Annotated in this window: 52 protein-coding genes (2 of these 52 cut by a window edge); 26 read left to right on the top strand and 26 right to left on the bottom strand. The window is 68.2% G+C overall.

What is annotated here, in order from left to right; translation table 11 throughout:
* Positions 1–514: the start of an ABC transporter substrate-binding protein gene (locus JOF43_RS07290; protein WP_209900713.1), read on the bottom strand. Its footprint begins 689 nt before the window's first position; the window shows 514 of its 1203 coding nt (coding positions 1–514); its start codon is at positions 512–514; its stop codon lies beyond the left edge, outside the window.
* A 278-nt stretch (positions 515–792) separates the two neighbouring features.
* Here JOF43_RS07290 and JOF43_RS07285 point away from each other — a divergent pair, with 278 nt between their 5' ends.
* On the top strand, positions 793–1875 hold the full coding sequence (locus JOF43_RS07285) for a LacI family DNA-binding transcriptional regulator (protein WP_209900712.1): 1083 nt from the start codon (positions 793–795) through the stop codon (positions 1873–1875).
* Between the two features lie 8 nt (positions 1876–1883).
* Here JOF43_RS07285 and JOF43_RS07280 read toward each other — a convergent pair whose 3' ends face one another.
* The 10 genes from JOF43_RS07280 to JOF43_RS07235 form a co-directional block, all read right to left on the bottom strand.
* Complete coding sequence (locus JOF43_RS07280; RefSeq protein ID WP_209900710.1) at positions 1884–3290, bottom strand: MFS transporter; 1407 nt, start codon at positions 3288–3290, stop codon at positions 1884–1886.
* A gap of 29 nt (positions 3291–3319) precedes the next feature.
* A complete protein-coding gene (locus JOF43_RS07275; RefSeq protein ID WP_209900708.1) occupies positions 3320–4735 on the bottom strand; it encodes an aldehyde dehydrogenase family protein in 1416 nt (471 codons plus the stop codon).
* Complete coding sequence (locus JOF43_RS07270) at positions 4732–5868, bottom strand: mandelate racemase/muconate lactonizing enzyme family protein (RefSeq protein ID WP_209900705.1); 1137 nt, start codon at positions 5866–5868, stop codon at positions 4732–4734. The genes JOF43_RS07275 and JOF43_RS07270 overlap by 4 nt, the downstream gene beginning before the upstream one ends.
* Positions 5865–6737, bottom strand: coding sequence for an NAD(P)-dependent oxidoreductase (locus JOF43_RS07265; RefSeq protein WP_209900703.1), 873 nt, complete (start codon positions 6735–6737; stop codon positions 5865–5867). The genes JOF43_RS07270 and JOF43_RS07265 overlap by 4 nt, the downstream gene beginning before the upstream one ends.
* Entirely contained in the window at positions 6734–7438 is a 705-nt protein-coding gene (locus tag JOF43_RS07260; protein ID WP_209900701.1) for a GntR family transcriptional regulator, read from the bottom strand. Before JOF43_RS07260 ends, JOF43_RS07265 begins: the two co-directional genes overlap by 4 nt.
* A gap of 372 nt (positions 7439–7810) precedes the next feature.
* A complete protein-coding gene (locus tag JOF43_RS07255; RefSeq protein WP_209900698.1) occupies positions 7811–8812 on the bottom strand; it encodes a glycine betaine ABC transporter substrate-binding protein in 1002 nt (333 codons plus the stop codon).
* Positions 8813–8814: 2 nt separating this feature from the next.
* Positions 8815–9612 carry an ABC transporter permease gene (locus JOF43_RS07250; RefSeq protein WP_209900697.1) on the bottom strand — a complete coding sequence of 266 codons (798 nt, stop codon included), beginning with the start codon at positions 9610–9612 and terminating at the stop codon, positions 8815–8817.
* Positions 9605–10852: a betaine/proline/choline family ABC transporter ATP-binding protein gene (locus JOF43_RS07245; protein ID WP_209900695.1), complete on the bottom strand. Its 1248-nt coding sequence runs from the start codon at positions 10850–10852 to the stop codon at positions 9605–9607. Before JOF43_RS07245 ends, JOF43_RS07250 begins: the two co-directional genes overlap by 8 nt.
* Complete coding sequence (locus JOF43_RS07240) at positions 10845–11486, bottom strand: ABC transporter permease (protein ID WP_209900693.1); 642 nt, start codon at positions 11484–11486, stop codon at positions 10845–10847. Before JOF43_RS07240 ends, JOF43_RS07245 begins: the two co-directional genes overlap by 8 nt.
* Positions 11487–11738: 252 nt before the next feature.
* The gene (locus JOF43_RS07235; protein WP_209900692.1) at positions 11739–11993 is read right to left on the bottom strand and encodes a hypothetical protein; all 255 of its coding nucleotides are present in this window, start codon (positions 11991–11993) and stop codon (positions 11739–11741) included.
* A 166-nt stretch (positions 11994–12159) separates the two neighbouring features.
* Between JOF43_RS07235 and JOF43_RS07230 the strand changes: the two genes are divergently transcribed.
* Positions 12160–12924, top strand: coding sequence for an SDR family NAD(P)-dependent oxidoreductase (locus JOF43_RS07230; RefSeq protein WP_209900691.1), 765 nt, complete (start codon positions 12160–12162; stop codon positions 12922–12924).
* 97 nt (positions 12925–13021) lie between these two features.
* On the opposite strand, the gene JOF43_RS07225 is transcribed toward JOF43_RS07230, so the two are convergent.
* Positions 13022–14056, bottom strand: a complete 1035-nt coding sequence (locus JOF43_RS07225) for a LacI family DNA-binding transcriptional regulator (protein ID WP_209900688.1) — start codon at positions 14054–14056, stop codon at positions 13022–13024.
* A gap of 196 nt (positions 14057–14252) precedes the next feature.
* Between JOF43_RS07225 and JOF43_RS07220 the strand changes: the two genes are divergently transcribed.
* The 9 genes from JOF43_RS07220 (at position 14253) to JOF43_RS07180 (ending at position 25394) form a co-directional block, all read left to right on the top strand.
* The gene (locus JOF43_RS07220) at positions 14253–15665 is read left to right on the top strand and encodes an FAD-dependent oxidoreductase (RefSeq protein ID WP_209900685.1); all 1413 of its coding nucleotides are present in this window, start codon (positions 14253–14255) and stop codon (positions 15663–15665) included.
* A gap of 55 nt (positions 15666–15720) precedes the next feature.
* Complete coding sequence (locus JOF43_RS07215) at positions 15721–17037, top strand: ABC transporter substrate-binding protein (RefSeq protein WP_209900683.1); 1317 nt, start codon at positions 15721–15723, stop codon at positions 17035–17037.
* Positions 17030–17995 (top strand): carbohydrate ABC transporter permease, encoded by a 966-nt coding sequence (locus tag JOF43_RS07210; protein ID WP_209900681.1) that lies wholly within the window; start codon positions 17030–17032, stop codon positions 17993–17995. The genes JOF43_RS07215 and JOF43_RS07210 overlap by 8 nt, the downstream gene beginning before the upstream one ends.
* Positions 17995–18858: a carbohydrate ABC transporter permease gene (locus JOF43_RS07205; RefSeq protein ID WP_209900679.1), complete on the top strand. Its 864-nt coding sequence runs from the start codon at positions 17995–17997 to the stop codon at positions 18856–18858. Before JOF43_RS07210 ends, JOF43_RS07205 begins: the two co-directional genes overlap by 1 nt.
* A 231-nt stretch (positions 18859–19089) precedes the next feature.
* Entirely contained in the window at positions 19090–20289 is a 1200-nt protein-coding gene (locus JOF43_RS07200) for an ROK family transcriptional regulator (RefSeq protein ID WP_209900677.1), read from the top strand.
* A gap of 103 nt (positions 20290–20392) precedes the next feature.
* Positions 20393–21769, top strand: a complete 1377-nt coding sequence (locus JOF43_RS07195) for an ABC transporter substrate-binding protein (protein ID WP_209900676.1) — start codon at positions 20393–20395, stop codon at positions 21767–21769.
* Between the two features lie 58 nt (positions 21770–21827).
* Positions 21828–22790, top strand: a complete 963-nt coding sequence (locus JOF43_RS07190; protein ID WP_209900674.1) for a carbohydrate ABC transporter permease — start codon at positions 21828–21830, stop codon at positions 22788–22790.
* A gap of 3 nt (positions 22791–22793) precedes the next feature.
* Positions 22794–23690 carry a carbohydrate ABC transporter permease gene (locus JOF43_RS07185; protein ID WP_209900671.1) on the top strand — a complete coding sequence of 299 codons (897 nt, stop codon included), beginning with the start codon at positions 22794–22796 and terminating at the stop codon, positions 23688–23690.
* A 57-nt stretch (positions 23691–23747) separates the two neighbouring features.
* Positions 23748–25394: an alpha-L-arabinofuranosidase C-terminal domain-containing protein gene (locus JOF43_RS07180; protein ID WP_209900670.1), complete on the top strand. Its 1647-nt coding sequence runs from the start codon at positions 23748–23750 to the stop codon at positions 25392–25394.
* A gap of 122 nt (positions 25395–25516) precedes the next feature.
* On the opposite strand, the gene JOF43_RS07175 is transcribed toward JOF43_RS07180, so the two are convergent.
* From JOF43_RS07175 to JOF43_RS07160, 4 genes are all read right to left on the bottom strand, one after another.
* Positions 25517–26167, bottom strand: a complete 651-nt coding sequence (locus JOF43_RS07175; RefSeq protein WP_209900668.1) for a VOC family protein — start codon at positions 26165–26167, stop codon at positions 25517–25519.
* Between the two features lie 63 nt (positions 26168–26230).
* A complete protein-coding gene (locus tag JOF43_RS07170; RefSeq protein ID WP_209900666.1) occupies positions 26231–26548 on the bottom strand; it encodes a DUF8011 family protein in 318 nt (105 codons plus the stop codon).
* A 139-nt stretch (positions 26549–26687) separates the two neighbouring features.
* Positions 26688–28397: an ABC-ATPase domain-containing protein gene (locus JOF43_RS07165; protein WP_209900665.1), complete on the bottom strand. Its 1710-nt coding sequence runs from the start codon at positions 28395–28397 to the stop codon at positions 26688–26690.
* Between the two features lie 134 nt (positions 28398–28531).
* The gene (locus JOF43_RS07160; RefSeq protein ID WP_209900663.1) at positions 28532–29443 is read right to left on the bottom strand and encodes a LysR family transcriptional regulator; all 912 of its coding nucleotides are present in this window, start codon (positions 29441–29443) and stop codon (positions 28532–28534) included.
* A gap of 160 nt (positions 29444–29603) precedes the next feature.
* Between JOF43_RS07160 and JOF43_RS07155 the strand changes: the two genes are divergently transcribed.
* The 11 genes from JOF43_RS07155 (at position 29604) to JOF43_RS07105 (ending at position 40564) form a co-directional block, all read left to right on the top strand.
* Positions 29604–30899, top strand: coding sequence for an MFS transporter (locus JOF43_RS07155; protein WP_209900660.1), 1296 nt, complete (start codon positions 29604–29606; stop codon positions 30897–30899).
* Positions 30900–30909: 10 nt separating this feature from the next.
* Entirely contained in the window at positions 30910–33159 is a 2250-nt protein-coding gene (locus JOF43_RS07150; RefSeq protein WP_209900659.1) for an arylsulfatase, read from the top strand.
* A 457-nt stretch (positions 33160–33616) separates the two neighbouring features.
* Positions 33617–34363 carry a GntR family transcriptional regulator gene (locus JOF43_RS07145; RefSeq protein WP_209900657.1) on the top strand — a complete coding sequence of 249 codons (747 nt, stop codon included), beginning with the start codon at positions 33617–33619 and terminating at the stop codon, positions 34361–34363.
* 111 nt (positions 34364–34474) lie between these two features.
* Positions 34475–34870: a PTS sugar transporter subunit IIA gene (locus JOF43_RS07140; RefSeq protein ID WP_209900655.1), complete on the top strand. Its 396-nt coding sequence runs from the start codon at positions 34475–34477 to the stop codon at positions 34868–34870.
* Between the two features lie 40 nt (positions 34871–34910).
* Positions 34911–35402 (top strand): PTS sugar transporter subunit IIB, encoded by a 492-nt coding sequence (locus tag JOF43_RS07135; protein WP_209900653.1) that lies wholly within the window; start codon positions 34911–34913, stop codon positions 35400–35402.
* A gap of 1 nt (position 35403) precedes the next feature.
* On the top strand, positions 35404–36192 hold the full coding sequence (locus JOF43_RS07130; protein ID WP_209900652.1) for a PTS mannose/fructose/sorbose/N-acetylgalactosamine transporter subunit IIC: 789 nt from the start codon (positions 35404–35406) through the stop codon (positions 36190–36192).
* Positions 36185–36994 (top strand): PTS system mannose/fructose/sorbose family transporter subunit IID, encoded by an 810-nt coding sequence (locus JOF43_RS07125; protein WP_209900650.1) that lies wholly within the window; start codon positions 36185–36187, stop codon positions 36992–36994. The genes JOF43_RS07130 and JOF43_RS07125 overlap by 8 nt, the downstream gene beginning before the upstream one ends.
* A 13-nt stretch (positions 36995–37007) precedes the next feature.
* Positions 37008–38057 carry an SIS domain-containing protein gene (locus JOF43_RS07120; RefSeq protein ID WP_209900648.1) on the top strand — a complete coding sequence of 350 codons (1050 nt, stop codon included), beginning with the start codon at positions 37008–37010 and terminating at the stop codon, positions 38055–38057.
* A gap of 142 nt (positions 38058–38199) precedes the next feature.
* Complete coding sequence (locus tag JOF43_RS07115; RefSeq protein WP_209900646.1) at positions 38200–38376, top strand: hypothetical protein; 177 nt, start codon at positions 38200–38202, stop codon at positions 38374–38376.
* A gap of 144 nt (positions 38377–38520) precedes the next feature.
* Entirely contained in the window at positions 38521–38841 is a 321-nt protein-coding gene (locus JOF43_RS07110; protein WP_209900644.1) for a nucleotide pyrophosphohydrolase, read from the top strand.
* Positions 38828–40564: a DUF2075 domain-containing protein gene (locus JOF43_RS07105; RefSeq protein WP_209900642.1), complete on the top strand. Its 1737-nt coding sequence runs from the start codon at positions 38828–38830 to the stop codon at positions 40562–40564. Before JOF43_RS07110 ends, JOF43_RS07105 begins: the two co-directional genes overlap by 14 nt.
* 540 nt (positions 40565–41104) lie before the next feature.
* Here the strand turns inward: JOF43_RS07105 and JOF43_RS07100 are convergent.
* Positions 41105–42187, bottom strand: coding sequence for a hypothetical protein (locus JOF43_RS07100; RefSeq protein ID WP_209900640.1), 1083 nt, complete (start codon positions 42185–42187; stop codon positions 41105–41107).
* A gap of 834 nt (positions 42188–43021) precedes the next feature.
* On the opposite strand from JOF43_RS07100, the gene JOF43_RS07095 reads away from it, so the two are divergent.
* Both JOF43_RS07095 and JOF43_RS07090 read left to right on the top strand, forming a co-directional pair.
* On the top strand, positions 43022–44509 hold the full coding sequence (locus tag JOF43_RS07095) for a C69 family dipeptidase (protein WP_209900638.1): 1488 nt from the start codon (positions 43022–43024) through the stop codon (positions 44507–44509).
* Between the two features lie 177 nt (positions 44510–44686).
* Positions 44687–45076 carry a hypothetical protein gene (locus JOF43_RS07090; RefSeq protein ID WP_209900636.1) on the top strand — a complete coding sequence of 130 codons (390 nt, stop codon included), beginning with the start codon at positions 44687–44689 and terminating at the stop codon, positions 45074–45076.
* A gap of 26 nt (positions 45077–45102) precedes the next feature.
* On the opposite strand, the gene JOF43_RS07085 is transcribed toward JOF43_RS07090, so the two are convergent.
* Positions 45103–46584 (bottom strand): flotillin family protein, encoded by a 1482-nt coding sequence (locus tag JOF43_RS07085; protein ID WP_209900633.1) that lies wholly within the window; start codon positions 46582–46584, stop codon positions 45103–45105.
* 217 nt (positions 46585–46801) lie between these two features.
* On the opposite strand from JOF43_RS07085, the gene JOF43_RS07080 reads away from it, so the two are divergent.
* Complete coding sequence (locus JOF43_RS07080; RefSeq protein WP_209900631.1) at positions 46802–47353, top strand: SRPBCC family protein; 552 nt, start codon at positions 46802–46804, stop codon at positions 47351–47353.
* Between the two features lie 149 nt (positions 47354–47502).
* Positions 47503–49122, top strand: a complete 1620-nt coding sequence (locus JOF43_RS07075; RefSeq protein ID WP_342592103.1) for a DEAD/DEAH box helicase — start codon at positions 47503–47505, stop codon at positions 49120–49122.
* A gap of 102 nt (positions 49123–49224) precedes the next feature.
* Here the strand turns inward: JOF43_RS07075 and JOF43_RS07070 are convergent, their stop codons facing one another.
* The 8 genes from JOF43_RS07070 to JOF43_RS07035 form a co-directional block, all read right to left on the bottom strand.
* Positions 49225–50223: a LacI family DNA-binding transcriptional regulator gene (locus JOF43_RS07070; protein ID WP_209900628.1), complete on the bottom strand. Its 999-nt coding sequence runs from the start codon at positions 50221–50223 to the stop codon at positions 49225–49227.
* A complete protein-coding gene (locus JOF43_RS07065; RefSeq protein WP_209900626.1) occupies positions 50205–51560 on the bottom strand; it encodes a hypothetical protein in 1356 nt (451 codons plus the stop codon). Before JOF43_RS07065 ends, JOF43_RS07070 begins: the two co-directional genes overlap by 19 nt.
* Positions 51557–52687 carry an N-acetylglucosamine-6-phosphate deacetylase gene (locus tag JOF43_RS07060; protein WP_209900624.1) on the bottom strand — a complete coding sequence of 377 codons (1131 nt, stop codon included), beginning with the start codon at positions 52685–52687 and terminating at the stop codon, positions 51557–51559. Before JOF43_RS07060 ends, JOF43_RS07065 begins: the two co-directional genes overlap by 4 nt.
* Positions 52684–53451 carry a sugar isomerase domain-containing protein gene (locus JOF43_RS07055; RefSeq protein ID WP_209900622.1) on the bottom strand — a complete coding sequence of 256 codons (768 nt, stop codon included), beginning with the start codon at positions 53449–53451 and terminating at the stop codon, positions 52684–52686. The genes JOF43_RS07060 and JOF43_RS07055 overlap by 4 nt, the downstream gene beginning before the upstream one ends.
* Positions 53448–54194, bottom strand: coding sequence for a 6-phosphogluconolactonase (locus JOF43_RS07050; protein WP_209900620.1), 747 nt, complete (start codon positions 54192–54194; stop codon positions 53448–53450). Before JOF43_RS07050 ends, JOF43_RS07055 begins: the two co-directional genes overlap by 4 nt.
* On the bottom strand, positions 54191–55483 hold the full coding sequence (locus tag JOF43_RS07045) for an AGE family epimerase/isomerase (RefSeq protein ID WP_209900618.1): 1293 nt from the start codon (positions 55481–55483) through the stop codon (positions 54191–54193). The genes JOF43_RS07050 and JOF43_RS07045 overlap by 4 nt, the downstream gene beginning before the upstream one ends.
* Positions 55480–57018, bottom strand: a complete 1539-nt coding sequence (locus JOF43_RS07040; RefSeq protein WP_209900616.1) for a sodium:solute symporter family protein — start codon at positions 57016–57018, stop codon at positions 55480–55482. Before JOF43_RS07040 ends, JOF43_RS07045 begins: the two co-directional genes overlap by 4 nt.
* Positions 57019–57289: 271 nt before the next feature.
* Positions 57290–57671, bottom strand: partial view of a carbohydrate kinase gene (locus tag JOF43_RS07035; protein WP_209900614.1) — the end only. 611 nt of this gene lie beyond the right edge of the window; only the last 382 of its 993 coding nucleotides appear in the window; its start codon lies off the right edge, out of view; the stop codon is at positions 57290–57292.

Raw genomic sequence — 57671 nt, 5'->3', positions numbered from 1 at the left:
CGTCCTGCAGACCCCAGATCTCGTCTCCGAGGGCGTCGTGGGCCGAGACGGCGATCTGCGCGAGTTCCTCCCAGTCGTAGTCGTCACCGGGCAGCGACAGCCCGGCCTGACCGACCAGGTCGTCGCGGGCGACCAGACCCATGGCGTTCGACGCGGCGACGACGCCGTAGAGCTGATCGCCGACCAGTCCGAACTGCTCGAGCCCTTCGTCGATCGCCTCGACATCGAGGGTCTCCTGGGTGTTCAGGTCCAGGAGGGTGCCGCGCTCGGCGTAGTCGGGTATCTGGCTGCCCGCCTGCATGATGAGATCGGGAGCGTTGCCGCCCGCAGTCTGGGTTGCCAGGCGGTCCCAGTACCCGTCCCACGCTTGCGTCTCGCGGGCCACCTTCGTGCCGGTCTCCTGCGCCAGCGCGTCCAGCGCTGCATTGAGGGCACTGTTCTCGGAGTCCCCTCCCCACCAGGTGGCACGGACCTCGCCTGCTCCGGCACCGGAACCACCTCCTCGAGAGCCCACCCCGCAGCCTCCGAGGGCGAGGGTTGCACCGGTGAGTGCTGCCCCTGCGATCAGTGGGCGACGCGGAAGACGCCGTGTAGCGATGGACATGACAGACCTCCGGGTGAGCCGACATCTCTGGCGGGCACGCGCGCACGAGACATGCGTTCTAACGATAAAATTTATCGTGACAATGCACAGTAGGATGGCGGGACCTCCGCGTCAACACCTCCTCCGCACGAGTCGTGGGGACGTTCGGGGTGGAGGCACCTGTTCGCGGACGGACGGCAGAGGACGATATGAGCGAGAAGAGTCGCAGGCGCTCCGGCGGGGAGCGGGGGCGCCAGCCGAGCGTCAAGGACGTCGCCGAGCGGGCCGGGGTGTCCTCGATGACGGTCTCCAACGTGGTGAACGGACGGACCAACGTGCGCCCCGCGACCAGGGAGAAGGTCGAGCAGGCGATCAGCGAGCTCGGTTACCGGACGAGCCTCGCCGGTCGGCAGCTTCGTGCCGGCCGGACGAAGATCCTGGCCGTCGCCCTGCCCAAGCTCACCACCCCGTACTTCGCGAGCCTGGCGCACGAGATCATCACCGCCGCCGAGGAGCTCGAGTACACCGTCCTGATCGCCGAGACGACCAGCAGCCCGGAGCGTGAGCGTCATGCCGCCCGCGGCTTCACCACACAGTTCGCCGACGGCATCATCCTCAGACCGGACAGCCTGGACGGGGCCGGTGTCCTGGACTCACACGGGCCGATGCCTCTCGTCCTGCTCGGCGAGAGGGTCGAGGGCTCGCACCTGGACCACGTGATGATCGACAACGCGCAGTCCGGGCGGGACGCCACGGAGCACATCCTGTCCCTCGGGTGCACGTCCCCGCTGTTCCTGGGCGCGCACGAGGACAAGCAGTTCGGGCCCGGCTGGGTGCGCTCACTGGGTTTCCGCTCCGCCCTGAAGGACGCCGGCCTGCCCAGCGGCCCCGACCGACTCGTACGGGTCTCGCCGTACGGCCGGGCCGCCGCGGTCGATACTGTTCACGAGCTCCTCCGTGCAGGCATCGAGTTCGACTCCCTGGTCTGCGCCACCGACCTCATAGCTGTCGGTGCGATGTATGCGCTTCGACGCAGCGGCTTGTCGGTTCCCGGGGACGTCGCCGTGCTCGGCTGGGACGGAACTCTCGAGGGCGAGTACGCCAATCCCAGCCTGACGACGGTCGCCGTGGACATCCCCCGCGTGGCCCGAGAGGCGGTGGCGACACTCGTCCGTCGGGTCGAGGATCCCGACGCCCCGCCCACTGACGTCGTGGTGGAACAGACGATCATCATCCGCGAGAGCACGACGGGCGTCCTGGCGGTGCCGGCCGGTGAATCGGCGAACGGCTGAGCTCGGCACTACCGCGGGGCCAGCGCCGGTTTCTGCGCCCCGGCGGCCTGCCCGACGGATCCCGCTTCGATGTCGACGTCCTTCGGGTCCCAGCGGGCGACCAGCACGGTCACGAAGATGATCAGCGGAACAGCGGCGAGGAGGATCATCGTCTGGGACAGGCCTACTGCGGCCACCACCAGCGGGAACACGTAGAACCCGACGATGGACCCCACGCGGCTGCACGCCTCGGCCCAGCCGGTGCCGGTGCCGCGCAGGTCGGTGGGGTACGACAGCGTCGCCATCGTCTTGCCCTGCGAGCCCGGCCCGAAGGAGTGGCCGAAGATGAACGCGCCCACGAGCAGAGCGGCGAGGTACGGCGTGGACTCCACCTCGACCAGGCCGACGGCGACCAGCGCGATCACGCATATCGCGCTGCCGATCAGGGTGAGCACCCGCCCGCCGAAGCGATGCGTGAGGAACGGCTGGATGCCCCCGCCCAGCAGACCGAACACGTTCAGCAGGATCGTGCCGATCACGATGGAGACGACGTCCTGGCCGAAGATCAGTCCCACGATCACCGGCAGGTAGAACCCGACTGCGAAGTACTGGACCGCCTGGAAGCCGCTGACCACCGCGACGACGAGCGAACGGATGCGATATCCGCGCTCGAAGATGCGGGCGATCCTGGTGTCCGCTTCAGCCTCCGCCTCGCCTTCCTCGATCACGAACTCCGTGGAGGGGAAGTTCTTGCGGAGGATCTTGACCGCCTCCCCCATGCCCAGGTTGTGCGCCGCCCACATGGGGCTCTCATCGGCGAACAGGAAGCGCAGGGCGAGGATGATCAGCGCCGGGACGGCGCCGAAGCCGACGGCCCAGCGCCACATGTGCTCCTCCATCCCGAGGAACACCAGCGGGAGCACCAGGGCCGCCGAGGTGATCGTCGCGGCGTACCACATGGGCTGCCAGAGGTTGACGAACTTGCCCTTGTCCTTGTTGCGGGTGAACTCCGCGACCAGGCTCAAGGCGGCGGGCATGTCCAGGCCCACGCCCAGTCCCAGCAGGAAGCGCCAGACGATCAGCACCTCGATGGAGGGAGACAGGGCCGCACCGATCGCCGCGACGACGAAGAGCATCAGGTCGAGGATCAGCAGCTTGTAGCGACCGAGCTTGTCCACGAGGTACCCGCCGAAGATCGCGCCCAGCAGGGCTCCGACCGCCATCGCCGAGGTGGTGGTCCCCACCTGGAACGGGGTGGGGTTCAGCTCGGCCTTCATCGAGTCCAGACCGATCGCGAGGGACGTGAAGTCGTAGGCGTCGATGAAGATGGAGCCGAGGGCGATCAGGGCGATGATCTTGCCGCGGGAGCTGCCGGTGGGATGGTCGTTGACGAACGCGATCACATCGCGCTTGGTGCGCAGGACTACCTTGTCCATGACAATTCCCTTTCCTGGGGCGGGACCGCTCAGCGGGCGATCGAGAGCGACTGCAGCTCGGTGAACTCGTCGTACCCCTCCATGCCGCCCTCGCGACCGATTCCGGAGCCGCCGAAGCCGCCGAAAGGGACTTCCGGGGTGTTCGGGGCACCGTTGTTGATGCCGACGATCCCGATCCGCAGGCGCTCGGCGAGATCCTGAGCCGCGGCGAGGTCCCGGCCGCACACGTAGCCGGCCAGGCCCACGCCCCACGCATTGACCTCCTCGACGACGGCGTCCTCCTCGTCGTAGGTGACCAGGGCGAGCACCGGACCGAAGATCTCCTGGTCGTACAGCTCGGTACCACGAGCGTCCTCGACGACTGCTGCGGCCATGAAGGCGCCGCCATCGGGTCCGTCCTGGCCGCGCACCACACGCTTGCCCGCCTGCTCGGCCTTCTGGACGAGGGAGTTCAGGCGCTCGACCGCGCCGGCGTCGATGAGCGGGCCGAAGTCGACGTCGTCATCGCTCTGGGCGCCCGGGCGGGTGGCCTCGATGCGCGCCGCGAGGACCGCCCGAAACTCCTCGGCCAGCGACCTGGGCACGAAAACGGTGTTCGCCGCGATGCAGGACTCGCCGTTGTTGCGCAGCTTGGCGATCAGCAGGTGCTCGACGGCGTCGGCCACGTCGGCGTCCTCACGCACGATGAAGGGCGCTCGTCCACCGAGCTCGAGGCAGGCACGGGTCAGGCTGCGGCCCGCTCGCTCGGCGATGATCGTGCCGATCGCAGTCGAACCGGTGAAGGTGACCGCGGCGATGCGCGGATCGTCGATCAGCGCATTCGAGATCTCGATGCCGTCGCCGATGACCTGGCCGATGACGCCGACCGGGAGGTGGCGCTCGCAGATTCGCACCAGCGCATCGGAGGAGACCGGGGTGCGTTCGCTCGGCTTGAGGACGGTGGGGCAGCCGGCGGCGATCGACGCGGCGATCTTGCGGGCCGGGATCGACAGCGGGAAGTTCCAGGTGCCGATCGCGGCGACGACACCCACCGGGTGGCGGCGTACGCGGAAGCGTCGCATTGGGGTGACACGCCCGGCCTCCTCCTCGGCGATCGCGGGAGCTTCGGCGAACCAGTCGAAGTACTTCGCGGAGAACTCGACCTCGGCGGTGGCCTCCGGAAGGAGCTTGCCCGACTCGGCGGCGATCGCCGGCGCGATCTCTGCGGCCTCGGCGCGCAGGTCGGCGGCGATGGCGCGCAGGGCGGCGGCGCGCTCCCGGGCCGGCGTGGTGGACCAGGCGGCGAAGGCGCCGGCGGCCACGCTCACGGCGCGTTCGACGTCGGCGGCGCCGGCCCAGCCGACACTCGCGAAGGCGGCGCCGGTGGCGGGGTCGATCACGTCGTGCGCGGCGCCGGCGAGGATGTCGCCACCGATGCGGGCTGCGGGGATGGACAGGGTGCTCATGAAAGGCTCCGTTCGTCGGAGTGGACTTGGAATCGGCTCACGGCGTCGGCATCGAGGTCGCCGACGAGGCCGTGAGCTCCGGGAGCGAGGACATGGCCCTCGCGGAGGGGGAACCCGTCGGTGACGAGGTCGTCACGCAGGGGGTTGGCGCGCACGTCGAGCTCGATCCACCCGGCGTGGGTGACCGTGGTGGCGAGCGTGATGGAGGCGCGCAGGCCGATGGCGCCGGAATACCAGTGGGGGCTGAGCACGCACCCGGTGCCGTCGAGCTGCTCGGCCAGGCGCAGCGGAACGGTCAGGCCACCCGACTTGGCGACGTCGGGCTGGGCGTGGACGAGGCCCTCGGTCGTGACGAGACGGACCAGATTCTCCAGTCCGTACACGTTCTCGCCGCCTGCCAGCGGGATCCCGGTGACCTCGTGCAAGGTGGCGAGGTCCCGGGGGTCGTCGCCCGAGACGGGCTCCTCGAGCAGCTCGACCCCTTCCTGCTGGAGCCACGTCGTGTTCGCGATGGCTTCCTCGAGGGTCCACGCCTGGTTGGCGTCGGCGAAGATGCGGATGTCGGGAGCCGTCTCACGGACGGCCGCGATGGTGGCGCGGTCGGTTTCCTGGCCGAATCCGACCTTGGTCTTGACCGCCGTCAGGCCCAGCTCGAGCGCACGCTCGGTGAGCTCGTGGACCTTGGTGGGGCCGACGCCGCTGGCGTAGGCGGGGGCGCTGTCGCGGACGAGGCCGAGCGTCTGTGCGGTGGAGGTGCCGGCCAGACGACCGTGCAGGTCCCACAGGGCGATGTCGATGCCGCTGATCGCCTGCCAGATCGGACCGTGCGCGCCCCACTGCCGACCCACGCCGCCGAGAGCGGCGACGAGTGAATCCAGCAGGGCCCCGGGGTCGAGGGCGTCGCACCCCAGGGCGAGCGGGGCGACTCCCTCGAGCAGAGTGGCGAGGCGTTCGGTGGCAGCCCAGTCGGGGTAGTTGATCCAGCTCTCGCCGATCCCGACCTCGCCGCCCGCGTGGACCTCGACCAGGAAGGTGCGCCGGGCGCTCAGCTGGGAGAAGGACATCGGCACGTGGTCCTCGAGAGGGGCCTCGAGGACGCGCGCGACGATGCGCTCGATAGGCAGGTCGCTCATCGAGCGGCTCCGGACTGGGAGCGGTAGAGCTCCTGGACCGCGCCGGTATCGCGATCTGCCAGCCCCCGTTCCATGGCCGCGGTGTTGACGCGGTCGATGCTCTCGGCGAGGTGGGTGGGTGCACCGACGGAGCGGGCGAGGTCGATCGCCAGCTTGTTGTCCTTCGCCAGCAGCTGGAGGGCGAAGGCCGGCTCGAAGTCGCTCGCGATCATCTTCGGGGCGATCTCACGGAACAGGTTGGAGACGGTCGCGGCGCCGGAGTCGGCGATAGTGGAGACGAAGACCTCGGGGTCGACGCCGGCGGCTTCGCAGGTGGTGAGGACCTCCGCCGTGATCGCGTTGATCGCGCCGAACATGAGGTTGTTGAGGACCTTCACGGCGTGTCCGGCCCCGACGTCACCCACGCGGACCACCTGCTTGGCGACCGTGCCCTCCAGCACGGAGCGCACCAGCTCGGCCGCTTCCTCGGGTCCGCCGGTCGGGAGCGTCCAGTTGCCGATCTTGTCGGGCCTGCCCAGCACCGGGGCATCGACATAGGTGACGTGGTGCTCGGCGAGGATCCGTGAGGCCTCCTGGGCGCTGCCGGGATCGATGGTCGACATGTCCGCGACGACGGCCCCCTCGGCCGTGGACAGGGCTCCGCGTGCCGAGGCAAGGACGTGCTCGGGGCGCGGGACGGAGATGATGGCCAGTTCTGCCCCCTGCAGGGCTTCTTCGGCGGTCTCGAAGACGGTGATGCCCGAGGCGGAGGCTGCCTCACGGGCGCCCTCGAAGGGGTCGAAGCCGCGGACCTCGTGGCCGCCGGTGGCGATCGAGTGGGCGATGCGGCCGCCCATGGTTCCCAGTCCGATGACTGCGGTGGTGGTCATGTCTCGTGCCTTTCGTCGATGTGCTGGTCCGCGAGAGCCGCGTCGTGGAGGCTCTCGCGCAGACGGGTGATGTGATCGCGGGCGACGGTCTCCGCGTTGGCGGGGTCTCCGCCGCGGATGGCGTCGATGAGGGCGCGATGCTCGGCAAGAGCTGCATGCATGCCGCCCCGGCGGGCGACGGTGGTCGACATCGCCACCCGGATCTGCCCCTGCAGCTGCCGCAGGTGATCCGAGAGGCGGAGGTTGCCACCGGCTTCGCGGATCCGACGGTGGAATGCCGCGTCGAGCTCCATGTGCCGTTCCACATCGCCGCTGTCGACGGCGTCGTGGTGGCCCTGCCAGTTCTGCTCGAGGTCATCGATCAGCGTGGGATCCGCGGCTCGGGTCGCGAGTCGCGCGGCGAGGCCTTCGAGCACCTCACGCAGGTCATAGATGCCGACCAGCTCGTCGAGGCCGATCTCCACGACGACAGCGCCCCGGTGGGACACGCTCTCCGCGAGGCCCTCGTACTCGATGCGGGCTATGGCCTCCCGGACAGGACTGCGACTGATGTCGAGCTGCCGGGCGATCTCGGGGACGGACAGCCTGCTGCCTGGTGCCAGGCGCCGGCTGAGGATCGCGTCGCGGATCACCGTGTAGGCCTGGTCCACGAGGCCGTCGCCTCTGGTGATGGAGCTTGTGTCCAGTGTGAGTTGAGCCATCATCGCCCTCCTTGAGCGCAGAGATTACATGCAACATGTAATCAGGGCAACCGGACGGGCAGAGTGATCTCGCGGCAGAGGGTGATCCGCCACGGCATGAAGGGGCGCGCCCTCCGGTGGATCGGAGGGAGCGGCGGGCTCGAGGTGGTCCACGGCCGCGAGCGGACCCGCGATGAGCCGCAGGGCGTCTGCTACGGCCTATGGGACCGCATCAAGAATTCTGACGAGTTCGATGACCGCATCGGCGTCTGGGGCCGGTCCATCGATCTCCACCCCCCGCGGCGCGGTGGACGCCGCCGCGCAGGGCGCGAGATCAGCGCCGGCCACGTCGCGGTCAGGCCCACGCGTGCGGGCGCCCGCTTCCTGCAGCGCTCAGGGCTCGGTGACGAGGCCTTCGTCGAGCATGAAGTCGTAGGCGACGTCGATCGGCTCCTCGCCGTTGTCATCGACCCGCAGGTTGAGCTCGCGCATCTTCTCGTCGGTCAGCTTCGGTGTGACCTCGTTGAACACGTCGGCCAGGCTGGGGTACTCCTCGAGAGTGCTGGTCTTCAGCACCGGGGCGACGTTGTAGGAGGGGAAGAAGCGCTGGTCGTCCTCCAGCACCGTGAGGCCCAGGCTGTCGATGCGGCCGTCGGTCGTGAACACCTCACCGAAGTTGCAGGGGGTGCCGCGATCGGCGGCCGTGTAGACCGCGCCGGTGTCGAACAGCGAGATGTTCTCCTCGGGGACGCCGTCGGGCTGTCCGCGCGGGATGCCGTAAGCCTCCAGCATCGGGTCCAGCCCGTCCTGGCGGGAGTTGAACTCCGCCTCCACGCAGATCGTGCGGTCCTCGACCGGCAGCTCGGCGATGTCGCTCAAGGTCTTCACTCCGCCGAGCTCGTCCACGGCCTCGTCGCGCACCGCCATCGCGTACGTGTTGTTCAGCGGTCCCGGCTCGAGCCAGGTCAGGCCGTTGGCGGAGTCCGCCTCCTTGACGGCCTCCCACTGTTCGGTGCGATCGGGGATCCCCTTCTCGTGGCCCAGATAGGTCAGCCAGGCCGTGCCCGTGTACTCCCAGGTCATATCGGCTTTGCCCGTCTCCATCAGGCCGCGCGCCGGCTGGCTGCCCGGCACGTTGGTGAGATCCACGACGTCGAATCCGGCGGCGGTGAGGGCCAGCAGCGCGATCTTCCCCTGGATGATCTGCTCGGTGAAGTTCTTCGACGTCACGGTGATCGTGGCGTCATCGGGCAGGTCCTCGACCCGTCGGATCGCACCCGGCCCCACCTGGGGGACGAGCGAGGCGGCCGGCTGCAGACCGCAGCCGGCCACGGTGAGCAGGCCGGCGCCCAGGAGCGCCTTCATCGCGAGCCGTCGGTCCGGTCGAAAAGTCATGATCACAGCCCCCTCGGACGTGCGACGTGCTCGGCGACCCGGCCCAGCCAGTCGATCAGCAGGGCCAGCAGGGCGATCAGGAGCGCGCCCACGATGAGCACCGGGTTGAGGTCCAGGTTGACGCCGGTGGTGATCAGCACCCCGAGTCCGCCGCCGTTGATGAACGTGGCCAGGGCCGCGGTGCCGACGAGCAGCACGAGAGCGGTGCGCACACCGGCCAACATCACCGGCACGGCCAGCGGGAGCTCGATCCGGAAGAGCACCGCGGCGGAGCTCATCCCCATTCCCCGGCCGGCCTCGACCAGTCGCTGGTCCACTCCGCGCAGTCCCACCATGGTGTTGCGCAGCACGGGGAGGGTCGAGTAGACGACCAGGGCGAGGATCGCGGCCCAGAAGCCGGAGGGAATCAGGGCGGCGAGCAGGACCACCAGGCCGATGGACGGGGCGGCCTGTCCGGCGTTGGCCACGGCGATCACGGGGCCGCTGGCCCTGCGGAACGCCGGGCGGGTGAGCAGGACGCCCAGAGGGATGGCGATCACCAGCACGAGCAGTGCGGCCAGGAAGGTCAACTCCAGATGCTCGAGGGTGTACTGCCGCAGCGAACCCGCGTTCAACGTGCTGCGCTCGGTATCGCTGAGCGGCGCGATGCCGACGTAGGTCAGCACTGCGCCCACGGCGGCCAGGATGACCACCAGCTGGATCAGGAGCGCGCGCCATCCCGCGCCCAGCGCGCCGGCGGTCTTCTTCGATGCCGGGGGCTGCGCGTGACTCGTGCGGTCCTCGAGGGGGGTCTCAGTCATCGTCATCGTCGACCTTCGTCACCGCGGGCATGTCACTGGTGTTGGTGCCGATGGGCGCGTCGGGGTCCGGGACGGACTGCTCGCGGACCTCGGTGATGGCTCTCATCACGGTCTCCACGTCGATCACGCCGGCGAACTGTCCCCGATCGCTGGTGGCCAGGGCGCCGCCCACGCTGGTGACCAGCATGGTGTCCAGGGCGTCGTTCAGCGGCGCTCCCGTGCCGACCAGCGGGAGATCCGCACGGGGCCTGCTGGGCAGCTGCGGGAGCCGTTCCAGCTCTCGCAGCGACGGCCAGGCCACCGGTCGCCGGTTCCGGTCCAGGACGACCACGTGGTCGTGGCCGGCCTCCCGTGCACGAGCCAGGGCGTCCACGCTCGGGACGTCGGGGGTGACGGTGATCGCCTCGATCAGTTCGACGTCCCGGACACGGCGCAGCGAGAGCTGCTTCAGGCCGGCGCCGGAACCGATGAAGTCCTCCACGAACTCGTCCGCGGGGTCGCTCAGGATCCGCTCGGGGGTGTCGTACTGCACCACGCGGGCGCCTTCATCGAGGATGGCGATCCGGTCGCCCAGCTTGACGGCCTCGTCGAAGTCATGGGTCACGATGACGATGGTCTTGTTGAGCTCGTGCTGGATCCCGATCAGTTCGTCCTGCAGCCTCTGCCGGGTGATCGGGTCCACCGCGCCGAAGGGCTCGTCCATCAGCAGCACCGGTGGGTCCGCGGCGAGTGCGCGCGCCACCCCGATCCGCTGCTGCTGGCCGCCGGAGAGCTCCCGGGGGTAGCGGTCGCGGTAGATGTCGGGGTCGAGCGAGACCAGTTCCAGCAGCTCGTTCACGCGCTGCTCGATCCGCTCCGCATCCCAGTGCAGCATCTTGGGCACCAGGGCCACGTTGGCGGCCACGCTCATGTGCGGGAAGAGCCCGCCGGCCTGAATCACGTAGCCGATCCGCCGCCGGAGCCGGTCCCCGTCGATGTCGGTGACGTCCTCGCCGCCGAGCAGGATGCGCCCTGCGGTCGGTTCGACCAGGCGGTTGATCATCTTCAGCGTGGTGGTCTTGCCGCACCCTGAGGGGCCCACGAGCATCACCACCTGCCCGGCCGGGATCTCCAGGGTGATGCTGTCCACGGCCGGCGCCTGCTGGCCGCGGAAGCGTTTGGTGACGCCGTCGAGCGTGATCGAACGACCGGTGACGGCCGATGCGTCCGGAGCGTCTGTGGCGGAGGCGGTGTCAGGCACGGATACCTTTCGACGTGGTCAGTCGGCCGATGCCGAGCAGGATGAGATCGAGGATGAGCGCGAGGATGATCACGCCGATCAGCCCGACCAGGACCGAGTTGAGAGCGTTGGCTCCGCCCTGGCGGGAGAGTCCGGAGAAGATGTACCCACCCAGTCCGGGGCCCAGCACGTAGGCGGCCACGGTGGCGATGCCCATCACCATCTGCGCCGAGACCCGGATCCCGCTGAGCACCACGGGCCAGGCCAACGGCAGCTCCACCTGGAAGAACGTGCGCATTTTGCTCATCCCGGCGCCGCGGGCGGATTCGACGAGGGCGGGATCCACCCCGGCGAGCCCCACCACCGCGTTACGCAGGATCGGCAGTGCCGCGTAGAAGGTCACGACCACGACCGCCGGGAGGACGCCGAATCCCATGGGGGCGATGAGCAGGCCGATCAGGGCGAATCCGGGGATGGTCAGCCCGATCGCGGAGACGGCGTTTGCGGCGGCGCTCCAGCGCTTGCGGCGGTAGACCAGGGCGCCGATGCCGAGGCCGATCACGCTCGCCAGGATCAGGCACTGCACCACCAGGCTGAAGTGCTGCCAGGAGCTGAAGGCGATCTGGTCGAAGCGGCTGGAGACGTACTCCCACACGAGCGGACTCCCTCGGATCGGGTGTGTCTGAATCCTTTCGGCTCGGCTCACAGGCATCGGGTCACGGAACGTGTCCGTCCGAGCGTTGTGGGCGATCCTAACCGCACGACGAGTTTCTCGGGCCGGTTGTCTCGCGACGCATCATGCAGCGGCGCCTGCTCACGAGGAGCACATCAGCCACTGCGACACGCCGGCCGACGTCGTCAGGCCGGGCGGCTTCGTCCAGCCCGCTTCCGAGGGACGGGGCGTGGGTCATTCTCGGGTGCGCCGTCGACGGTCTGATCGGACACCGAAGACGGTCGCCACGGCGAGCAGCAGGATCGTCACGGTGATCGCGGGGACGCTGTCGAGCGCGAACACCCCCAGGATCAGTCCGAGCACCACCGCCACCAGGGCACTGAGGGTCATCCTCCACCGGTCGCCAAAGCCCGCATCGCGGCGCGGTGCGTCCGGTCCATCCTGGTGCTCGGCGTTCATGTCGGGCTCCTCGGTCGAGACGGTGACCACGATCTTAGGGTCGAACTGAGCGCTAATCGATCCCCCGATCGGTGGATCACGGGCACCGCGTGGTTACGCCGGCCACCTGCGGCGCCGGGTCGTGGGCGCGCCCGAGTTCTCCGAGCACACGAGGCACGGGCGCAACGACTCCGCAGCGGTGACTACGCTCGACGCCATGACATCGACGTCCCTGATCACCGGCGCCAGCTCCGGCCTCGGCACCGAGTACGCCCGCCAGCTCGCCCGCCGCGGTGACCACCTCGTGCTGGTCGCCCGCGACACCGCTCGGCTCACGGAACTCGTCTCCGAGCTGACGCAGGAGGGCGCCGAGGACGTCGAGGTGCTGGGCGCGGACCTCTCCACCGCCGAGGGGATCGACGCGGTCACCGGCCGCCTCACGGACGAAGCGCGGCCCATCGGAACACTGGTCAACAGCGCAGGATTCGGCCTGTCCCTCGCCTTCGAGAAGAACGACATCGAGGACGAGGTGCGCCACCTCCGGCTGCATGACGAAGTGCCCATGCGCCTCATGCACGCGGTGCTGCCGAGCATGCTGGCCCGGGGCTCGGGCGAGATCATCAACATCGCCTCGGCCGCGGCCGTCATGCCGCGCTCGACCTACGCCGCCTGCAAGGCATGGCTGGTGATGTTCTCCCGCTGGGCCAACGGCCGGTACCGGGCCCGCGGTGTCACGGTGACTGCGGTGTGCCCCGGGTACACGCACACGGACTTCCACGCCCGGCTGGGCCTGCCCAAGGGCGAGGAGGGCATCCCCGGCTGGCTGTGGCTCGAGGCGCCGCGGGTGGTCGAGGAGTCCCTGCGGGACGTCCGCCGGGGCAGGGCCGTGTCCGTGCCGAGCCGTCGCTACCGCGCGATCTACACCGCTGCGCGATTCGTACCGTCCGGGCTGATGGCCCGGGCTGCGGAACGGGGCCGGTGAGCGGCTGATGGCGAGCTCGTGATGGGCTCAGCGCAGGTGGCGGTGGGGGTGGCGACGCTCGAGCGCTCCGCGTGCGAGGTCTTCGAGCACGCGGAGTTCATGCGCGCCGCGCCGGAGGCGAGCCGGTCGATTTCCGCAGCACCAGCTCGGGTCCCGGGTCGGTGATGAACGCATCCTGTGCGGCATCCCGGCCATCGATCGTGTCGATTAGAAGGGTCGCGGCTGCCGCACCGAGGGCTTGCAGCGGCAGACGCACCGCCGTCAGAGCCACGGACAGGTGAGGGAGGAACCACGAATCGTGGATCGTGATCACCGAGATCGAGTCGGGGACCTGCACCGCCGCGTCACGGAGAGCGCTGAGCACACCTGCCGCCGTCACGGCGTTGGCGACGATCAGTCCCGTGGGGAGCGAGGGCCGCCGCAGGATCTCCTGGACCGCTTGCATCCCCGAATCGGCGGACCAGTCGGCATGCACCACATCGGTCCGATCGCCGAGGTCGGCGCGATCGAGCGCTGACCGGTAACCCTGCTCCCGTCGGTCCGAGGTCTGTGATCCGTGGGGACCGGCGATGAAGGTGATCTCGCGGTGGCCGAGCTCGAGGAGGTGCGAGACGGCCAGCGTGGTGGCGGCGGCGTCATCGACCCGGACGGTCGGAGCCTCTCGGTCGTCGTCGGCATTGACCAGGACCGCGGGGACGGAGCGGGAGATCGCATCCAGCAGGCGGTCGTCGTGCCCGTACCCGCTGTGCAGGATCACGCCGTCGAGTCGGCCCCGGGCGAGGAAGGCACGCAGGCGGCTGTCGTCCTCTGCGAGGTCCTCCGCCTCGGCCAGCAGGGTCACGTACCCGGATTGTGCGCAGCGGGCGTGCGCCCCGGCGAGCACATCGACGTTAATCGGGCTGTCCAGGCCGTGCATCACCAGTCCGATGGCGCCCGCGCGGGCACCTCGCAAGGAGCGAGCCAGGCTGTGCGGGACGTACCCCAAGGACTGCGCCGCGTCCTGGATCCGTTGCCGCGTCTCCTCTCGCACCCGGACATGGGGGTCCGCATTCAGCACGCGTGACGCGATCGCCGAGGACACACCTGCTTCGTGAGCGACGTCGCGCAACGTCGGAGGGCCACCTGAGTTCATGCCTGCACGGTAACGGGGCGGAGGGGTTGACACGCCCCCACCCTGCCACTATCTTTCTGGAAAATCGATTGTTCACAGGGTTTTTCTCAGTCGAAATGGCGTGGACATCACAGGGCGATGTGGCCGTCCCGTGCTGCCCGCGCACGCCCCTCTGGCGCCGGGCCATCCCCGAAGAACCCCGATCCGGAAGGCAGACATGAGACCCCCACTGCGCGAGAACCACATCGAGTACGACGTCGCCGTCATCGGCGGCGGCCCGGGCGGACTGCCCGCCGCGATCGCTGCCGCGCGAGCCGGCTCCCGCACCGTGCTGGTGGAGCGCACCTCGGCGCTCGGCGGTGCCGCCGCCTCCGGGCTCGGTGTCCTCGGGTACCTCGATCGCTCGGGGAACCAGGCACTGGGAGGTATCGCGCAGGAGTTCGTCGACCGCCTGATCGCGATCGACGGCTCCCCGGGCCACTTCCGGTGCCCGGTCCACAACTCGATCACCCCGGTCTCCCCCGACCTGGTCAAGATCGTCGCCGTGCAGATGTGCCGGGAGGCCGGCGTCGACATCCTCTTCGACCACGAGCTGCTCGGCGTGGACGTCGACGACACCGACACCATCCGGTCCGTGACCGTGTACGGGAAGCTGACCACCACCCGCATCGACGCGAAGGTGTTCATCGACGGCACCGGCGACGGCGACGTCGCCTACCTCGCGGGCGTCCCCCACACGCTGGGCCAGGACGGCACGCAGACGATGCAGCCGAGCACCCTGATGTTCACGGTCACCAACTTCGACCTGCAGCGCTTCTGGGACTTCCTCGACGAGAACCCCGAGGAGATGGGCATCAAGGAAGAGTACGCCGCCGGATACGACGTCGACTTCCTGCGCCGCACCCGCGGGCACTGCTACATCGGCCTGACCACCCGGGTCGCAGACGCCCGAGAGGCCGGGAAGTTCACCATCCCCCGCAACCAGTTCATCTACATCGCCACCGCCTCCGAGCGGCTGCTTGCGATCAATACCTCACGTCTGACCAGGATCGATGCCTCGGATCCGGTGCAGCTGTCCAAGGGGCTGGAGACGGGGTACACCCAGGTGTGGGAGCTCGTGCAGTTCATGCGCGAGAACATGCCCGGATTCGAGGATGTGGAGATCTCGCAGATCGCTCCGGCCCTCGGCATCCGCGAGACCCGGCACTTCGCCGGCGAGGAGCGGCTGACGATGGATTCGCTGTACACCGACGCGACCAGCGACCGCGCGATCGCCCTGTCCGCGTACAACATCGACATCCATTCCGGAACCGGCGACGGCATCGACCTGCACGTGGTCGAGAAGCCCTTCGGCATCCCCTTCGGCGCGCTCCTGCCGCAGAATGTCAACGGTCTGCTGCTGAGTGGACGGACGATCTCGGTGGATTCCACGGTGTTCGCCGCGGCCCGGGTGATGGGCACCTGCATGGCGATCGCCGAAGCGGCCGGGAGCGCCGCTGCCATGGCCGTCCGCGACGGCGGGACCCCCAAGGAGGTCGACGTCGTGGAACTCCGTCAGGGCCTGGCCGAGCACGGCGCCATCCTGCCTGGTGCGCTCACCCCTGCCACCGCAGGCGCGGTCGCCCCCTGACCCGTGGCAGTCGCTGCGGGGGCGCCGCCCCGGCAGCATCCGAGAGGAGACAACGATGTCTGCACGAACCGCCCCCACCAGACGGAGATTCCTGGCCGGCACCTCCGCAGCTCTCACCCTGGGTGCCGCGTCCGCGTGCGGAAGCAGCAACGGCAGGTCCGCGGACGAGCTGACCATGTGGACCTTCCTCGACCCGGCCGGGCCGAGTGGCCGCGAGAAGGTGCTCGGCGCGCTGATCGAGTCGTACACCGAGGAGACCGGCATCCAGGTCAACGTCGAGGTGCAGCAATGGGACACCATGACCCAACAGTTCCTCGCCGCTGACGTCTCTTCCAGTGCCCCCGACGTCATGTGGCTCTCCCTCGACCAGGTCGCCACGGCCGTCGAACAAGGGGCTCTGGCCGATCTGAACGCCTTGGCGTTCGGGGACCTGCCCGAGGCCCAGCTCGCCGACCTCCGCGACGTCTACTGGACGACGATGGAACAGGACGACGGATCCCTCTACGGGGTGGTGCATTCCCGCAACTATTTCGGGATCATGTACCGCGCGGATCTGCTGGCCGAGGTGGGTGCGGACCCTGCGGACCTCAACGCGTGGTCCGATCTCCTCTCGGTCACGAAGGAGCTCACCTCCCCCGACGACGGCCGGTGGGGGCTGGGCCAGGCGTTCGGCACCTCGTTCGCCGATCCCCAGATCCTCTCCGCGCGGATCCTGGAGCTGCAGGGATCGATGTTCGCCGCTGACGGGTCGCCCCAGTGGTCGACGGACCCCGGCGTCAGCGCGATGGAGTTCCAGGCCGGTTTCGTGACCGATTCACAGGTCACGTCCCACGATGCGGTCCGACTCACCTCAGAGGACCTCTATGAGCTCTTCTCTGCCGGTCAGGCCGCGATGATCAACGGCGCGAGCGTCCGCGTCCCGGCCATGCAGGAGCAGATCGGAGCCGAGAACGTCGGCTTCATGCACTACCCCTCGGGCGGCGGGGTGGACCCCGCACCGGGCAGTCTCGCCGGGTGGTCCGTCGGCGTATGGGCCGGCAGCGAGGTGGCCGAGCAGGCCGCCGACTTCGTCGCCTTCCTCTCCAGCCCGGAAGCGGACGCGAGGTGGATGCTCGAGGGCCAGCAGCCCCCGCTCTACGCCTCGACCGCCGCGGACAACGCGGACTTCCTCGCCGCACCGGAGAATTCCTTCCTGGCCACCGTCCTCGAAGGGACGCAGGAGCTCGGCTGGCTGCCACCGACCAGCGCGCCGACGGTGGGCTGGCGGGAGGCCCTCAACGGAGCGGTCCAGAAGGTCCTGCTGGAACAGGGCACAGCCGCCGAGGCGATGGAGGCCGCCGAGCAGGAGTTCGGGGTGGGTGGCCATGACTGACGCCGCGCTGCAGAACGATCGCCCCGGGGCGAGGGCCACCGCAAAAGACCGGGAGAGGCAGGAAGGCCCCTCCTCGAGCGGCCGCACCGTCACCACCCGGCGCACGGGCCGTGACCTGATCGGGCTCGTCTACGTCGCGCCGGTGATGCTGGTGCTGCTCGTCGTCCTGATCTTCCCAGCGATCTTCGCGATCTGTTACAGCCTGCTGGAGCTCAAGTCCGTGCGCCCGGTCGGGTTCGCAGGCCTCGCGAACTACCGGGAGGTGTTCAGCGATCCCGCCATGGCAGCCGTCATGGTGCGCACTCTGGCCTTCGCGGTCATCACCGTGGCGCTGACCCTCGCCGTCGCGCTCGCGGTGGCCGTCTTCCTGGATCGGCTCACCTCGAAGCGGGCCACACTCGTGCAGATCCTCGTGATCCTGCCGTGGGTCATCTCCACGATTGTCGGCGCACTGCTGTTCCGCTGGTTCTTCGTCACGGACATCAGTCCCGGGGTTCATCTGTTGAGCCAACTGGGCGTCGATGAGAAACCGCTGACGGACCCGACCCTCTCGATGATCTCGCTGATCCTGGTGGCGATGTGGCGCACGCTCGGCTTCGCCGTCCTGCTGCTGCTCGCGGGGATCAAGGCCGTTCCGGCCGAGTTCTACGAGGCGGCCACCGTCGACGGCGCACGTCCTTGGCAGCAGTTCCGGCTGATCACCCTGCCGATGATCAAGACGCCGCTGACGATCACCACCGTGGTGCTCACGATGAGCAACCTCAACAACGTGGAAGCTCCGCTGGTGACCACCGGCGGAGGTCCGGGCGATGCGACCCAGATCCTGCCGCTGACCATCTATCAACAGGCGTTCACGCACTTCGACTTCGCCGGCGGTGCAGCCCTCGCTGCAGTGGCGCTGGTGTTGAACATCGGACTCGTGTTCGCGTACCTGCGACTGGCCAAGTGGAGCGTGTGATGACCGTTGAGTCGACCGACATCCGGATCGGGGGCCGCCGACAGGTCGTGCGGGTCGTGCTGCTGGTGTGCATCGCTGCGATCGCGCTGGTCAACGTCTCCCCTGTGCTGTGGGGCGTGGCCACCTCCGTGCGACCCCCGGAGGAGATCTTCACGTTCCCACCGTCGCTGTTCGGCAGCGGGGTCACGACGGAGCACTACGCGCAGGTGTTCAGCGGGACGTTCGCCCGCAACCTCCTGAACAGCCTGCTCTACTCCACCGTCGCGACCCTCACCGCTGTCATCATCGGAGCAGTGGCCGCCTACGCCTTCGACCGCTTCCGCTTCCCGATGCGACGGCCACTGTTCGGCGTGATCGTCGCCTGCATCCCCCTGTCGATGGGGGCTGCGGTGCTGGTGATCCCGAACTATCTGTACTTCGCGACTCTCGGACTGCTGGACACGCCGGTGATCCTGCCGCTGCTGTACCTGGGCTACAACCTCCCGATGGCGGTGTGGATCCTCAAAGGCGCTATGGAGGGCATCCCCGTGGAGCTCGACGAGGCCGCGAAGATCGATGGAGCCTCCCGGCTGCGGACCTTCGCCTCGGTGATCCTGCCGCTGTGCAAACCGAGCATGGCCGCCGCGAGCCTGTTCGTGTTCATCGGCAGCTGGAACGAGTTCGTCGCCGGCTCCGTCATGGTGAACTCCTCGGAGTACCGGCCCGTGCAGGTCGCCGTGTACCAGTTCATCAGCGCCTTCGGTCGGCAATGGGGACCACTCACGGCGAGCGCGATGCTCGCGCTGCTGCCAGTGCTGCTCCTCGTCGTGTTCTTCGGACGGCATCTGGTGGCGGGGATGATGCGCGGGGCGGTGAAAGGCTGAAGCGTCCTCTCGAAGCCGCCTCGTCCGCATCGTGGGACCGACCCTGGAGCACGATGCGTCGCCGCGCCGGCGGCGCGATGGATCGCCGTGTGAGGTGCAGCGATCGTCGGTCACTGTCCCACCTTCCCGCGGCATTCCCGTGACGCGGCCTTCCGACGCATTCCGTCGATAGATTGACAGAAATCGGCCCACGTCATTGCACCCTCCCGTACCCCCGACGATGCTGACGGAATGACGACCGGGACGACGAGGCCCCTGCGTGGAGCCGAGCACGAGATCCTGCTGGCCCTGCGCCTGCACGGTCCCTCGACGCGCGCCGACCTGGTCCAGCGCACCGGGCTGTCCCGCGCCACCGTCTCGACCGCCACGGCGCGCCTGCTCACCGCCGACCGGATCACGTCCGCCGGTACCGCGCCCGCGCGGCGCTCCATCGGTCGCACCCCGGAGCGGCTCGCCCTGAGCATCTCCGGGGCGGTGATCCTCGGTGTCGAGTTCGGACATCGTCGCGTCACGGTCACCGCCATGGACGAGGCGCATTACGTCGAGGGCTCCGCCACCGCCGTCTACGAGCAGGACACCTCGTGGCCGCACCGCATCCGACACGCCTTCGAGCTCCTGGACGGCCTCGGGGTGCCGGACCGCCGCGCGGTGATCGCCGTCGGCCTCGGCGTGCCCGGCCGCATTCCGGACCGCGAGCGGGTCACCGACTCCCTGGTTGCGACCTTCGCCTCCCGCGTCGCCCGTGAGGTGCGGGTGGACAACAACGCCCGGCTCGCCGGGCTCGCCGAGTCGGTGTGGGGCGCGGGCCGGGACCTGCAGAGCTTCATCTATCTGCGGCTCATGGACGGCGTGGGCGGGGCGCTCGTCACGCACGGGACCATCTACGACGGGCTGCACGGCACCGCCGGCGAGTTCGGGCACATCACCGTGGATCCCGCTGGGCCCGAGTGCCGGTGCGGCAAGCGTGGCTGCCTCGAGGCGTACGTGTCCCGCGAGCGGATCCTGGAGGCGACCGCCCACCGTGACCTCGACGTGCTGCGCGAAGTGCTCGACGCCGGCGATGCCCGGCGTCGGGAGATCGTCGCGGGCGCCGGGCGGCGGATCGGCGTGGTGCTCGCGAACACGTGCACCTCCCTCGATGTGGAGGGCGTGGTGCTCGGCGGGGATCTGGTGACGCTCGGCCGACACCTCACCGCCCCGCTGGAAGCGGCCTTCTCCGAGAATCTCATGCCCGCCCGGGCCCACCGCATCGCGCTCCACCCCGGGCGGATCCGCCAGGTCGACGGGGCTCTCGGTGGGATCGCCCTGGTGCTGCGCGATCACACCATCGCCCTGTCCCGGCCCGACTCCCCCACCGGCGCGGGCTATCCCGCCCTGGCGAAGCCCTCCGAGTGCACGGTGAGCGACCGGAAGGGGCGTCTCTCCTCGTGACCGCTCCCGCCATGCTCAACGTCTCTGCCTGGATGACATCGAAGTATCCGGTGGGCGGCACGGAGTACGACACCTCGCTCAGCTCGTTCGAAGGGAACGGAACATGACTCTCCCGCCTCGCCCCACCGCAGGCCCGCACAGCTCGCCCCCTCCCCGCCGGGGCGTCGGCCGGCGCGGCGTGCTCGCCGGTGCAGGCGTTGCCGGCACCGCGCTCACTGCAGCCGCCTGCTCGGGCGGGCAGTCGATCGGCGGGCCCGACGACGCACCGGACACTGCCTCGGAACCTTTCAGCCCCGAGTACGACGGGCCAGAGGTGACGATCACCTTCTGGAACGGCTTCACCGGCGGCGACGGGCCGTACATGAAACAGCTGGTCTCCGAGTTCACCGAGGCGAACCCGCTGATCACGGTCAAGCAATCGTCCCTGGAGTGGCCGGACTTCTACTCGAAGGTGGTCACCGCGACCGACGCCGGCAGCGGCCCGGACGTCGCGGCGATGCACCTGGACCAGCTGGCGAGCTTCGCAGCGCGCGGCACCATCGTCCCGCTGGACAACCTCACCGAGTCGGTCGGTCTCAGCGAGGACGACTTCAGCCCGGCCGTGTGGCAGGGCGGGGTGTTCCAGGAGCAGCGCTTCGGCATCTCGCTGGACATGTTCACCCTCGCGCAGTACTGGAGCACCGATCTGCTCGCGACCGCGGGGCTCGACGCGGGCCCGGCCACACAGGAGGAGTTCGACGCCGCGATCTCCTCGCTGCAATCCGCCGGGGTGAAGCACCCCTACTGGATCTCGCCGGACAACTGGCAGACCTTCGTGAGCCTGCTGGGGCAGTTCGGCGGCTCCCTCTACTCCGAGGACCTCACCACCGTCAGCTTCGGTGAGGAAGCCGGCGTGAAGGCCCTGACCTGGATGAAGGACGTAGTGACCAGCAGTGTCAGCCCGTCGGATGCGACCGATCTGTCCACGGCGTTCAAGAACGGCTCCTCGGCGCTGACCCACGAGCTGCTGTGGCTGATCAACGACATCGAAGACACCACCGACGGCATGGAGTACGGCATCGGCGGCTTCCCCACGATCGGCGAGGCAGCGGGCGTGTTCGCGAACTCCCACAACTTCACGGTGACCAAGCAGGCCGACGCCGAGGAAAACCGCGGTCAGGCCGCCCGCGTGTTCATCTCCTGGATGAGCGAGAACTCGGCGACCTGGGCAGGCTCGGGCAACATCCCGGCCCGCGCCTCGGCGCGCGAGGACGCACAGTTCACCGACAGTCCTCAGGCCGCGCTCGCCACCGACGAGGTGCTGGAGAGCTTCATCTTCCTGCAGCAGGTGCCGGGCTCCCGCGAGATCGCGGCGGACAGCTACGCCCGGGCGGTGAGCTCAGTGGTGCTCGGCGAGGAGGAGCCGCAGGCCGCGCTCGACTCCGCGGTCACCACGGCCCAGGAGATGCTCGACCGCAATCGCGAGCTGTACGGGTTCTGACATTCCGGCGCCCCAGGCGCCGACCAGCAGGCAGATCACCGCCGAGAGGAGAAGGCCGATGAGCAGTGCTGCTCCCAGCCTGAGCCCACCGCACAGCCCGCCGACCACCCCGAGCCCCGGCGAGCGCCGACGGATCCGAGTGGGCAACCCCGTCACGCCCTACCTGTTCGTCGCCCCGTTCCTGGTCCTGTTCGCCGTGTTCGTGCTGGCCCCGATCCTCGTGCTCGCCTATTCGAGCACCCGCCAGTGGATCCTCGGATTCGACACCGGGGGCTTCGTCGGAACCGACAACTACGCGACCCTGCTGTCCGGTCAGGGGGTGCTCTCCGAGGAGTTCTGGAGCGGGATGCGGGTCACCGCGATCTTCACCGTGCTGTCGGTGCCGCTGCTGGTGGTGGTGCCGTTCGCGCTCGCGCTGCTGCTGAACCTGAAGTTCCCCGGCCGCACCTTCTTCCGCGCCGTGTACTTCGCGCCGTACGTGCTGGGCGTCGCGGTGGTGGGCGTGCTGTGGCACTTCCTGCTCGATGCCCGCGTGGGGCCGGTGAACCATCTGCTGGGTTCGCTGGGACTGCCCGATGCGATCGCCTGGACCACCTCGCTGCCCGCCGGCTGGGTGTCCCTGGTGGGCGTGACCGTGTGGTGGACGGTCGGCTTCAATGCCGTGATCTACCTGGCCGCCCTGCAGGACGTCCCGGGTGAGCTGTACGAGGCCGCGCGGATCGACGGGGCCGGAGCCTGGCAGCGGCTGTGGGTGGTGACGATCCCGCACATGCGCCGGGTGCTGCAGTTCGTCGTGGTCATCACGATCATCGCCTCGGCCAACATGTACGGGCAGTCGGCGCTGATCACCATGGAGCAGCCCGGTGGGGCGACGCGCACCGCGATCGGGTACATCGCCCAGACCGGCATGGAGTCCTACGACATCGGCATGGCGAGCGCGATGAGCATGATCCTCGCTCTCTGCCTGATCGCGGCCAGCCTGCTGGTGAACCAGATCTTCCGCTTCGTGGGAAAGGTGTAGCCGATGACCGCTCTGTCCGCTGATCAACGCCGCACGGACCGACCCGATGCGTCGGCCCGGCCCACCCGTCGGCGGCCGCTGCGACCGCGGCGGATCGCCCTGTGGGCGACACTGATCCTGCTCACCTGCGTGTTCGCGCTGCCGCTGCTGTACATGCTCGGCACCGCCTTCAAAACACCGGCGGAGTCGGTCTCCCCCGACTTCCGGCTGTGGCCGAGAGAGCCCACCCTCGGGGCGTTCGAGCACATCCTCAGCGATGCCTCCATACCGGTGCTGCGCTGGGTGGGCAACAGCCTGATGGTGGCCCTCGCCCACTCCGCGCTGACCGTGGTGCTCGCCGTGCTCGCCTCCTACGCGCTGGCCCGCATGGAGTTCCGCGGGCGCACGCTGATCATGGGCGTGGTGCTGGCGACCATGTTCGTGCCCGCCGTGGTGATGCTGATCCCGCACTTCCTCATCGTGAACTCATTGGGCTGGCTGAACACCTACGCGGCGCTGATCATCCCCGGTGCGGCCGGGGCGTTCGGGGTGTTCTTCCTGCGCCAGTTCTTCGCGGCGATCCCCCGGGAACTGGAAGAGGCCGCGATCGTCGATGGCTGCAACCGGTGGACCACGTTCCACCGGGTCATGCTGCCGCTGGCGCGACCGGCCGTCGCCACCCTCGTGGTCCTGTCGTTCCTCTCCAGCTGGAACGACTACCTGTGGCCGGTGTTCGTGCTGTTCAGCAGCGAGATGCAGACCCTCCCCTCGGGGCTGCGGCTGCTGCAGGCGGAGAACGGCACCCGCTACGACGTGATGATGGCAGGCGCCGTGATCGCCTCCGTGCCCGTGCTCGCCCTCTACGCCATCGCTCAGCGCTGGATCATCGAGGGCGTCTCGACCAGCGGCATCAAGGGGTGAGCCGATCGTCGGCCACCCGCTCTCCCTCTGTCACCTCCGTTCCTGGAAAGGACCTTCATGTCCCCGCAGCCCCTCGCTCGCATCGACCTCTCCCCCGCCGACGGCTCCCACCGCATCGACCCGAAGATCTACGGCCACTTCCTCGAGTCCGCCTTCTTCGGCAACATCGAGGGCGGAGTGTTCGACGAGGGCTCTGAGCTGTCCGTGCGCAGCGACGGCCCGATGGACGGCTGCCGGCAGGACGTGATCGATGCCAGCCGGGACCTGGGCATGCCGGTGGTGCGCTGGCCGGGCGGGAACTTCACCTCCGCCTACTGGTGGGAGGACGGCACCGGCCCGCGCGATCAGCGCCCGCGCCGCCTCGAGCTCGCCTGGGGCTCGGAGGAGACCAACCGCTTCGGCACCCCCGAGTTCCTCGCCTGGTGCGAGGCCACCGGCGCCACGGCGTACCTCGCACACGGCTGCCGCAGCGTCGAGGACGCGGTGCGCTGGGTGGAGTACTGCAACTACGGCGGCGATACCGAGATGACGCGCCGGCGCACCGCCGACGGGATCGAGGGTCCGCGAGCGGTGCCGATCTGGGGCATCGGCAACGAGGTGTACGGCCCCTGGCAGATGGGGCACCGCAGCGCCGAGCAGTACGCGGCCGACGCCCTCGACCACGCGAAGTTCATGCGGGCCGTGGACGGATCGATCCGCTTCGTGTGCGTGGGGCTGAACGATGACCGCTGGATGGATGTGGTGGTGCGGGAGCTCGGCCAGATCACGGAGTGGTTCTCGGTGCACGCCTACGGGGCGAGCTTCCACCTGGTGGATCCCTCCCGCGCCGAGTTCGACGCGATCGTCTCCCAGGCGGTGCACTTCGAGCAGGTGCTGCAGGGCTTCTCCCAGAAGGTGGCCGCTGCGGCGTCGCGGCACGGGATCACCAGCCCACTGGAGATCGCCTTCGACGAGTGGAACATGCGCCACTTCGAGCCGCGCTCGTGGGAGGAGCCCCAGCCCGGGGCCGACGGAGGCATCGCCCCGCGTGACACGTCCGGGCCGGCCGACGCTCCGGGCGTGGCCGGAGAGAACGGCTGGCGGGTGAGCCGCTACTCCCCGCGCACCCTCGCCGATGCCCTGTTCTACTCCGGGGTGTTCCACGCCCTGCACCGCACGGCGGGGAACCACGTGCCGGTGACGATGGCCAACACCGTGAACCTGGTGAACGCCAACGGTCTGCTGGCCGTGCGCGAGGGCGGCATGGTCCGCTCGGCGACCTTCCACGTGTGGGACCTGTACCTGAACCACTTCGGCACCGTGCCATTGCCTGCACGCGTGGCCGGTCCCTCCGTTACGCAGCCCGTGCGACACGAGCAGGGCTGGGGCGGCGCGGCGCAGTGCGTCGAGGTGCGGACCAGCGTGGGCGTGCTCGACGTGAGTGCCTCGGAATCGGCCGACGGGTCACGGCGCTACGTGGCGGTCATCAACCGCTCGGCCGATGAGGACGTGGAGGCGGTGCTGGGCGTGAACGGCGAGCTCATCGAAGGCGCCGTCACCGTGCACACCCTGGGAGCAGACGTTCAGGAGCTGTTCGCGGTGAACACTCTGAGCTCGCCCGACGTGCTGGGGATCCGGGAGAGCTCCGCGGAGCTGCGGGGCGGGGTGTTCGTGGCGCCCGCGCATTCGGTGTCGGTGGTGTCGTGGGAGGTGGAGGAAGGCTGAGCACTTCCTGGCCGAGACAGCGGTTCACGTCGGACGGCTGAGGTGCCGGCGCATGCCTGCAGTGCTTCAACGACCGGCGACGTGAGGTCGTACGTGGCCGGAGTGACCTTGCAGCCCCCGCCTCAGATCTCGATCTCGCGGCCGTCCTCGGTGCGCAGTCGCAGCACGAAGCGTGAGCCCGGGCCCTCGCGGGTCTCGGCAACGCCGTCGCCGAGGCCGAGTGCGCTGAGCGACGTCTGGAGCGGGTCGGGCTTCACCTCGGTGCGTTCGAAGGAGAGCAGCTCGATCGCGGGCAGATCGCCCAGTCCCGGCTGTGTGGTTGTGCCCCAGTCGATGAGGAAGGGGACCGCGTAGTTGCGCGGGGCCTTCGCCTGAGTGAGACGCCACTGCAGCAGCGTGCCGTCCGGGGTGCGCCGGAAGAGGTCCTGGACGTCGCCGGGGTCGAAGCCTTCGGCACGGGCATGCTCGACGACCTGGTCGATCCCCTCAGGGTGCACGGCGTAGGTGAGGAGGGTGGGCTTCTTGAGACGGTTGATACTGAACGTCTTCGGGAGCTCCTCCCCCTCCCTCTCCGGGGCGGGGCCGATCAGCTCGAGGTAGTGGGGACGCGGCTGGCCGTTCACCCTCAGGGCGACCAGCGCATTGGCGGTGCCGGTGGGGTGGGCTCCGCCGGGGGCAGCGGTGACGCCGGTGAGCTCGCGGAACCACTCCACGGTCCGGTTCAGGTCGGGCCCGGCGATGACGATGTGGTCGAGCAGGTGGGGGACGCTCATGGATGCTCCTTCGTCCGGATTGAGGCCTCGGGGTCGTTCGAGGGGCAGTGCGGCACCGGCGGCTCAGACCAGTTGAATCACGAGTCCGAGCAGCGCGATCGCCATCGCGCCCCAGCGCACAGCGATGATGGACCGCAGCTGGCTCGCGTCCATCAGCTCGGCGAACCCCAGGAGCAGCAGCATCCCCAAGCACACCAGAGACAACCCGGGCATCGCCTGGGTGTCCGTGAACGCCGGGATCACCAGGGAGGCGACCAGCAACAGGCTGAACGTGACTGCGCTGAACTGTGCCCGCCTGGTCGGGCGGGGCGGGCGGAAGAACTCGTCGAGCACGGTCGGCCGCGATGCGACGCTGGTCGGAGAATCGGGCTGGTCCTGCATCACTGCTCCCCTCCACACGGGAGTCCCACCCTACAGATAGCGGGCCAATCCTCGCGGGTGGCGATGATGCCGAGACGTGCTGGAGACGCGAACGCATCACCTCGCGGACCTCAGATGCCCCTTGGCCCGGGCGGGCCTGTCAGCGGCCGTCGAGGCGGAGACCGCGGTAGCGGTTCACGGCGGCGTGGACCTCTAGGGGTCGCGGGCGCGCAAGGTGACCGGGGTGCCCGCGATGGGGTGAGAGCGCCTCGAGGCCCTCGTCGTCGAGGCGGGCGAACAGCGCCGTGATCGCCGCGTCGAGCGTGGGGCGAGCGCCGGACGGCTCGGCCTGTTCTACCGGCCCGGTGCGCTCCATCAGCTCGGCCAGGCGGTCCAGGGCGTGAGCGATGGCCTCGGTCTGTGCGGCGTCGACCAGCTGGGACAGGGCCGACAGGTCGATCTGCTCGTGCCCGAATCGGATGGTCTCGCGCCCGCGCGCCGTGGCCGGTTTCTTCTTGCCCGGCGGCCGTAGGGCACCGGCGGCAGGCACCCGGGCGCTCGGTGGGCCGAACATGTCCTCGCCGGGTTCCGCGGCCGCGCCGTCGGCGAGTTCGCGCGCCTGCTCGGTGACGTCGTGGGGGACGTACTCGTCCAGGGCGATCACGTGGTCGGCGACGTCGAAGAACGCCCCGGACCCGCCGGCCACCAGCACGGTCGAGACTCCGCGCTCGGTGTACAGCGGTCGGATGCGGTCCACGAAGGGGGTAATGGGTTCGCGCTCGGCCGGGATCAGTCGACGCATGCGCTCGTCGCGGATCATGAAGTTGGTCGCCGAGGTGTCCTCGTCGATCAGCAGTGCCGAGGCTCCGGCGTCGACCGCCTCGACGAGGTTGGCGGCCTGCGAGGTCGAACCCGAGGCATTCGTGGTGGAGAAGCGGCGGGTGTCGGTCCCCGAGGGCAGGCCGGTGATGAAGGGCGAGATGTCGACCCCGGCCACGGAGCGCCCGTCCTCGGCGCGGATGGCGGCGACCTCGGCGCGGGTGACCACCCATTCGCGGCCGTCGCCGTCGCGGTGCGGGTAAACGCCCCGCTCGATGGCGCGCAGCAGCGTGGATTTGCCGTGGTACCCGCCGCCGACGATGACCGTGACGCCGTCCGGGACGCCCATCCCGCTCACGCGGCGACCGCTGGGCAGCTCGAAGGAGACCCGCAAAGAGCCCGGGCTGCGGAACGGGACAGCTCCTGCCTCGAGCGGCAGGTCGGAGTCCCCGGAGCGGCGCGGCAGCATCGCGCCATCGCCGACGAAGGCCACCAGGCCGCGGTCTGCCAGCTGGTCGCGCAGGGCTTCCTGATCGCGGTGGAGGGTGACGTGGGCGCGCAGGGCATCGGCATCGAGGCTCGCGTGGACCAGGGCGGCCTCGGCGATCCGCGGCAGGTCCTCGGTGAGCAGCCGGGTGGCCTGACGGCTCTTGACGCGCCGCCCGGCGGCGGGCAGTTGCACGGAAATCCGCGCCTCGAGGCCCTGCTCGGTGAGGGCGATGCTGGTGCGGTCGAGGACCTCCTGCTGCGGCGCACCGATGCTGACCGCGTCCAGAGAGCGCGTCGCGCCCGCGACCGCGCGCGCCAGGTAGTCGGTGGTCGCGATGCGGCCGCGACGGTCGCTGATCAGATCCTCGGGGAGGTCGGCGGTGCCGGCGTCGACCACCAGACGCATCAGGGACGGCGGGGCGAAGGGGTCCACCTGCACGTGGTTGATGAGGAGGCGGCACGGCCCCAGGTCGTAAGTGCCTTTGAGCTGCTTGTAGGAGCCGTAGCCGCGGCCGTCGATCGACGTCAGGATCCTCTTGAGGGCGTTCGCGTCCCCACTCATCTGCGCACCCGGCCTTTCTCACTCACGAGGGAGCTCCTGCAGTCGGCTGCGCGCAGCGCTGGCGGCAGCTCCCGTCATCTCGGTGGGTCACCGTATACCCCGGTCAGCTGCTGACGGGCGGGCTCCGACACGACTCATCTGTTCTCGCTCTCCTCGAGCAACGCATCCAGGAAGAAGCGGGTCGCCGTGTCGAGTCGCCTCCGGTCATTCCAGTAGACGCGGATCTCGCGAGTCCAGACGTCGGCAGACAGGCGCAACAGCCTCACGCCGTCGAAGGCGGACACCGTCGCCCCCATCTCGCCGAGCAGACCCACACCCATGCCCGCCCTGACCAGCGCGATCACAGTCGTCGGATGCGTCACGGTGGTGACCGATGACGGGGTGACCCCGCAGGCCGACAGTCGGTCAGCGAAATCGGTCCAGCCCTCGGCGGGGGCGCCCGTGACGACGATCGAGCGGCCGTCGAGCACGCGATGGCGCGTCTGCTCCTCGCCGTCGAGGTCACCCAACTCCTCGGGGACGGCCAAGACGATCCGCTCCGTCATCAGGTGCTCGGAGCGGAGTCGATGCTGCATCGGGACGTCCGCCGTGCGCAGGGCGAGTTCCACGGCGAAGGTCGTCGCTGCCTCCTCCAACCAGTGCGGCGTCCCCTCCCGGAGGTCGATCACCACGTGGGGGTAGGTCTCCCGGAAACGCCTGATGAGCGGGGCCAGCAGCACTCCGCTCGGTCCTGCGAAGCTGCCCACGGTCACAGTCCCCTGCAGGTCTCCGGCCAGCGAACTCACACTGGCGACGCCGGCACGGATCTCGGCAAGCGCAGCTCTGGCATGCGGGAGCAGTCGCGTTCCCGCCTCGGTGAGACTCGTCCGTCGGGCATCACGCTCCATCAGGCGCGCCCCGACCCTGCGCTCGAGCGCCGCCACATGGGCGCTCACCCGCGGCTGGGAGCGGTGAGTTGCCGTGGCCGCGGCGGTGAAGGAGCCGTGATCGACTACAGCGAGGAATGAGCTCAGCCAGACCGTCGAGACGTCATCACCTTCATACATGCGCTCACCATATACAGCAGATCCGAATTACGTGTTAGACGGATACTCGCCCCCTCCCTACGGTGACGATCACCGACCAACGCGGAGGGAGCCATCGATGTCACCAGAGCGGACGCCACCGGTCCGGTCCAGCGCCGAACCGACCTCCGGGACGCCGTCCATGCGGAGAACGGCGCTGGCCAGCCTCGCCGGCGCAACCCTGGAGTGGTACGACTTCCAGCTGTACGGCTGGCTCAGCGCCCTCGCCTTCAACCAGCTGTTCTTCCCCTCCGAGGATCCGATCATCGGCACCTTGCTCGCCTTCATGGGTTTCGGCGTCGGCTTCGTCATCCGCCCCGTCGGGGCGCTGGTTTTCGGCCACCTCGGCGATCGCATCGGCCGGCGATCGACCCTCCTCATCACCCTGCTCATGACCGGCTTGCCCACTGTGCTCATCGGGCTTCTGCCGACCTACGCCGTCATCGGCGTCTGGGCTCCGATACTGCTCGTGGCGCTGCGACTCGTGCAGGGCTTCGGGCTCGGCGGAGAGTTCGGCGGTGCCGCGCTACTGGTCGTCGAGCATGCGCCGAACGGCCGACGAGGCTTCTTGGGCTCGTTCGCCGGCCTCGGGAACCCAGTCGGGCAGCTGCTGTCGATCATCGTCGTGTTCACGGTGATCGCCTCCATGCCCGAGAGCGCATTCCTCGGTGGCGGCTGGCGAATCCCGTACCTGGTGGGCGTCATCATCCTGATCGCGGGCCTGTACGTGCGGTTCCGCATCGCCGAGACGCCGTCCTTTGCGCGCATGAAGGACCAAGGGCAGCGCCACCGGGTGCCCGCCGGCGTCCTCTTCCGCCGCTATCCGCTCACCATCTTGAAGGCCTGGGGCGCGCGGGTCGCGGACGCCGGGACCTGGGCGGTCTTCCTCGTCTTCGGAATCAGTTACGCCACGTCCGAGGTGGGCATCTCCACGTCGATGACGACGATCGGCGTCGCCTTGGCGTTGATGATGCAGATCCTCGTCGTCCTCTGGGCCGGTCGGCTGTCCGACCGAGTGGGCCGGCGCCCCGTGATCATGATCGGAGCGGTCGTGATCGCTGTCTGCGTCGTCCCCAGCTTCCTGTTGATCGACACGGGGAACCCGCTCCTGCTCTGGCTGGCGTTCATGCTCGGCTTCCCGATCGGGACCGGGATGATCTTCGCCCCCGTCGGAGCTTTGCTCCCCGAGCTGTTCGATGCCCGGGTCCGCTTCAGTGGCACGTCGATCGTGTTCCAGCTCTCGTCCGTCGCCGCGGGCGTCGTTCCCTCCATTGCTACCGCGCTACTGCTGCTGGGCGGCCACCGACCCTGGCTGGTGTGCGCCTTCGTGGTGGTGCTGGCCGCGATCACATTCGTCTGCGCGCATTGCCTGCCCGAAACCTATCGACGCGAGCTCGATGCCGCCGACCAGGCTCCCGCCGCGACCACGACCGCATAGGAGAAAAACCGTGAGCACCACCGATTCCACAGCTTTCCCGGGAACTATCGGGACGACCTACCAGGACTCGACCCCGTCATGGTCGATGCCCCGTGGACCGCGCCCAGGGAGCCCGAACGTCGTGCTCGTCCTGCTCGACGACGTCGGGTTCGCGAGCCTGGGGTGCTACGGCAGCGAGATCAGCACGCCGACGATGGACGCGCTGGCCTCGCGAGGCCTGCGCTACCGCAACTTCCACACGACCGCGCTGTGCTCGCCCACCCGGGCGTCCCTCCTGACCGGCAGGAACCACCATTCGGTGGGGATGTCGATCATCGCCAACGCCGACAGCGGCTACCCCAGCAAGCGCGGTGCCGTCAGCGATGAAGCGGGGACCGTGGCGGAGATCCTCCGCCACGAGGGGTACAACACCCTCGCCGTCGGGAAATGGCATCTCGCACCGGCCGACCAGACCTCCATGGCGGGACCGTTCGATCAGTGGCCGCTCGGCCGCGGGTTCGAGCGTTTCTACGGATTCCTCGATGCGGCGACGGATCAGTTCCATCCCGAGCTCACCTCGGACAATCACCGGGTGGATCCCCCGCGCGGACGCAAGGAGGGCTACCACCTCACCGAGGATCTGATCGATCACGCCATCTCATTCGTCGACGACCAGACGTCGTGCGCACCGGACCGGCCGTTCCTCCTGTATCTGGCTCCCGGGGCCACCCACTCCCCCCACCAGGCACCCGATGAGTACCTGCTGCGGCAGCGCGGGAGGTACGACGTGGGCTGGGACGTCATTCGCGAACGACGGCTGGCACGACAGAAGGAGCTGAGGATCGTCCCTGCTGATACCGAGCTACCCCCATTGAATCCCGGCGTGGTTCCTTGGCAGGAGCTCTCCACACAGGAGCGACGACTGCATGCGCGCTTCCAGGAGGCGTACGCCGCGTTCCTGGAGCACACCGACCACGAGCTCGGTCGCCTGATCGAGCACCTGGAGCATCTCGGGGAGCTGGACAACACGCTGTTCATGCTGCTCTCGGACAACGGGGCCAGCCAGGAAGGGCAGGTCAACGGCTCGGTGAACATGGCGTTCTACGAGAACAAGGAGGAGGACCCGCTGGAGCTCAACCTCCGCCATCTCGAGGACATCGGGACCTGGCGGGTCCAGAACAACTATCCGCTCGGATGGGCGAGCGCTGCCAACACCCCGCTGAAGCGCTACAAGCAGAACACTCATGCGGGCGGTGTGCGCGACCCTCTGATCATCTCCTGGCCCGACGGCATCTCCGACCGCGGTAACGTCCGCGACCAGTTCCACCACGTCACCGACATCCTCCCGACGATCCTGGAGATCCTCGACGTCGACCCGCCCGAGCAGATCCGCGGAGTCCCGCAGATGCCGATCCACGGCACCAGCATGGCCTACAGCTTCGCCGCAGACGGGCGGAGCCGGAAGCAGAGCCAGTACTTCGAGATGTTCGGACACCGCGCCCTCTGGGCCGACGGGTGGAAGGCCGTCGCCTACCACGAGCCCGGCACCGACTACGAGGACGACCGATGGGAGCTCTACCACCTGGACCAGGACTTCTCCGAATGCCATGACATGAGCGCCGAGCATCCCGAGACGCTTCACGAGATGATCCAGCACTGGTGGACGGAGGCGGAGACCTACGACGTGCTGCCGCTGGATGATCGAGGATTCGCCGCGCGGCGCGCTGAATCGATCGCCCGATCCGACGCACCCCGGCTGCGCGACCACTTCGTGTACCGGGCCGGCACGAGTCACGTCCCCAGCGGGGCCACCCCTTTTCTCCACGACCGCTCCTACGAGATCACCGCCCGCGTGACGTGCACACCCGGCGATGAGGGCGTGCTCGCCGCCTGCGGAGGGGTGGGCGGCGGCTACAGCCTGTACGTGAAGGACGGACTCCTCCACCACGACTACAACTTCTATGGCGGGATCTTCCGTGTGAGCGCCGCGATTCCTGCAGGCCCGCCGGACCGCCAGTTGGGCTATGCCTTCACGCGTACCGGGCCGTACGCGGGAATCGGCCGTCTGCTCGTGGACGGGGAGCCAGTAGGCAGCGTCGAGATTCCGCGCACGAGCAGGTACTTCATGTCCTGGGCCGGCCTCGACATCGGCCGCGACGCGCTCTCTCCGGTCTCCGATGCGTACGACGGTGAATTCCCCTTCTCAGGGACGCTCGACGCCGTGGAGTTCTCACTCGCGGAGCTGAACGGCGGGCCGGGAGACCATGAGCCTGCCGACTGAGCTCGGGCCGGCGCGAGGAACGGGTTCTCGGGCGCCGATTGACCTTCGCAGGCGCCCGCGGGCGCGAAGCGAGGCACGCGAGGAGATTCTGCGTGGCTCGCCGTCCCGGTTGTCCCGACAGACGTACTTGCCGACTGCAGTGACACGACAGGATCCGACCGCACGGCCCTCCCCTGACTCAAGGCGCACAGCGGTGTCTACGACGCGGCCACCGAGACGTTCGAGGTAGCAGTCTCCGGCGTACACATCCCGCATCCAGCGAGCTAGGCCCAGCGCGGGCCTCCATCCACGCGTACGGGCCACTCGTCGATAGCGGCCTCGCCGACGGCTGCGCCCAAAAGCCCACTCCCTCTTGCGGGCGGGCAGCGCCTCGTCTAATCTAAACCTGTCAGACAACATGATGCCTGACGCCACGGGAGCGGCGATACACTCCGTCACAGCGGAAGGAGGGTGCCTCATGGAGAGCAGAGCCGGAGCGATTCACACGAGCTCGATGACCCAACAGGTCTACGAAGACCTGCGTCATCAGATCCTCGACGGCGATCTCGCCGAAGGCTCGCGCCTACCGTCCGAACCGGAGAGTTGCCGCACCTACAACGTCTCGCGCACGACAGTGCGTGAGGCCTATTCGATGCTCCAGCAAGAGGGCATCGTCGAGGTGAGGCGTGGCTCCGGGCGATACATCGTTCCCGGCGCCACGACGATCATGAAGGGATCAGCGAACCTGATCCGCAGCATGCGCGGCTTCCTCACCGCTCGCGGGTATACGCCCAGCGTCCACGTGGTCGACGTCATCGAGCGCCAGGCCACTTCGGACGAGACGGCGTTCTTCCGACACGACGGTTTGGTGCTCGAGGTTTCCAAGGCGTACACCGACGGGGACGACCTCCTTACTTACGCCTTGAACATCTTCGATCAGGCGTCCGTTCCCGACTGGGAAAAGATCGACTGGCACACCCCGATGAGGGAGATCGCGGACGGCCTCGGCCGGTCGATGCGCACCTCCGTCGTCGACGTCTCCGCCGTCGAGCTGCCTCGTCATATCCAGGAGCGTTTCGGGACCGAGCCCACCCAGCCGTGGCTGCGGACTGTTGGGCCGGCGTACGACCAGCGCGGCAGGCCACTGTGGTGGTCCAACGAGTACGCACGAGGCGACGTCCGCACGGTACGCATCGTGAACCGCGAAGCCCAGAACTCCCAGTAACTCGGGCCCCTGACCGCTCCTCAAGGAGCGAGGATTCGTCGCACCCAAAAACTCGGTGCCGCGAGTTCCGGGATACCCGTTGCCATTTTCCGGAACTTACCAGGATCCATCATGCCAAATATCATTCTCGCCACCCACGGCTCGCTCGCCGCTTCTTTGAAAGCGACCGCCGAACTTATCATCGGCAATATCGAAAGAATCGAGTGCTTCGAGATGACTGCCGGCCTCGCCCATGACGAAGCCGACCGAGCACTCACCGATCTCGTCACCCGCGGCCGATCCCATCAAGAACATCTGAACGTTCTCGTGGACATTCAGGGCGGCAGCCCCTTCAACATCTGCAGTCGGCACCTCATTGAACACGGGGATTTCACCCTCCTGACTGGCGTGAATCTTCCCATGCTGCTCGAGGCCGCCACCGATCTGGCGGCCGACGGATCCCAACTCGCAACCGCCGGAGCGGCGGCCGTCGTGCACGTCAATGCACGCCTGCAAGACACCCCGTAATCCTGAGATCCCCAACACCTTCAAGAAACGGAGAACAACGATGATTGACCTCGTCAGAGTCGACGACCGTCTGATTCACGGGCAGGTCGCAGTTGGATGGACCGCCGCGGTCGGCGCCAACACGATCCTTGTCGTCAACGATGCCGCTCAGGCTGATCGCACCCAGGCAACAGCGCTAAAAATGGGCACTCCCTCGGGGATTGCCCTCTATATTCGCTCCGTCGCCGAATCCGGAGAAATCGTGCAAAAGTTTGCCCAGGCGAAGAAGGCACGCGTGCTGGTGATCCTCAAGTCCATCCGCGACGCAACTACCCTCATCGAGGCCAGCGACGGCGCGATCACCGAGCTGAACGTTGGCGGGCAACGGGCCGAGGAGGGGCGCATCAAGCTCACCGACCACACCACAGTCACCGAGCAGGAGTATCAAACCCTCTCGAAGCTCCACGCGTCTGGCGTCGCCATCGATCTACGGATGCTTCCGCGTGACACCGCCAGGACCTTCGAACAGCTCGAACATCGGCGGAGCCAGTGACATGGTGACTGCGCTGATCATCGGCCTCATCGCAGGCATCGGAATCCTCGACGAGCGAATCTTCGGCGTCACCCTGTTCGGTCGCCCCCTCGTACTGAGCGTCCTGGTCGGCCTCACGCTCGGAGAGCCAACCCAGGGGATCATCATCGGCGCCCAACTCGAACTGGTGTGGATGGGCCTGGCCGGGATAGGCGGCTCCACGCCTCCGGATTGGGTCACCGGTGGGGTCATCGGCACCACCTTGGCCATCCTTTCGGGCGAGGGCGTGGGAGTGGCGCTTGCCATCGCCGTGCCGGTCGCCGTGCTTGCACAGTCCCTCGGCGTGCTCGTGCGGATCATCAACCTTTACTTCGCCGGTCGCGCGGACCATTTTGCCTCGCGGGGAGACTTCCGTGGAGTCACGCTCATGATGTGGATACCGCCGGTCCTGTTCTTCTTCAGTACGGCGATACCTGCATTCCTCGCCACCCTGCTCGGGGCACGGCGGATCGACGCCTTCATGGATGCCACGCCTAGTTGGATCATCGACGGGCTGACTGTCGCCGGCAATCTATTGCCGGCCGTGGGATTCGCGCTACTGCTTGACATTCTCTGGTCACGCCGCACGGCTGTCTTCTTCGGCCTCGGATTCCTCATCGCGGCTTATCTCGAGGTAGACATCACCGGTGTCGCATTGGTAGGAGCTTGCCTCGCGATCATCATCGAGCTCTATGTGCGGAGAGAGGTCAACGGCACACAGGACGACGAGACCCAGGACAACCTCGTGGAAGGAGAGATCACCTATGAATGACCAAGCCATCGACAAGAAGACTCTGCGTTCGGTCTTCTGGCGGTCGTTCGCACTGCAGGGCGCGTTCAATTATGAGCGGATGCAGAACCTCGGATACGCATACGCCATGATCCCGGTACTGCGGAAGCTCTATCAGACCGAGCAGGCGCGCGCTCAAGGGCTGCAACGCCACCTGACATTCTTCAACACCACCCCGGCGGTATCGCCCGCGATCATGGGTATAAGCGCCGCCATGGAGGAGCAGAACGCAAAGGACCCCAAGAACTTCGACACCTCCTCGATCAACGCCGTCAAGGCCGCACTCATGGCGCCGGTCGCCGGGATCGGGGACTCCTTGTTCTGGGGCACCCTGCGGGTGATCGCCGCGGGGATCGGCATCTCCCTGGCCAGCCAAGGGAATGTTCTCGGACCAATCCTCTTCATGGTGCTTTATAACGTCCCGCACCTGCTCACCCGGTACTACGGTCTGCGACTCGGATATCGGTTCGGCAACGAAGCTCTCGAGAAGATGTCGGCCTCCGGAGCCATGGAGCGCGTCATGTCCATTGCAAACATTATCGGAATGATGGTGGTGGGAGGAATGGTCGCCACGCTCCTGTCGATCACAACAACGGTCACCTTCTCGCTCGAGGAATCTTCGGTCGAGATCCAAGAGATTCTCGACCAGATACTGCCATCGATGCTTCCGCTGGCCGCCGTGATGATCATTTTCTTGCTGATCCGGAGAAAAGTGTCCGTTACGCGGATCACTCTGGCCACCCTGGCCTCCGGCATCCTCCTTCACGCTCTCCACATTCTCTGAAAGGAACATTATCGTGAACAATCGCATCGAGGAATACATTCGCGAGACGCCCGCTCGCCTGCAAGACATTCGTAGGGGCGCAGAATCGCTCTTCGCTCCGGTGAAGGGCGAACATTTTGACCGCATCATCGTGGCCGGTTCCGGTACCAGCTATCACAGCGCCGCCCAGATGGAGAACGCGATGCGTAGGGCGAGTGGCCTAGATGTGCACGCCGTCTATCCGTTCGCCGTGACGAGAGAGATGCTTGGCGATGGCTCGCGAACTCTTTTCGTCGGTGTCTCGCAGGGCGGCGGCAGTCTGTCCACACTCAAGGCTCTGAAGATCGCTCAGAATGCCGGTTGCACTCTCGCAACGATGTGCGGCACCCAGAACGCCGTGATCGACACGCTCGCCGACCACGTTCTCACTGTCGCGGTCGGCGAGGAGGAGGCCGGCGCGAAGACAAAGGGCTACTACGGAACCAAGCTGAACTTGCTGCTACTGGCTCAGGCCATCGGACGCGCCCGGGGCGCGCTCGATGAGGCGGCGCTCGCGGATGCCGCGAAGCGACTGCAGGAGACCATCGACCGGTTCGACGGCGTCACCGAAGCGGCCGAGGCGTGGGTGCGCAAGAACTCGGCGCGACTTGCCACGACCAAGGATCTGCGGTTTGTCGGCCCGGCCTCCTTGTACGGCGACACCCTCGAAGTGGCTCTGAAGACTCTGGAAACACTGCGGGTGCCAGTCTCCGCCTATGAATTCAACGAGTTCATCCACGGCATCTACAACGCCATCACCGAGGACTCTTTCGTGATCCTGCTGGATGACGGCACCGAACCGCGAATGCAGACGATGGCCGCTGTGCTGCGGGAGTGGACTGAAGACGTCGTGGTGATCGGCACCGGGGAGGCGGCGCACACCGATCTCCACCTTGGGGACATCCCCCGCGACGAGTTCGAGACCTTCCTGTTCCCCATCGCGGGACAGATGATCTCTGCACTCGTCCCGTGGGCCAAGGGTTACGACCCGACAGCGCCCAAGGACCCGACCTTCCACGACCGTCTCGCCAGCAAGGAGCGCTGAAGCCTCATGTCGCGGCATGCGGGGTGCCCTTTTATTGGGCGAAGGAGGGCACCCTGACTCAGCGTACTTGGGCTCTGCACAGGTTAAACCGGCTCTACGCGGATGAGAATGCAGGTCGGCTGGTTACGCAATGAGCGCTACGTTGTCAGCCCCTGACCTAGACGCCTTCTGTGGTCTGGAACGGCTCGGGCTCAGTAGCGCTCAACGGTTCGAGGGTGCCCGCGTCGTCGGCGCCGACGAGCACGTGAGGTCCCACCACACCAGCTGCGGCAGCAGTTTCGTCACCGTGATCATCGTCCTCACCTCGATCGGCGGGTGAGGGCGACGTGCGGGCGTACTCCGCGAAGACGACGCTCGACTCCACGTAGACCCCGGTGGCTGGTGCCCCTTAAGCACGATCCAGGGCCGGTGCTGCAGGTGGTTCCCCTTCGCGCTCGACTGAACTCGTTGCTACGGTGACATCATGACCAGCGAATCTGTTCTCGAGACGCTGCAAGCCTTCATGGCCGAGCGAGACTGGGAACAGTTCCACACTCCGGAGAACCTCTCCAAGTCCGTTGCGATCGAGGCGGGTGAGCTGCTCGAGTGCTTCCAGTGGGGAGCCGACGGCGATCGCGAACGTGTGGCCGATGAGCTCGCCGACGTCCTCACCTACGCCTTGCTCCTCGCGGACCGTCTCGACCTGGACCCCGAGCAGATCGTCCGCTCGAAGCTCGAGCGCACAGCACGGAAGTACCCGGTGGACAAGGCCAAGGGACGGAGCACAAAATATGACCGACTTTGAGATCGAGGAGCTGCGCTTCGCCCCGGAGTCTGTCGAGGAGACCAGGACCAGACTCCCCCGCTTCTCCAACTGGCCGGTCGTGTACCTGATCGAGGACGGTCACGACATCTACGTGGGCGAGACCGGCAGCGCGGATCGCCGGATGCGCCAGCACCTGAAGTCGCAGCAGAAGCAGCATCTGCGCGAAGTGCGGATCGTCATCGACGACCGGTTCAACGGCTCCGCGTGCCTCGACCTCGAGTCCCTGCTCATCCGGCTGCTCGACGGTGACGGGAAGTTCGACCTCCTCAATCGCAACGAGGGGATCACCAACCAGGACTACTACCAGCGCAGCGAGTACAACGACACCTTCAAGGAGATCTTCGAGGAGCTCCGGTCTCGGGGCTACTTCGAGCGCACGATCCCTCAGATCGAGAATTCTGACCTGTTCAAGCTCTCGCCCTACAAGGCGTTGAACACCGAGCAGGGAATCGCAGTGCTGGACATCATGGAGGGACTCGTCGAGGACCTCCCCCGCAGCGAAAACTCGCTCGCGGTCATCCAGGGCGATCCGGGGACCGGCAAGACCATCGTGGGCATCTATCTGATGAAGCTGATGCGGGACATCGCCGAGTTCGATCCCACGGACGAGGTGGAGGGTGACTCGATGTTCTCCGATCTCTTCGTCGAGGGGAACCGGGAGCTCTTCGAGGGCCTGCGGATCGGTCTCGTGGTCCCACAGAAGTCCCTACGGCTGTCGATCGCCAAGGTGTTCCGTAAGGTGCCTGCTCTCCGCGACGCCGCAGTGCTGACCCCGTACGACGTGGCCGACGCCGAGGAGGACTTCGACGTGCTGATCGTCGATGAGGCGCATCGCCTCACGCAGCGTGCCTCACAGGCTCACGGCACCCTCACCAAGAGATTCGGGGAGATCACCCGACGTCTGTTCGGTACCGACGACTATTCGCTGAACCAGCTCGACTGGCTCCGGGCACGCTCCCGGCACACGATTCTCCTGCTCGACACCGCGCAGAGCGTTCGGCCGGCGGACATCGAACCCGAGGTGTTCGACCGGGTCATCGACGAGACGAGGCAGTTGGAGCGCTGGTATCCGTTGGAGACTCAGATGCGGGTGAAGGGCGGCAAGGAGTATCTCGATTTCGCTCGCACAATGATCTCCGACGACCCGCCACCCGACGTGCCCGACCTTCAGGACTACGAGGTGGAGCTGTTCGACGACCTCGGCGCCATGCATCAGCGCATCCGCGAGCGCGACGCCGAGTTCGGCCTGGCACGGCTTGTTGCCGGCTACGCCTGGGAGTGGCGCAGCAGGAGGAAGAATGGCGAGTACGACATCGAGCTCGACGGCGTCCGACTGAACTGGAACGTCTCCGACGTGGACTGGATCGCCTCGAAGACCGCGCTCGAAGAGGTCGGCTCTATCCACACCGTCCAGGGCTACGACCTCAACTATGCCGGAGTACTGATCGGCGGGGACCTGCGGATCGACCCCGAGACCGAACTCCTCGCTGCCGACAAGGCCAACTACTTCGACAAGAAGGGCAAGCAGAACAATCGGATGCGCGGCCGCGACACGACTGACGATGATCTGCTGCAGTACGTCACGAACGTCTACCGAGTGCTGCTGACGCGCGGGATGCGAGGGACGTACCTCTACGTGGTCGACCCGCTGCTGCGAGATCGGTTCCGGCGGGTGCTGGGAGCATCGCGCCCGCGGCCCTGATCACGGCGCGTCTTTGCCGAGAATCGCGTCAACCGCGTGCTCCCACTTCTCTGCGTGGCGACCCGTGAAGTGTGCTGGGGGCCAGCGGCCTCTCATGACATCGCTGAGCTCCGAGTGGACTTCCCTCAGGAGCCGCAAGTGCCCGATGACCAACGAAGAGCCTCACAGGACGACTGCTCCGAGGACTGCCGCGGCCTCGTGCAGTTGCTGGGCCCGCTCGGACGGCGTGCTCCCAAGTCTCCGGCCGGCGCAATCGATACAGGCTCGCAGCCTGCTGGCGCGAAGAAGCATTTCACGGTCCACGCTCACTCCCAGATGCCGCTAAGGAACTCGCAACCCCTCTTGCATTCGTCGGTCTCATTGCGGAGCACTGCGGTTTCGATTCCCTTGAATTGTCCGACCGATCGTTGCGGACGCCATGGTACACCACGTTCCACACCTGCCGGTAGCCGTCCACCCGTCCCAACACTTGGCGAGGTCGTTTGGCGTCACGGAGGTTTAACTCCGGGGGGCGGCGGAACTGCAGGCCCGAATCGTCCCCTACATGGATGCCCGCTTTCTCCTCAGGTCGTTGATGACCAAAACGAAAGCGATTCCGAGCACCAGTGGGACAATGCTCCACACCACAGCGGTGTCCGGCAACAGTAGCTCGCCCCCGCACTCGTCAACGAGCTCCAATACCACCGATTGCTTCGCCAAATCTACCCCACCAGGCGCCGCTGCATCGCAGCGAACCCCGTCGAGGCCCAGGATCGAACTGTTCATATCGAGAAGCTCCCTTCCCGTCCGGCCGATCGGCGCCATGCTCAACGACGTGATCCCGATGATCACGCAATAAACCACCGGGCCTAGGAGCCGGCGATAGAGCAGATTTTCGGCACTCGGCAGCACTAGCGATGGAATCATCGCAGCGCCGAACAACAGGCCTCCGACCGCGCCAATCGCGGAAAGTTTTACAATTATATTGGGTTCATAGATCGCACCACCGTCAGATCCGGCCCCAAACAGGATCGCCACTGGCTCGAAGGTGATTAGCAGAGGGACCAGTGCACCAAATAACGCGCCTCCCGCGGTACCCCATCCCACCGCCTCCGCTGCGGTGCGTAGCGCGCGCCCCGGAGAAAGCGATACCTGGATCAAACTCACGGCCCTGAATAGCCATAGAACCGCCATCATTAGCAATGCCGACAGAACTGCGTGCGACGCTATCAGCACAGCATTCAGAGAGACCGACGCTGCAAACGCGGCGTTCGAAATATCATTTCCCATAAGCACAGAGGTCATACCCCCGAGAGTCGCCACGGCCAGAAGCGTGAGGAACAGGACGATGTAGAGGCCGAAGTACCCCCGCAACCCCTCCAGTCGTTTGGTGGTGAAATCCTCCGGCCGCACTTCAGACCAGTTCTGTGCGGTGACGTTCCGCCATAGCACGACAGCAGAGTCCCTGACTGCTCTCCCTCGGCTGGCGGCTGCCCGCGGGAGCGCCTGGCGGACCGTCGTAGTTCCCCACCGCCTCAGGAACGCATCGACGCGCCATGCACCGACCGCCCCCATGATCCCGATGATAAAGGTCAGCGCGGCGGCAAGGCCGAGCAGCGGTGAGCGCTCCGTAGCGTTCGGCAAGGCGATTATCCCTGCACCTCCGAGTACACCCAGGAAAGAACTTACGAATCCCGCCCTGCGCCACAAAGACAGCTCAGTTGCTTCTGCAGACCTTCTCCATCTCCTGACGATCACAATCGCTGCAAAGGCGACGATTGCGCCAGCTATCAAAATACTCCCCACCATTATCATTCCAATCGTCGCGGGGCGCAGTGACGCCCTACCGGTCGCTCTCCTTCGAGTTACCCCACGCACATGGGAAAGCTAATGCACATCAAAAATGTTTGCATTAAGCGCCCTGCGAAGCAAACCCTTCTCGCAAGTGAGCTCAAGTTTGCCTCGGCGGGAGATTCTCGTATCAAACTAGACGTTCCGTCGAGCAGTGTACCCCGTGCGCGAACTCCGAGTTCCGGCCCTAGGTCGACGGGCCGCGCTGATGCTGGAAACCTACAGAACCACACATGACGACGCTGGCCGCATGCCCGCGGGGAACATCTGCTTCAAACGACACTGACCCCGTGTACGCCGCGCCCGCGCGCAGCTCGTGCCATTTCAAGGAAACGCTTACAACCGACAAGTGTATCGAGTGCCCGGACCTTACGAGTCTCTCGAAGACCGCCTTAGCCCAGCTGAGCACAACCGTCGCCGATGAGCCCTTGTGCTCGAAGTGGCTGCTGGCGGAGGAAACCAGGGCGATTCAGGCGGTCATTGTGTTTTCGAGGAGGAAATCGTCCCCGCACGGTGAGGAGGCTCGCCGTCCGGTCGTAGGGTGTGCCGAGACGCATCTGCACGAGGAGGCCGCATCCTCCTCGCACGGGTCGCACTGAACTGCTTCCTGAGGAGAGCCCTCACACCATGCCCTGCACCACCCTCCTCGTCGGCCGCCATGCCAGCGCCGACGGCTCACCCCTGGTCGCCCGCACTGAGGACTCCTCGAACGGGAGCTTCGACCCGAAGCGGATCGTGGTGGTGCGCCCGGAGGACCAGCCGCGCACGTACACGTCCGTGGTCGGCCGGCGCACGATCGAGCTCCCGGAGGAGCCGCTGCGGTATACCTCGATCCCCAACGCCCTTCCGGACGAGGGGATCTGGGGCTGCGCCGGGATCAACGCGGTGAACGTCGCGATGAGCGCGACGGAGACGATCACGAGCAACCCGCGGGTGCTCGGCGCGGATCCGCTGGTCGAGCGCGACGGGGAGCAGCCCGGCAGTTTCGGCGAGGAGGACTTCGTGACCCTGGTCCTCCCCTACATCCGCTCCGCCCGTGAGGGCGTGCAGCGGCTCGGCGCGCTGTTGGCTGAGCACGGCACGTACGAGATGAACGGGATCGCCTTCAGCGACGAGAGCGACATCTGGTGGCTCGAGACCGTGGGCGGACATCACTGGATCGCGCGGCGCGTGCCCGAGGACCACTACGTGACGATGCCGAACCAGCTGGGCATCGACTCCTTCGACCTCGAGGATGCGGAGGGGCCCGGCCGTGACCATCTCGCGAGCCCCGACCTGCGCGCCTTCCTGCGCGAGCACCACCTGGACCTCACCCTGCGCGACGACACCGACCACGACGCCGCGGTGTTCAACCCGCGCGAGGCCTTCGGCTCTCACTCAGAGCACGACCACGTCTACAACACGCCCCGCGCCTGGTACATGCAGCGCACCCTGAACCCCACCAGTGAGGACTGGGACGCGGGGCTCCCCGGCGCGAGCCCCGACTCCGACGATCTCCCGTGGAGCCGCCGGCCCGAGCGCCTGCTGATGATCGAGGACGTCAAGGACGTGCTCAGCTCCCACTACCAGGGCACCGTGTTCGACCCCTACTCCCCGCGCGGCACCGAGACCGAGCGCCGCGCCTTCCGTCCCATCGGCATCAATCGCCACAACGCGCTCGCGATCCTGCAGATCCGGCCGGGCCTGCCCGAGTCCCACCGTGCCCTGCAGTGGGTCGCCTACGCCTCGAACCCGTTCAACACGCTGATCCCGATGTTCACGAACGTCGAGGAGGCCCCGGGATACCTCGCCACCACCCCCGAGGTGGTGAGCACCGACAGCTTCTATTGGGCCTCCCGGCTGATCGCGGCGCTGGCCGATGCGCACTACGCGGAGATCATCCCCGACATCGAGCGCTACCAGCAGAGGACCCTCACGCTCGGCCACGCCGCGGTGCATGCAGCCGATGATTCAGCAGCCGGGGTCGACTCGGCGGGAGACGTCCCGGCTCTGCTGGCCGCGGCGAACACCGGAATTGCTGAGCAGATCCGCGAGTCGACCGATGCCCTACTGGGCTCGGTGCTGTTCACGGCGAGCAATCGGATGACGAACAGGTTCTCCCGGTCGGACGGTTGAGGGGCCCGACTCTCCTACACGCCGGTGCTGGACTGGGAGATGCCGACCACCCTTGACACCACGTCATGAGAAGGCAAAGAGTAGGTCAACGGAAGCTATTCCACCCTTGAGAGTGGCGGACGTGACGCGCAGTGCGCGGCGACGCCCCCGGGGGAACCGAACAAGGAGTGATCACTCATGACCCGCACCCGCCATCTCGCAGCCATCGCCGCCATCGGCCTGGCCGGGGCCGTGTCCGCGCCCGCGGCTCTCGCCGCCCCGGCGACCCCGGCGCCCTCGGACTCCGAGACCAGCACGATCAGCCCCGTCTCCTATGCGGACCGCACCGTGCAGGAATTCGGTGCCGGCGACGACGCCGACCTGCAGCGCTACACCACGGCCGATGCCCGCAGCGCGATCACGGAGCACGACGAGGCGCCCACGCAGTGGATGCGCACCGATGCCGAGGGCGCCGCCGGGCACGTCTACGTGACCTACACGAACACCGAGACGCACGAGGATCTCACCCTCGGCGTGAACACCACCACGGGGATGGACGGTGACCACCTCGTGGACCAGGCACGCTGACCGCACTGAGCCGGTCGCGGGACAGGTCAGTCGGTGCCCGCCTCGTCCGTTCCGCGGCTCTGAGCCGCTGACGAGTCGCCGGCAGGAGCCGCGGCGACACCCTCAGCAGACCCGGCCCCCGTCGGCCGATCCGTCGGCTGCTCCCGCAGCGCGTCCCCGATCGCCTCACCCTGGGCCGCCCCCACGGCGCGCCCCTGGATCAGGTCCGGGATGCTCAGCCCGAGCGTCGCCTCGACGGTGTCGAACACGCCGCGCAGCGCGCCGGCGGACTCGCCGGAGAACTGCTTGCCGGCGACGTCGCCGCCGTTGCCGTCGGAGCTGACCACGGTGATCTCGCCGATCTGTGCGTAGCCCTTGGCGAAGGTCTCCATGAGGGTCGGCAACTGATCGACGACGCGCTGGGCCAGCAGCGCCTCCTGGTTCTCCCGGAGGGCCTCGGCCTCGGCGCGCATCGCGGTGGCGCGAGCCTCGCCGGCCAGGCGCTCGGCCTCGGCGTCGGCTTCGGCGCGCAACTTCACGGCGCGGGCGTCGGCGTCGGCGACCTCGGCGCGGGCCTCGGCCTGGCGACGCTCCTCGAAGGCGTCGGCTTCAGTATCCTTCTGGCGGCGGTACAGCTCGGCGTCGGCGACGCGCTTGACGTCCGCGTCCAGCTGCGCCTGCTTGTTCTCCGCCTGCTGCTGGAGCACCTCCTGGCGGGACTTCTCCCCGGCCAGGGCCTCCGCCTGCTCGGCCTGCGCCCGGGCACGGCCCACCTCGGCCTGCGCGTTCGCCTTGTTCGTGTCGAGCGCCTGCTGCTCGATGAGGTTCTGCTCCTGGTTGCGGATGCTCTCCTTGGCGACCGCGCGCTCGGCGTTGGTCTGGCTGATCTCCGCCGCCTGGCGCTTGGCCTCGATCTCCGGGGCCCCGAGCGACTGGATGTAGCCGACGTCGTCGGCGATCCCCCGGATCTGGAAGGAGTCGAGGATGAGGCCCTGCTCGCGCAGCTCCGGGATCACCGTCTCGGCGATCTGCTCGGAGAAGACCTTCCGGTCCCGCATCAGGGAGATGACCGTCTGCTGCGCGATGACGCCGCGCAGCACGCCCTCGAGCTGGTCCTGCGTGAAGGATTCGATGGCCTCGTCCTGGGAGGCGAAGCGCTCGGCCGCCCGGCGCACCAGCGCGGGGTCCGAACCGATCTTCACCAGCGCGACGGCGTCGACGGAGACGGTCACGTTGTCGGCGGACTGAGCGTCCGCGCGCATGTTCACCTGGCGCTGGCGCAGGGAGATGACCTCGTGGCGCTGGGTGACCGGATTGACGATCGCCTTGCCGTTGACCACGACGGTGGTCGCCGAGGTGCTGCCGTCCTCATTCCTCTGGCTCTTCCCGGAGATCACCAGCGCCTCGTCGGCGCGGGCGACCTTGATCCAGCTGCGGATGATGAGGAAGACGATCGCCGCGACGACGAGGACGACGACCAGGAGCGCGAGGATCAGGCCTGCGATACCGAGTCCGAGGAACGATTCCATGGCTCTGCTTTCTGAGTGGGAGGGGACGAGTGTGTTCAGGGTCCCATGAAAGTGCCGGGGATATCTCCCCTGCCGGGAAGTGACAGCGCCCCGCCGCTCGCCTCCGGACGGGCCGGGACCGGGCACGGAAGGGGCGAGATCCGCGCACAGAGGGGCCGAACTTCGCGCATGCCCTGCCCGCCTCGGCGAGAGGCCCACCACAGGTACGATCCGGCAGATGGCCAGAACACTGCAGGTCCAGGACAGCATCGACGTCGCCGCGGAGCCGATGGTGCTGTACCGACAGATCGCCGATCCCTCGCAGATGGGCCGCTGGAGCCCGGAGAACACGGGAGCCTCCGTGCCGCACCCCGGCACCCCGGCGACCGTCGGGACGACCTTCGTCGGCAGAAACCGCCGCGGCGGGACCCGCTGGGTGACGTCCTGCACCGTCACCGAGGCCGTGCCGGGTGAGCGGTTCGCCTTCGACGTCACCGCGATCGGCCCGAGGCGGCCGCTGCTGAAGGGCAATATCGCGACGTGGACCTACACGTTCGAGCCCGTCGACGGCGGCACCCTCGTCACCGAGCGGTGGACCGACCGGCGCACCCGGTGGCCCGACGCCCTGGCCGCACGGTTCGACCGGGTCGTCACCCGGGGCCACCTGTTCGCGGACTTCCAGCGAGGCAACATCGCCCGGACCCTCGCCGCCCTCCGAGCCGACGTCGGCGACGCCCCACCAGTGCAGCCCGGCGAGGGGACGGCCGGGGACGACCGGCGCGGCGTCTGAGCATCCGCGTCACTGCCGGGCACCGATAGCCTCGCAGGGTGGCCAGCCCTCGCCGATCCAGTACCCGCCGCCGCAGGTCCCCGCGCCGGAAAAGCACGCGCCCGTCGCAACGGCCGCTGCCGTTCGTCGGTCCCGGCGAGAGACTGTGGGTGCTCGACGTCCCCTACGGCACCCAGGTCGAGGGCGCCTCCTGGCACCCGACGGTGAGGATGCACCTGTTCGTCGGGCGCTCGCTGCCCGAGCACCTCGCGCCCTACGCGCCCGGGCCGCACACGCTCGGGCGCTTCCTCGAGAACACCCTCAACCCTGGGGACCCCACACCGAACCCTCAGCCGGCCGACGATCTCGAGCCACGGCAGAACCAGTACGAGGCGGCTGATGCGATCGCGGCATGCGCTGCGGCCGGTGGACGGCAGTTCCTCCTGGCCGACGAGCCCGGAGTCGGCAAGACGATCTCCGCCGTCCTCGGAGCGAGCGCGGTCGGCGACCTCCGCGGCGCGCGGCGAGTGCTCGTGGTCGCGGACCGGCCCGCCGCGATCACGATCGGGCATTGGTGCCGCACCATCACGGCTCTCGGCGATGACGGCCTGGAGTGGGTGGTGATCACCTGGGACCGCCTGGAGAAGGTCGCAGACCATCCGTGGGAGGTGATCATCGCGGACGAGGCCCACGCGCTGCGGCGGACCACGACGAAGCGGTGGAAGCTCTGGGCGCGGATCTCCGGGCACGCACGGCCGCCGGAGAAGGCACCGTTCGTCATCGCGACGACCGCGACGCCCGGCCATACGCCGCTCGAGCTGCCCTACCTCGCGCCCGCCTACGCACAGGTGCACGCTGAACCGATGGCGGAGTGGACCTCGGCGAAGCAGCCCGGCACCGACTTCGCCGCCGCCCTCGAGCGTCACGGGATCGCTCTGGAGCGGGGACGCTACGGCGCGACCTGGACCACCGACGCCACCCGTCGGGCGGAGGATCTCTCGCGGGTGCGCAGCTGGCTCGAGGACCGCCAGCCCACCGCCATGCTGCACCGCGCCGCCCCCTGGGGGCCGGTGCCGATCTCCGGGATGCCGGTGACGCTCACGCCGACGGAACGCGCGGCGTACAAGGCGGAATGGGGAGAGTTCTGCCGGGAGATGGACATCGCCCGGCGCGGCCGCAATACCGCCAAGGGCCGGGCGGCGCTGCTGCGCTTCCGGCAGAAGGCCGGGCTGATCCGCGTGGACTCCACGGTCGCCTGGATCGCCCAGCAGGTCGAGGCCGAGCGACAGGTGGCGTGCTCGGTCGAGTTCGTCGGCACCGCCGCGGACCCGATCGCCGAGCGTCTGCGGGACTCGGGCCTCGAGGTCGCCACGATCTACGGTCAAGGCCGGTTCGACGTCGAGGCCGAGCGGCTGCGCTTCCAGACCGGGCAGGCGAAGGTCTGCGTCTTCACCACGGTCGCCTCGATCAGCCTCCACGCCGGCGAGACCCTCGAAGGCGGCCGCCAGGCCAGCACCGACCCCCGCGTCGGCATCTTCCATCAGGCCCGTTTCTCGGGCATCGCGGGCCGGCAGGTCACCGGCCGCACTCACCGCGACCACCAGGTCTCCCCCTGGCACATCGCCTACGCCCAGGGCACCGTCGAAGAGCAGGTCTCCAAGGTGATGGTGGAGCGGATCGCCGCCGCCTCCGACACCGTGGGAGGCGACACCGCCGGCCTCACCGACGTCGCTCAGCTGCTCAGGGCCGACTGGCTGCCGCCTGCGAGCCTGACTGCGCAGGACGCCTGACCATTACGGAACGCCGATCTCGTCTGATGGCGTGAGCGCAGCGCTCGATGTCGCTTGCCATATGAGGTCATGCTGTCGTGACCGCACGCGGTCGAGGATCACTCAACCGACCGCCGCCACCGTTGCCCGCTCCACCAGCTCCCCCTGCAGCGCGATCCGCTGGGGCGTGAGCATCTCGCTCACCTGCCCTTCCACGACGGTCCGCACGGCCAACCGCGCCGCGTCGGCCACCTTGAGCGCGATGCTCGTCAATGGCGGCTGGGTGGTCAGTGCCACGGTGTCGTCGCAGCCCACCACGCTCACCGCACCCGGCACGGAGACCCCGCGGTCATGCAGCAGATCGATGACGGCGTGGGCGATGACGTCGTCGAAGGCGACCACGGCGGTCGGAGAGCCGGCGAGGATCTGGTCGGCGGCTGCCATCGTGTCGGCGTAGGTGCCGCTCGGGATCCGCATCGACTCGAGCGTCGCGCCGGAGCCAGCGAGGGACTCCTCGACGATGCCGCGCCGCTCACCGTCGGACCATGACCCTTCCGGCCCGCCCACGTAGACGAAGCGTTCATGACCCAGTTCGAGCAGTCGAGCCATGCACTGGCCGAGCGCATCCCGCGAACTCACCAGGATCCGGGCTGTCTCAGGCTCGTCGCGGTTGATGAACAGGACCCTGCGCCTCGCCGTGAGCTCGCACAGTTGCGCCGAAGGCAGGCGGGAACTGGCGATGATGAGGCTCTCGGATTGGGCGGTGAGGCGTTCGATGGTCCGCTTCTCGCGCTCCACATCGCCGTCGGTGTCGGCGATGAGCACGGTGTGGCCGGTCTCTTCAGCGGTGCGCTGGGCAGCGCGGATCATCGGTGGGAAGAAGGGGTTCGCGATGTCGGGGACGATCAGACCGATCGTGCGCGGCACCCCGGTGCTGAGCGCTCGGGCGTGGACGTTGGGCACGTAGCCACGCTCAGCGGCCGCGGCCCGGATCCGCTCCACCGTCTCCGGTTTCAACAGACGCGGGGCAGTGAAGGCTCGGGAGACCGTCGATGGAGAGACGCCGAGCTCGTGGGCGATCTCCACGATCGTCGGCGCCTTCTTCACCCGAGCGCCCGACATACCTCCACCGCCTTCTCCACCAGGATCTCGGCCGAGCCGGCCGCGAACGGGCCCGGCATGCCGTAGTACCGATGAGCATCCTCCACCTCGTACCCGCCGTGGGGATACTCCCCCATGGTCGGGAAGTACCCGGGGCAGCCGTCGGCATAGCCGAGCACCACGCAGGGGCCATCGACCTGTGCGCTGATCTGTTCGGCGACGGCGAGGAACGGCTCACCGGGCAGAGCCACGACGGTGACGTCTCCGAGCCGGAACGCGCTCACGCGGCCGGTCCAGTCGGCGCCCTCGGGGACGGCGCGTGCCCAGTCGAGCCACAGGCTCAGGAGCGTGGCGCGGCCAGGTTCGGCCGTTGCCAGGTCTCGTGTCCACGCGGCGCTGTCCTCGGCGACCCGTGCGGCATCAGGCCGGGTCATCGCGACCGTGACCGGTGCGGTCACGAGGGACGCCGGGCCCATGTCCCGGGAGCCGCTAGCAGGGTCCGCGCCAGCCGTGCCCGCGCCCATCGGGTCCGCGGCACTGGCCCCCTCGCCAGCAGTGCCGACGCCGGCTGGGTCCGCGGCGAGCGCAGCCTCCGCAACCCTCGTCCCCACTCGATGCGCCTCGGCGAAGGTGCGGCTCGTCGAACCCTGCAGCGAGTAGGACGCCTCGGCGCTGTGCCCGGTGTTGATGTCCCCCGCGCAACCGGTCGCGAAGACGGCGATGGAGCCCGGATTCTCGGCCTCGATCCGTTCCCGCAGGGGGTGCACGTAGTCCCCGGAGAGCAGGCGGTTCGTGCCGTCGAGCACGACGGGATGGCAGGGATAGGTGAGCAGGCTGGCGACCACGCGTCCGGCGCCGGCACCGCCAGGCACTCCCCCACTGCCCACCGCCGTGAACTGCAGCATCTGCACCGGAGGATCCACCGCACGGTCCGCATGCCGACGGTCAAAGGCGACGCCCACCCCGTGCGCGGCGCGGTACTCCATCGTGCAGGACCGGCGGGAACCTCGGGCCGACGCACCGGCTGCGATCGCGGCGTCGATGATCGCCTGCTCGATCTCGGGTTCGCAGCGGGTGAGACGGGTGGGCGTGGAGCACGGGCCGGCGTGGGTGTGGGTCGCGGTGACGATCACCTGCTCCGGCGCCTCGGGCCGCACGCCCCCGGCGATGGCTCGGCATGTTCCTTCCTCGAGTGCGCACACGTCGATCGCGATCAGCACGATCTCATCCATCGCCAGAGCTCGGGCGCCGAGCACGTCGTGCTCCCCCGCGCTCGGTTCCGTGCGGGCGGCGAAGCCCGACATGGGCACCGGCGAGGTGATGCCCAGCGGCTCGACGGCAGCTCCGACCGTGATCATGCGGGCGAGGCTTCCACGCCGTGCTGCCACACGCCCTGGATCGTCCCGTCGTCCGTGAGTGTCACGAGGTCCGCAGGGGCCCCGACGCGCAATGTGGTGTCGCGGCCGAGGATGCGGCCCGGAGTGCGGGTCACGAGCGCGAGGGCATCCGGCAGGGACAGGCTCGTCGAGCGCAGCACGAACCGCAGGCCGGCGGCCACGTCGGAGGCAGCGCCGGCCAGCAGTTCGGTGCCCACGTAGGCGAGGCGCCCGTCGGCCGTGAGCTCCACCGTGCCGCCCACGGCGGTCTGGTAGCGGCCGGGATCCTTGCCGGCGAGTTCGGTCGCGTCGGAGACCAGGAACGCCCGATCCACACCCTTGGCGCGCAGCATGACCTCCAGGGTCTCTGCCGGCAGGTGGTGCCCGTCGGCGATGAGACCGCAGGTGAGGCGGTTCTCGGCGAGCTGGGTCCAGAGCGGGTTGGGGTGGCGGGGCAGCTGCGGGAAGATCCCGTTCCCCAGGTGCGTGGACAGGCTCGCGCCGGCATCGACGGCGGCGGTGATCTGCGGTCCGGTCGCATGGGTGTGGCCGATGGCGACCTGCACGCCGAGGCCGACGATGCGGGCGATCTGTGCGGGGGCGTCGTCGGTGTGTGGGGAGAGCGTGACGATCCCGACCGGCCCAGCCTGCTGCCAGCGGGCGACCTCCTCGGGGTCGATCGGACGGATCTGCGCGGCATCGTGCACTCCGCGGGGGCCGTCCTGGTCGGAGAGGAACGGGCCTTCGACGTGGGCCAAGGGGATTGCGTGGGCGAGCTGCGGCGACGAGGCGCGAGCCTCGGCGACACAGCGCAGCGCATGGCGAATCGCCTCCTCGGAGGCGGTGACGATGGTAGGCACCCAGGTGGTGACGCCGATCCGGGCGAGCGCTGCCGTGATCTCGGCGATGCGCTCGGCGGTGACCTCCGGTCCGTTGACGTCGATCCCTGCGAAGCCGTTGACCTGGAGATCGATGAAGCCGGGTGCGAGGTACGGCAGCTCCTCGCCTGCCGGGCCCGGTCGACGGTCGATCTGGGTGATCGTCGCGTCGGCCGTGATCTCCAGCACGTCCCCGGTGACCGGGTCGAGACCGCGTACGAGCGGGCTCACAGCGATCTCACCCGTCCCGTGAAGTTCGCGATGAACTGCCCATTGGCCTCGTCCCCTCCGGGGGCGTTGCCGGAGCGCCAGATCGGCGGGTCGATGCCGCGCTCGGCGAGCGCGGCGACGGTGCTCATCATCAGCCAGTTCATGGTGAAGGCGTTCGCGAAGGTGGAGACGGCGCCGGTGCGCTCGGCGACCCCGTCGATCTCGATCGCTGCGTCCCCGACGGGGACCTTGGTGTCGAGGTGCAGGTCCACGACATCGTGCAGGTTCTGTCTCGAGGGGTGGCGCGCGGGATGCTCCGGCGCGGTGGAGTCGGCGTGGACGCGGCTGGAGACGCCGATCAGGGTGCAGCCGTGCTCCCTCGCGGTGAGCGCCGCATCGATCAGGGCGGTGTTGATCCCGTAGGCGTTCACGAGGATCAGCAGGTCGCCCGGCCCCAGCTGGTTGTCCTCGATGACGATCCGGCCGTAGCCGGGGGTGCGCTCGATCGCCATGGAGCGCAGGGCGCCGCCGGAGAGCAGGGTGCCCTCGTCGAGGATCGCGGAGACGTGCATGAGCCCGCCGGCACGGAAGAACACCTCTTGCGAGGCGAGGTTCGAGTGGCCGCCGGGGCCGTAGACGTGGATCAGGCGGTCCGCGGCGATCTGGTCCGCCAGCAGGCGCGCCGCCTCGGCGACGGCGGTCTGCTCCTCGGTGCGGATGCGGGCCATGAGGTCGGTGATGGTCTCGAAGTACTCGCTCGCGAGAGCTGCGGGATCGGTGGTCATCGGGGATCTGCCTCCGCATCGACGAACAGGTGGACATCGGGGTGGGTACGCAGCGCCGTGCCGGGGTGCGCACCGGTGATCGGCTGGTGCACGGCGTCGTGGACCGCCTGGCGCTTCACGGCCGTGGGGACGGAGGCGACGATACGTCGGGCGTTCAGCAGGCGCGGGATGGTGACGGTGATGGCGTGGACGGGCACGGCATCGAGCGAGGGAAAGTGGCCCTCGTCGACCTGCTGCTGGCGGGAGACCTCATCGAGCTCGACCACGCGCGCCGAGAGCGGGTCCGCGAAGTCCGCCGGTGGGTCGTTGAAGGCGAGGTGGCCGTTCACCCCGAGTCCGCACAGCGTGACGTCGAAGGGCTCCTCCCCCATCGCCTCGCGGTAGGTCGCGGCCGCAGCTTCCGGGTCGGCGGTGACGTCGATGCGGTGGAAGCTGCGCGGGGTGACGCGTCGGAACAGCTCGTGCTCGAGCCAGTTGCCGAAGCCCTGCGGCGCGTCCGGGGCGAGGCCGAGGTAGTCGTCCATGTGGAAGCAGTCGATCGCGCTGACGTCGAGATCCTCGGTGGCCGCGAGCGCCTGGAGCGTGGCGGACTGGCTGGGGGCGGCGGCGAGCATCAACCGGGCGCTGCCGCGTGCGGCGATGGCCTCACGCAGGATCGGGGCGGCTGCCGCCGCTGCCGCGACACCCATCTCCTGGGCGGTGGGGAGCGCGTGGATCTCCAGGGGGAAGTCAGGGGTCGTCACAGTGAAGTCTCCTCGGTGGTCGTGGTGTTGGCGGGCGTGGTGATGGCGGGCGTGGTGTGGTCCATCGCGATGTCGTGCTCGAGCGCATTCAGCAGCAGGAGCGAGCGCGCGATGTGCATCGGGTCCTTGACCGGGAGCGCCACCACCTCGTCCAGCGGGCTGCCGTCGCGGGACCGGATCTGGATCCATTCCTGGCCGTCCGGGTCTGGGAACGTGCCCAGCGTGTACTCGCGCACCCGCTCGGCCCAACGGGTGAGCTCCCGGGAGCCGGTGCGGTGGGCGAGCAGGGCCGTCGCGTACATCGCTTCAGCGTGCACCCACCAGAGCTTGGTGTCCCAGGTGTGCTCCACGAGGGCTTCGTACGGGGTATCGAGCAGGCGGCCAACGGGGGCGCCGCCGGTGTCGCGGTCGACGTAGCGCAGCAGCCCACCCTCCGCCTCGTCCCAGCCCGTCTCGAGCGCGCGCACGGCGAGCGCAGTGAGCGTCGGTTCCGGGATCGCGAGCTGCGGCAGCTGGTCGCCGACGTGCACGAGCATCCACAGCAGCTCGAGCAGGTGCCCAGGGGTGACGTGCCGGGCCAGCAGGGTGTCATGTTCGGTGGCGGCATCTGGGCGGAACTCCCACCAGCTGTCGTCGCCGAGGAACGCCTCCTCTCCCCCGATCAGCGCTGTCCGGGCGTCGGCGGTGACTCGACGTGCGTCGTCGGAGGCGTCCGCTCGGTGCAGCTCCCCGGCGACATGGACGAGCGTCATCGGACCGGCCAGGTCCCGGAACCCGAGCGGCACCGGGTACGGGGCGCTCTTCGCGGTCCGGGCGCGCAGGGAGGTCTCTGCGCCGGTCAGGGTGCGGTGAGCCTGGGAGAGCCAGCCGTGGGCCCTCTCGCCGGCGCCGCGTGCCGCACCGGCCAGGCCGAGCACGGCGAAGAGATCGGCGAAGACGCTCGTGGCCAGTTCACCGTTCTCGTCCGGCAGCTTCTTCCCGGCATCGCTGAGGCGGAAGCTGGTGCGATCGTCCGGCAGGAACGCGTGGGCGGCGAGGAACTCGGCGGTGCGGGACGCTCTGCCCCGCCAGAGGGTGCTGTCTCCCGTGAGGCGTCCGGTGTCGATCTCATCGGCGACCAGCGCGCAGGTCCAGGCCCAGCGTCCCTGCGACCACGTGTACTTCTCGCTGCTGGTGGGCTCGCCGCGGTTGGTGAAGCAGGTGTGGACTCCGCCGAGGTGGTCGTCTGCCCCTTCCCTGCTCCACCAGCCGAGCACGTCGCGCTCGAGGTGGCCCCGCAGCGCGCTCATCGGGTGGCTTCCTGAGTCGCCGCGTCAGCCGGTCCGGGGGCCGGATCATCGTGGTTCAGGGACTCGACCAGTTCGTCGACCTGCGCGCTGTGCGCCGGGCGGAGGAACCCGTAGGCGATGAACACGATGATCGAGCTCACCACGGGTGCGGTGACCGTGAGCGTCTGCTCCGTCGCGGTGCCGAGCTCGGCGATCGGGCCGGCGAGCACGTACTTGTTGAGCGCGAAGATCACGAGGCCGACGGCCCACGAGGTGATCGCCGCCGCCGAGCCGGACCGCCGGAAGGCCGGCAGGAGCCCCAGCAGCATCGGGATTGCGATCGGTCCGACGAGGGCGCCGAACCAGGCGATGAGCAGGCCGAGCACGCCGCCGAAGCTATCTGCCGTGAGCGCGATGCCCATCGACAGGGTGATGAACAGGAACGTGGTCAGGCGGGCCATGAACAGCTCGCTCCGCTCCGGCAGGAAGCCGCGGTCCCGGCGCAGCACCGGGATGATGTCCCGCACCACCACCGAGGAGATCGCGTTCGCGTCCGAAGCGGTCATCGCCATGGTGTGCGAGAACATGCCGGCGAGCACGAGGCCGATGAGCCCGGCGGGCAGCAGCTGCTGGGCCAGCAGTGCGTAGGACTGCTCGGGATCGGCCAGGTCCGGCAGGAAGATCGGAGCCGCCCACATCGGCACGAACAGCACCAGCGGCCAGATCAGGTAGAGGACGCCGGAGAAGATCATGGAGCGGCGTGCCGCAGCACCGTCAGCGGTGGAGATCATGCGCATCGCGAGGTTCCAGGTGCCGCCGTTGTAGGACAGCGTGGAGATGACGCAGTAGGCGAGGAAGAACCAGAGGGTGAGGTCGTCGTTGAAGGGCAGGGCGTGGCCGGAAGGCAGCTGATCCCACATGGTCCACAGCGAGGAGATCCCGCCGAGCTTCACGAGGACGATCAGGAGCATCGCGATGGCCGCGATGAACTGGATGATGAACTGGCCGAGGTCGGTGAGGACGTCCGCCCAGATCCCGCCGATCGTGGAGTAGACCATGGTGACGCCGCCGACCACGAGGATCCCCCACACCATCGGCAGGCCCGCGAAGACCTGCAGGAGGATGGCGCTGGCCACCCACTTCGCCGCCACGTCGAACACCTTCAACAGCGCGCCGGACCACGCGAGCAGCTGCTCGGTGGGCACGTTGAAGCGCGTGGCCAGGTACTCCAGCGGCGAGATGATGCCGAGCTTGCGCCGCAGGCGGGGCCAGCGCGGCGCGAACAGCCAGGCGCCGATGCTGCAGGCCACGGTGATGCTCAGAGCCCACCAGACGTAGACGGCGAAGCCGGTGGTGTAGGCGAGCGCGGCGTAGCCCACGAAGACCGCGGCGGAGTAGCCGGACATGTGATGGGAGATGCCCACCAGCCAGGCAGGCAGCTTCCCGCCGGCGACGTAGAAGTCCGAGGCGTCGCTGATCTTCGACTTCGCGTAGAGCCCGATCAGGACCATCACGACGAAGTAGCCGGCGATGACGACCCAGTCAAGAACAGCCATTGTTCTCCCTCATCTCTTGAGCTTGGTGCCCGGGAGCGTGGCACGCAAACGTGTGCATGGCGAGGGGTCCGCCGAACGTGATGCCTTCGTGACCGGAGGACTTCAGGGTTCAGCGCCGCGCAACTACGAGAAGTTGCCAGAAGACATCGCCGAACGCGTCCCCCTGCGGCGGGTGTGGATGCTTCGGGACAACTGAGGCGGGAACTATCGGCGGGTGCGTTTTACGACTTCTCCGCGAGTGCCACTCACACCGTCGGCTCCTGAACGCAGCTCATGCGGGATTTGGCGGCCGAGCCACGATCACTTCCAGGTCTTCGAGTCCGTCGATCGTCACTGATCCCCATACGTGCGGTACCGAGAACGCCGACCCTCTGTCCAGTGTGATCAGATCACCTGATTCGTTCTTCGCACGCCCCGCACCCGCGGTCACGATGAGGACGGCGAACCCCGCCTCGATCTCGTCACCCGCTCGCAGCCGATCGACGCGGAACGGCGCATTGGCCCCGTCCAGCAGATCACCCGTCGTCCCGCCTCCCGCGGAGACGAACTGGTCGACCACCGCCCGCTCGATCCCAGCCACCACCGCTCCTGCGGCCGTCTCGTCGTCGAGTCCCAGATGTCCTCCCGCTCCTCCGGGCAGCGGGAAGTCCTTC

Source organism: Brachybacterium sacelli (genome assembly GCF_017876545.1).
GTDB lineage: Bacteria > Actinomycetota > Actinomycetes > Actinomycetales > Dermabacteraceae > Brachybacterium > Brachybacterium sacelli.
The sequence above is the reverse complement of the archived record's forward strand: the minus strand, read 5'-3'. Positions and strand labels throughout refer to the sequence as shown.

Bases quoted from the DNA above. Each gene is read 5' to 3' on its own strand.
- JOF43_RS07285 (WP_209900712.1), top strand. From the start codon at position 793: ATGAGCGAGAAGAGTCGCAGGCGCTCCGGCGGGGAGCGGGGGCGCCAG.
- JOF43_RS07280 (WP_209900710.1), bottom strand. From the start codon at position 3,290: ATGGACAAGGTAGTCCTGCGCACCAAGCGCGATGTGATCGCGTTCGTC.
- JOF43_RS07275 (WP_209900708.1), bottom strand. From the start codon at position 4,735: ATGAGCACCCTGTCCATCCCCGCAGCCCGCATCGGTGGCGACATCCTC.
- JOF43_RS07270 (WP_209900705.1), bottom strand. From the start codon at position 5,868: ATGAGCGACCTGCCTATCGAGCGCATCGTCGCGCGCGTCCTCGAGGCC.
- JOF43_RS07265 (WP_209900703.1), bottom strand. From the start codon at position 6,737: ATGACCACCACCGCAGTCATCGGACTGGGAACCATGGGCGGCCGCATC.
- JOF43_RS07260 (WP_209900701.1), bottom strand. From the start codon at position 7,438: ATGGCTCAACTCACACTGGACACAAGCTCCATCACCAGAGGCGACGGC.
- JOF43_RS07255 (WP_209900698.1), bottom strand. From the start codon at position 8,812: ATGACTTTTCGACCGGACCGACGGCTCGCGATGAAGGCGCTCCTGGGC.
- JOF43_RS07250 (WP_209900697.1), bottom strand. From the start codon at position 9,612: ATGACTGAGACCCCCCTCGAGGACCGCACGAGTCACGCGCAGCCCCCG.
- JOF43_RS07230 (WP_209900691.1), top strand. From the start codon at position 12,160: ATGACATCGACGTCCCTGATCACCGGCGCCAGCTCCGGCCTCGGCACC.
- JOF43_RS07225 (WP_209900688.1), bottom strand. From the start codon at position 14,056: ATGAACTCAGGTGGCCCTCCGACGTTGCGCGACGTCGCTCACGAAGCA.
- JOF43_RS07220 (WP_209900685.1), top strand. From the start codon at position 14,253: ATGAGACCCCCACTGCGCGAGAACCACATCGAGTACGACGTCGCCGTC.
- JOF43_RS07215 (WP_209900683.1), top strand. From the start codon at position 15,721: ATGTCTGCACGAACCGCCCCCACCAGACGGAGATTCCTGGCCGGCACC.
- JOF43_RS07210 (WP_209900681.1), top strand. From the start codon at position 17,030: ATGACTGACGCCGCGCTGCAGAACGATCGCCCCGGGGCGAGGGCCACC.
- JOF43_RS07205 (WP_209900679.1), top strand. From the start codon at position 17,995: ATGACCGTTGAGTCGACCGACATCCGGATCGGGGGCCGCCGACAGGTC.
- JOF43_RS07200 (WP_209900677.1), top strand. From the start codon at position 19,090: ATGACGACCGGGACGACGAGGCCCCTGCGTGGAGCCGAGCACGAGATC.
- JOF43_RS07195 (WP_209900676.1), top strand. From the start codon at position 20,393: ATGACTCTCCCGCCTCGCCCCACCGCAGGCCCGCACAGCTCGCCCCCT.
- JOF43_RS07190 (WP_209900674.1), top strand. From the start codon at position 21,828: ATGAGCAGTGCTGCTCCCAGCCTGAGCCCACCGCACAGCCCGCCGACC.
- JOF43_RS07185 (WP_209900671.1), top strand. From the start codon at position 22,794: ATGACCGCTCTGTCCGCTGATCAACGCCGCACGGACCGACCCGATGCG.
- JOF43_RS07180 (WP_209900670.1), top strand. From the start codon at position 23,748: ATGTCCCCGCAGCCCCTCGCTCGCATCGACCTCTCCCCCGCCGACGGC.
- JOF43_RS07175 (WP_209900668.1), bottom strand. From the start codon at position 26,167: ATGAGCGTCCCCCACCTGCTCGACCACATCGTCATCGCCGGGCCCGAC.
- JOF43_RS07170 (WP_209900666.1), bottom strand. From the start codon at position 26,548: ATGCAGGACCAGCCCGATTCTCCGACCAGCGTCGCATCGCGGCCGACC.
- JOF43_RS07165 (WP_209900665.1), bottom strand. From the start codon at position 28,397: ATGAGTGGGGACGCGAACGCCCTCAAGAGGATCCTGACGTCGATCGAC.
- JOF43_RS07160 (WP_209900663.1), bottom strand. From the start codon at position 29,443: ATGTATGAAGGTGATGACGTCTCGACGGTCTGGCTGAGCTCATTCCTC.
- JOF43_RS07155 (WP_209900660.1), top strand. From the start codon at position 29,604: ATGCGGAGAACGGCGCTGGCCAGCCTCGCCGGCGCAACCCTGGAGTGG.
- JOF43_RS07145 (WP_209900657.1), top strand. From the start codon at position 33,617: ATGGAGAGCAGAGCCGGAGCGATTCACACGAGCTCGATGACCCAACAG.
- JOF43_RS07140 (WP_209900655.1), top strand. From the start codon at position 34,475: ATGCCAAATATCATTCTCGCCACCCACGGCTCGCTCGCCGCTTCTTTG.
- JOF43_RS07135 (WP_209900653.1), top strand. From the start codon at position 34,911: ATGATTGACCTCGTCAGAGTCGACGACCGTCTGATTCACGGGCAGGTC.
- JOF43_RS07130 (WP_209900652.1), top strand. From the start codon at position 35,404: ATGGTGACTGCGCTGATCATCGGCCTCATCGCAGGCATCGGAATCCTC.
- JOF43_RS07125 (WP_209900650.1), top strand. From the start codon at position 36,185: ATGAATGACCAAGCCATCGACAAGAAGACTCTGCGTTCGGTCTTCTGG.
- JOF43_RS07110 (WP_209900644.1), top strand. From the start codon at position 38,521: ATGACCAGCGAATCTGTTCTCGAGACGCTGCAAGCCTTCATGGCCGAG.
- JOF43_RS07105 (WP_209900642.1), top strand. From the start codon at position 38,828: ATGACCGACTTTGAGATCGAGGAGCTGCGCTTCGCCCCGGAGTCTGTC.
- JOF43_RS07095 (WP_209900638.1), top strand. From the start codon at position 43,022: ATGCCCTGCACCACCCTCCTCGTCGGCCGCCATGCCAGCGCCGACGGC.
- JOF43_RS07090 (WP_209900636.1), top strand. From the start codon at position 44,687: ATGACCCGCACCCGCCATCTCGCAGCCATCGCCGCCATCGGCCTGGCC.
- JOF43_RS07085 (WP_209900633.1), bottom strand. From the start codon at position 46,584: ATGGAATCGTTCCTCGGACTCGGTATCGCAGGCCTGATCCTCGCGCTC.
- JOF43_RS07080 (WP_209900631.1), top strand. From the start codon at position 46,802: ATGGCCAGAACACTGCAGGTCCAGGACAGCATCGACGTCGCCGCGGAG.
- JOF43_RS07070 (WP_209900628.1), bottom strand. From the start codon at position 50,223: ATGTCGGGCGCTCGGGTGAAGAAGGCGCCGACGATCGTGGAGATCGCC.
- JOF43_RS07065 (WP_209900626.1), bottom strand. From the start codon at position 51,560: ATGATCACGGTCGGAGCTGCCGTCGAGCCGCTGGGCATCACCTCGCCG.
- JOF43_RS07055 (WP_209900622.1), bottom strand. From the start codon at position 53,451: ATGACCACCGATCCCGCAGCTCTCGCGAGCGAGTACTTCGAGACCATC.
- JOF43_RS07045 (WP_209900618.1), bottom strand. From the start codon at position 55,483: ATGAGCGCGCTGCGGGGCCACCTCGAGCGCGACGTGCTCGGCTGGTGG.
- JOF43_RS07040 (WP_209900616.1), bottom strand. From the start codon at position 57,018: ATGGCTGTTCTTGACTGGGTCGTCATCGCCGGCTACTTCGTCGTGATG.